51 protein-coding genes, 1 tRNA gene and 1 rRNA gene (1 of these 53 only partly in view) are annotated in these 56,646 nt (G+C 73.3%); 31 read left to right on the top strand and 22 right to left on the bottom strand.

Annotated features, from left to right (window positions below):
* Both ACIP4P_RS19040 and dmpI read left to right on the top strand, forming a co-directional pair.
* Window positions 1-234 carry the final stretch of a LysR family transcriptional regulator gene (locus ACIP4P_RS19040; protein ID WP_400919902.1) on the top strand. Its footprint begins 663 nt before the window's first position, so the window shows 234 of its 897 coding nt (coding positions 664-897); its start codon lies off the left edge, out of view; its stop codon occupies window positions 232-234.
* A 125-nt stretch (window positions 235-359) separates the two neighbouring features.
* Entirely contained in the window at window positions 360-542 is a 183-nt protein-coding gene (gene dmpI / locus ACIP4P_RS19035; RefSeq protein WP_400919900.1) for a 4-oxalocrotonate tautomerase DmpI, read from the top strand.
* A gap of 102 nt (window positions 543-644) precedes the next feature.
* Here dmpI and ACIP4P_RS19030 read toward each other — a convergent pair whose 3' ends face one another.
* Window positions 645-1,340 (bottom strand): DUF4232 domain-containing protein, encoded by a 696-nt coding sequence (locus ACIP4P_RS19030; RefSeq protein WP_400919898.1) that lies wholly within the window; start codon window positions 1,338-1,340, stop codon window positions 645-647.
* A 410-nt stretch (window positions 1,341-1,750) separates the two neighbouring features.
* Between ACIP4P_RS19030 and ACIP4P_RS19025 the strand changes: the two genes are divergently transcribed.
* Together ACIP4P_RS19025 and ACIP4P_RS19020 are read left to right on the top strand one after the other, a co-directional pair.
* Entirely contained in the window at window positions 1,751-2,272 is a 522-nt protein-coding gene (locus ACIP4P_RS19025) for a hypothetical protein (RefSeq protein WP_400919896.1), read from the top strand.
* A gap of 56 nt (window positions 2,273-2,328) precedes the next feature.
* A complete protein-coding gene (locus ACIP4P_RS19020) occupies window positions 2,329-3,906 on the top strand; it encodes an AMP-binding protein (protein ID WP_400919894.1) in 1,578 nt (525 codons plus the stop codon).
* Between the two features lie 251 nt (window positions 3,907-4,157).
* Here ACIP4P_RS19020 and ACIP4P_RS19015 read toward each other — a convergent pair whose 3' ends face one another.
* Window positions 4,158-5,057 (bottom strand): LysR family transcriptional regulator, encoded by a 900-nt coding sequence (locus tag ACIP4P_RS19015; protein WP_400919892.1) that lies wholly within the window; start codon window positions 5,055-5,057, stop codon window positions 4,158-4,160.
* Window positions 5,058-5,164: 107 nt separating this feature from the next.
* On the opposite strand from ACIP4P_RS19015, the gene ACIP4P_RS19010 reads away from it, so the two are divergent.
* On the top strand, window positions 5,165-5,515 hold the full coding sequence (locus ACIP4P_RS19010; RefSeq protein WP_400919890.1) for a DoxX family protein: 351 nt from the start codon (window positions 5,165-5,167) through the stop codon (window positions 5,513-5,515).
* 25 nt (window positions 5,516-5,540) lie between these two features.
* Here the strand turns inward: ACIP4P_RS19010 and ACIP4P_RS19005 are convergent, their stop codons facing one another.
* The 3 genes from ACIP4P_RS19005 to ACIP4P_RS18995 form a co-directional block, all read right to left on the bottom strand.
* Window positions 5,541-6,344, bottom strand: coding sequence for an alpha/beta fold hydrolase (locus ACIP4P_RS19005; protein ID WP_400919888.1), 804 nt, complete (start codon window positions 6,342-6,344; stop codon window positions 5,541-5,543).
* Window positions 6,345-6,474: 130 nt separating this feature from the next.
* Window positions 6,475-6,960 (bottom strand): SRPBCC family protein, encoded by a 486-nt coding sequence (locus ACIP4P_RS19000; protein WP_400919886.1) that lies wholly within the window; start codon window positions 6,958-6,960, stop codon window positions 6,475-6,477.
* A 75-nt stretch (window positions 6,961-7,035) separates the two neighbouring features.
* Complete coding sequence (locus tag ACIP4P_RS18995) at window positions 7,036-7,689, bottom strand: TetR/AcrR family transcriptional regulator (protein ID WP_400919884.1); 654 nt, start codon at window positions 7,687-7,689, stop codon at window positions 7,036-7,038.
* Window positions 7,690-7,749: 60 nt separating this feature from the next.
* Between ACIP4P_RS18995 and ACIP4P_RS18990 the strand changes: the two genes are divergently transcribed.
* Complete coding sequence (locus tag ACIP4P_RS18990; RefSeq protein ID WP_400919882.1) at window positions 7,750-9,237, top strand: aldehyde dehydrogenase family protein; 1,488 nt, start codon at window positions 7,750-7,752, stop codon at window positions 9,235-9,237.
* Window positions 9,238-9,326: 89 nt separating this feature from the next.
* A complete protein-coding gene (locus tag ACIP4P_RS18985) occupies window positions 9,327-9,548 on the top strand; it encodes a hypothetical protein (RefSeq protein ID WP_400919880.1) in 222 nt (73 codons plus the stop codon).
* Here ACIP4P_RS18985 and ACIP4P_RS18980 read toward each other — a convergent pair.
* The 3 genes from ACIP4P_RS18980 to ACIP4P_RS18970 are packed head-to-tail and all read right to left on the bottom strand — an operon-like array spanning window position 9,545 to window position 11,271.
* Window positions 9,545-10,066 carry a hypothetical protein gene (locus ACIP4P_RS18980; protein ID WP_400919878.1) on the bottom strand — a complete coding sequence of 174 codons (522 nt, stop codon included), beginning with the start codon at window positions 10,064-10,066 and terminating at the stop codon, window positions 9,545-9,547. The genes ACIP4P_RS18985 and ACIP4P_RS18980 overlap by 4 nt on opposite strands.
* A 42-nt stretch (window positions 10,067-10,108) precedes the next feature.
* Complete coding sequence (locus tag ACIP4P_RS18975; RefSeq protein WP_400919876.1) at window positions 10,109-10,642, bottom strand: DinB family protein; 534 nt, start codon at window positions 10,640-10,642, stop codon at window positions 10,109-10,111.
* A 53-nt stretch (window positions 10,643-10,695) separates the two neighbouring features.
* Entirely contained in the window at window positions 10,696-11,271 is a 576-nt protein-coding gene (locus tag ACIP4P_RS18970) for a nucleosidase (protein ID WP_350511775.1), read from the bottom strand.
* Window positions 11,272-11,775: 504 nt separating this feature from the next.
* Between ACIP4P_RS18970 and ACIP4P_RS18965 the strand changes: the two genes are divergently transcribed.
* The 10 genes from ACIP4P_RS18965 to ACIP4P_RS18920 all read left to right on the top strand — a co-directional run bounded on the left by ACIP4P_RS18965 (window position 11,776) and on the right by ACIP4P_RS18920 (window position 25,134).
* Entirely contained in the window at window positions 11,776-13,098 is a 1,323-nt protein-coding gene (locus tag ACIP4P_RS18965) for a hypothetical protein (RefSeq protein ID WP_400919874.1), read from the top strand.
* 16 nt (window positions 13,099-13,114) lie between these two features.
* The gene (locus ACIP4P_RS18960; protein WP_400919872.1) at window positions 13,115-14,110 is read left to right on the top strand and encodes a transporter substrate-binding domain-containing protein; all 996 of its coding nucleotides are present in this window, start codon (window positions 13,115-13,117) and stop codon (window positions 14,108-14,110) included.
* Window positions 14,111-14,347: 237 nt separating this feature from the next.
* Window positions 14,348-15,733: a hypothetical protein gene (locus ACIP4P_RS18955; RefSeq protein WP_400919870.1), complete on the top strand. Its 1,386-nt coding sequence runs from the start codon at window positions 14,348-14,350 to the stop codon at window positions 15,731-15,733.
* 5 nt (window positions 15,734-15,738) lie between these two features.
* Window positions 15,739-18,258, top strand: coding sequence for a tetratricopeptide repeat protein (locus ACIP4P_RS18950; RefSeq protein WP_400919868.1), 2,520 nt, complete (start codon window positions 15,739-15,741; stop codon window positions 18,256-18,258).
* Between the two features lie 3 nt (window positions 18,259-18,261).
* Entirely contained in the window at window positions 18,262-19,644 is a 1,383-nt protein-coding gene (locus ACIP4P_RS18945; RefSeq protein ID WP_400919866.1) for a protein phosphatase 2C domain-containing protein, read from the top strand.
* Between the two features lie 108 nt (window positions 19,645-19,752).
* Window positions 19,753-21,108: a VWA domain-containing protein gene (locus tag ACIP4P_RS18940; protein WP_350511781.1), complete on the top strand. Its 1,356-nt coding sequence runs from the start codon at window positions 19,753-19,755 to the stop codon at window positions 21,106-21,108.
* 73 nt (window positions 21,109-21,181) lie between these two features.
* Complete coding sequence (locus ACIP4P_RS18935) at window positions 21,182-22,402, top strand: FHA domain-containing protein (protein ID WP_400919863.1); 1,221 nt, start codon at window positions 21,182-21,184, stop codon at window positions 22,400-22,402.
* A 180-nt stretch (window positions 22,403-22,582) separates the two neighbouring features.
* Window positions 22,583-23,500 carry an ABC transporter ATP-binding protein gene (locus ACIP4P_RS18930; protein WP_400919861.1) on the top strand — a complete coding sequence of 306 codons (918 nt, stop codon included), beginning with the start codon at window positions 22,583-22,585 and terminating at the stop codon, window positions 23,498-23,500.
* Window positions 23,497-24,642 (top strand): ABC transporter permease, encoded by a 1,146-nt coding sequence (locus ACIP4P_RS18925; RefSeq protein ID WP_400919859.1) that lies wholly within the window; start codon window positions 23,497-23,499, stop codon window positions 24,640-24,642. The genes ACIP4P_RS18930 and ACIP4P_RS18925 overlap by 4 nt, the downstream gene beginning before the upstream one ends.
* An 87-nt stretch (window positions 24,643-24,729) precedes the next feature.
* A complete protein-coding gene (locus tag ACIP4P_RS18920; RefSeq protein ID WP_400919857.1) occupies window positions 24,730-25,134 on the top strand; it encodes a globin in 405 nt (134 codons plus the stop codon).
* A 54-nt stretch (window positions 25,135-25,188) separates the two neighbouring features.
* Here ACIP4P_RS18920 and ACIP4P_RS18915 read toward each other — a convergent pair whose 3' ends face one another.
* From ACIP4P_RS18915 to ACIP4P_RS18895, 5 genes are all read right to left on the bottom strand, one after another.
* A complete protein-coding gene (locus ACIP4P_RS18915) occupies window positions 25,189-25,881 on the bottom strand; it encodes a hypothetical protein (RefSeq protein WP_400919855.1) in 693 nt (230 codons plus the stop codon).
* A 125-nt stretch (window positions 25,882-26,006) separates the two neighbouring features.
* Window positions 26,007-26,450, bottom strand: coding sequence for an acyl-CoA thioesterase (locus ACIP4P_RS18910; RefSeq protein WP_400919853.1), 444 nt, complete (start codon window positions 26,448-26,450; stop codon window positions 26,007-26,009).
* A gap of 109 nt (window positions 26,451-26,559) precedes the next feature.
* Window positions 26,560-28,224, bottom strand: a complete 1,665-nt coding sequence (gene ettA, locus ACIP4P_RS18905; protein ID WP_350511788.1) for an energy-dependent translational throttle protein EttA — start codon at window positions 28,222-28,224, stop codon at window positions 26,560-26,562.
* A 276-nt stretch (window positions 28,225-28,500) separates the two neighbouring features.
* A complete protein-coding gene (locus ACIP4P_RS18900) occupies window positions 28,501-29,940 on the bottom strand; it encodes a Cys-Gln thioester bond-forming surface protein (protein WP_400919851.1) in 1,440 nt (479 codons plus the stop codon).
* 354 nt (window positions 29,941-30,294) lie between these two features.
* Window positions 30,295-30,879: a single-stranded DNA-binding protein gene (locus ACIP4P_RS18895; RefSeq protein ID WP_400919849.1), complete on the bottom strand. Its 585-nt coding sequence runs from the start codon at window positions 30,877-30,879 to the stop codon at window positions 30,295-30,297.
* Window positions 30,880-31,524: 645 nt separating this feature from the next.
* Here ACIP4P_RS18895 and ACIP4P_RS18890 point away from each other — a divergent pair.
* A tRNA-Arg gene (locus ACIP4P_RS18890) sits at window positions 31,525-31,600 on the top strand.
* 290 nt (window positions 31,601-31,890) lie between these two features.
* Here ACIP4P_RS18890 and ACIP4P_RS18885 read toward each other — a convergent pair.
* Window positions 31,891-32,574, bottom strand: a complete 684-nt coding sequence (locus ACIP4P_RS18885) for a TetR/AcrR family transcriptional regulator (protein WP_400919847.1) — start codon at window positions 32,572-32,574, stop codon at window positions 31,891-31,893.
* A 76-nt stretch (window positions 32,575-32,650) separates the two neighbouring features.
* Between ACIP4P_RS18885 and ACIP4P_RS18880 the strand changes: the two genes are divergently transcribed.
* From ACIP4P_RS18880 to ACIP4P_RS18870, 3 genes are all read left to right on the top strand, one after another.
* Window positions 32,651-33,202 (top strand): GNAT family N-acetyltransferase, encoded by a 552-nt coding sequence (locus tag ACIP4P_RS18880; protein ID WP_400919845.1) that lies wholly within the window; start codon window positions 32,651-32,653, stop codon window positions 33,200-33,202.
* Between the two features lie 93 nt (window positions 33,203-33,295).
* Entirely contained in the window at window positions 33,296-34,105 is an 810-nt protein-coding gene (locus tag ACIP4P_RS18875; RefSeq protein ID WP_400919843.1) for an enoyl-CoA hydratase/isomerase family protein, read from the top strand.
* Window positions 34,106-34,221: 116 nt separating this feature from the next.
* Window positions 34,222-34,824: a hypothetical protein gene (locus ACIP4P_RS18870; RefSeq protein WP_400919841.1), complete on the top strand. Its 603-nt coding sequence runs from the start codon at window positions 34,222-34,224 to the stop codon at window positions 34,822-34,824.
* Window positions 34,825-34,860: 36 nt separating this feature from the next.
* Here ACIP4P_RS18870 and ACIP4P_RS18865 read toward each other — a convergent pair whose 3' ends face one another.
* Window positions 34,861-36,084, bottom strand: coding sequence for an acyl-CoA dehydrogenase family protein (locus ACIP4P_RS18865; RefSeq protein ID WP_400919839.1), 1,224 nt, complete (start codon window positions 36,082-36,084; stop codon window positions 34,861-34,863).
* Between the two features lie 208 nt (window positions 36,085-36,292).
* Between ACIP4P_RS18865 and ACIP4P_RS18860 the strand changes: the two genes are divergently transcribed.
* A complete protein-coding gene (locus ACIP4P_RS18860) occupies window positions 36,293-36,919 on the top strand; it encodes a TetR family transcriptional regulator (RefSeq protein WP_350511796.1) in 627 nt (208 codons plus the stop codon).
* Window positions 36,920-37,087: 168 nt separating this feature from the next.
* A complete protein-coding gene (locus tag ACIP4P_RS18855; RefSeq protein WP_400919837.1) occupies window positions 37,088-38,539 on the top strand; it encodes a cellulase family glycosylhydrolase in 1,452 nt (483 codons plus the stop codon).
* A gap of 46 nt (window positions 38,540-38,585) precedes the next feature.
* Here the strand turns inward: ACIP4P_RS18855 and ACIP4P_RS18850 are convergent, their stop codons facing one another.
* Entirely contained in the window at window positions 38,586-40,610 is a 2,025-nt protein-coding gene (locus tag ACIP4P_RS18850; RefSeq protein WP_400919835.1) for a M3 family metallopeptidase, read from the bottom strand.
* Between the two features lie 224 nt (window positions 40,611-40,834).
* Here ACIP4P_RS18850 and ACIP4P_RS18845 point away from each other — a divergent pair, with 224 nt between their 5' ends.
* Window positions 40,835-42,562 carry a bifunctional 3'-5' exonuclease/DNA polymerase gene (locus tag ACIP4P_RS18845; protein ID WP_400919833.1) on the top strand — a complete coding sequence of 576 codons (1,728 nt, stop codon included), beginning with the start codon at window positions 40,835-40,837 and terminating at the stop codon, window positions 42,560-42,562.
* Window positions 42,563-42,671: 109 nt separating this feature from the next.
* Here the strand turns inward: ACIP4P_RS18845 and dhaM are convergent, their stop codons facing one another.
* Window positions 42,672-43,067, bottom strand: coding sequence for a dihydroxyacetone kinase phosphoryl donor subunit DhaM (gene dhaM / locus ACIP4P_RS18840; RefSeq protein WP_400919831.1), 396 nt, complete (start codon window positions 43,065-43,067; stop codon window positions 42,672-42,674).
* A gap of 163 nt (window positions 43,068-43,230) precedes the next feature.
* Between dhaM and dhaK the strand changes: the two genes are divergently transcribed.
* Together dhaK and dhaL are read left to right on the top strand one after the other, a co-directional pair.
* On the top strand, window positions 43,231-44,226 hold the full coding sequence (dhaK, locus tag ACIP4P_RS18835; protein WP_400919829.1) for a dihydroxyacetone kinase subunit DhaK: 996 nt from the start codon (window positions 43,231-43,233) through the stop codon (window positions 44,224-44,226).
* Between the two features lie 11 nt (window positions 44,227-44,237).
* Window positions 44,238-44,864 carry a dihydroxyacetone kinase subunit DhaL gene (gene dhaL / locus ACIP4P_RS18830; protein WP_400919828.1) on the top strand — a complete coding sequence of 209 codons (627 nt, stop codon included), beginning with the start codon at window positions 44,238-44,240 and terminating at the stop codon, window positions 44,862-44,864.
* Window positions 44,865-44,941: 77 nt separating this feature from the next.
* On the opposite strand, the gene ACIP4P_RS18825 is transcribed toward dhaL, so the two are convergent.
* Window positions 44,942-46,066 carry a PP2C family protein-serine/threonine phosphatase gene (locus ACIP4P_RS18825; protein ID WP_400920289.1) on the bottom strand — a complete coding sequence of 375 codons (1,125 nt, stop codon included), beginning with the start codon at window positions 46,064-46,066 and terminating at the stop codon, window positions 44,942-44,944.
* An 84-nt stretch (window positions 46,067-46,150) separates the two neighbouring features.
* Between ACIP4P_RS18825 and ACIP4P_RS18820 the strand changes: the two genes are divergently transcribed.
* The 3 genes from ACIP4P_RS18820 (at window position 46,151) to ACIP4P_RS18810 (ending at window position 49,843) form a co-directional block, all read left to right on the top strand.
* Window positions 46,151-47,092 (top strand): PrsW family intramembrane metalloprotease, encoded by a 942-nt coding sequence (locus ACIP4P_RS18820; RefSeq protein WP_400919827.1) that lies wholly within the window; start codon window positions 46,151-46,153, stop codon window positions 47,090-47,092.
* Between the two features lie 136 nt (window positions 47,093-47,228).
* Complete coding sequence (locus tag ACIP4P_RS18815; protein WP_350518914.1) at window positions 47,229-47,447, top strand: cation transporter; 219 nt, start codon at window positions 47,229-47,231, stop codon at window positions 47,445-47,447.
* Window positions 47,448-47,575: 128 nt separating this feature from the next.
* Window positions 47,576-49,843, top strand: coding sequence for a heavy metal translocating P-type ATPase (locus tag ACIP4P_RS18810; RefSeq protein WP_400919826.1), 2,268 nt, complete (start codon window positions 47,576-47,578; stop codon window positions 49,841-49,843).
* Window positions 49,844-49,947: 104 nt separating this feature from the next.
* Here the strand turns inward: ACIP4P_RS18810 and ACIP4P_RS18805 are convergent, their stop codons facing one another.
* From ACIP4P_RS18805 to ACIP4P_RS18795, 3 genes are all read right to left on the bottom strand, one after another.
* The gene (locus tag ACIP4P_RS18805; RefSeq protein ID WP_400919825.1) at window positions 49,948-50,667 is read right to left on the bottom strand and encodes an SDR family NAD(P)-dependent oxidoreductase; all 720 of its coding nucleotides are present in this window, start codon (window positions 50,665-50,667) and stop codon (window positions 49,948-49,950) included.
* Between the two features lie 543 nt (window positions 50,668-51,210).
* Window positions 51,211-52,500, bottom strand: a complete 1,290-nt coding sequence (locus ACIP4P_RS18800; RefSeq protein WP_350518876.1) for a citrate synthase — start codon at window positions 52,498-52,500, stop codon at window positions 51,211-51,213.
* 225 nt (window positions 52,501-52,725) lie between these two features.
* Entirely contained in the window at window positions 52,726-54,969 is a 2,244-nt protein-coding gene (locus ACIP4P_RS18795) for an ATP-dependent RecD-like DNA helicase (protein ID WP_400919823.1), read from the bottom strand.
* Between the two features lie 182 nt (window positions 54,970-55,151).
* Between ACIP4P_RS18795 and ACIP4P_RS18790 the strand changes: the two genes are divergently transcribed.
* Window positions 55,152-55,943 carry a VOC family protein gene (locus ACIP4P_RS18790; protein ID WP_400919821.1) on the top strand — a complete coding sequence of 264 codons (792 nt, stop codon included), beginning with the start codon at window positions 55,152-55,154 and terminating at the stop codon, window positions 55,941-55,943.
* A gap of 109 nt (window positions 55,944-56,052) precedes the next feature.
* Window positions 56,053-56,517 carry a GNAT family N-acetyltransferase gene (locus ACIP4P_RS18785; protein ID WP_400919818.1) on the top strand — a complete coding sequence of 155 codons (465 nt, stop codon included), beginning with the start codon at window positions 56,053-56,055 and terminating at the stop codon, window positions 56,515-56,517.
* 49 nt (window positions 56,518-56,566) lie between these two features.
* Here ACIP4P_RS18785 and rrf read toward each other — a convergent pair.
* Window positions 56,567-56,646 (bottom strand): 5S ribosomal RNA (rrf, locus tag ACIP4P_RS18780); the annotation flags it as partial.

The following is a 56,646-nucleotide window of genomic DNA, read 5'->3' as shown; positions in this document are numbered from 1 at the left end:
CACAGCACGCTGCAGGACTCCCTGGCCTCGATCGGCTCGGGCACCCCGATGTGGACGGTGGTGTACGCCGCCAACGCCCGGCTGGTGAACGTCCACCGGGTCGCCTTCCGCCGCTGCCGCACCCCGCTGGCCCTGCCGACCTCGCTCGCCGTCCGGCGCTCCGCCGCGGTCCCCCGGCTGCTCCTGGAGGCTTGCCGTGCCACGCCTCCGAGCTGGGACGATCAGGATTCGTGATCGCTGCCAGAGCAATTCGGGTCTGGGTGCGGGACGGCCCGATCGGGTGGACTGGTGTCAGCCGGAGAACCCGGCGGGAGAGCCGGGCGGAAGAGCCCGGCACATCACCCGGTCAGGAGCCGAAGATGCCGATCGTCACCATTCAGCAGGGTCCGCGCGAGGTCGCCCAGAAGCGCGAGCTGGTCGAGAAGGTCACCACGGCCTTCGTCGAGGCGCTCGGGGTCCCGGCCGAGAGCGTGTTCGTGTTCGTCAACGAGTACCAGCCGGAGAACTGGGGCTCGGCGGGCCGGCTCACCGCGGACAAGTAGCGGACGAGCAGTGAGCGGGGGGCCGCCGGTGGCGTCGCACCGGCGGCCCCGCCCCCGCCAAGGGCCCGGGGCCCGAGGCCCAAGGCCCAAGGCCGGGGACGGTCAGCCGCCCTGCCCGGCGCTGCCCATCGGGCCGACCTTCACCGGGGTGCCGGAGCCGTCCGTGACGGGCAGCGAGGCGGCGCCCGGCCAGGTCAGGCTGACCGACTTCGTCTCGTCCGGCGGGGTCACCACCAGGCCGGTGATCCGGACGCCGGTGCCGCCCGTCTTGTTCTCCGGGTAGGTGATGCCGAAGTAGGTCGACTTCCCGTTCTTGAGCACGTCCGGGACGACCGGCTCGCCCGAGCGCTGGGCGGACAGCGACCCCGCGTTGGTCTTCAGGTCGACGCCCGCGTACCCGGAGATCGCGCAGTCGTGGCCGCTGTGGTTCTTCAACTCGACCACGACGGTGCGGTTCGGGTCCCCGTCGATGGTGCGGTCGACGGCCGTGATCGTCAGGTCGTCGGTCCGGCACTTGGAGCCGGCCTTGCCGCCGTCGGTGGAGCCGGTCCCGGCCGCCGTGCCCTTCCCGCTCGGGGTCGTCCCGCCGGTGCTCTTCCCGCCGCCCGCGGTGGAGCCGGTGGAACCCGTGGAGCCGGAGGAACCGGAAGAGCCGGTGGACGCACTGGGCACGGTGGAAGCAGTGGACGCGGCCGAGGGCTTGCTCTGGTCCGTGCCGGTGTCGTCGTTCTGGCAGGCGGTGAGCGAGAGACCCGCGGCAACGGCCAGGGCCGCGAAGGTGAGCTTGTGAACGCGCATCGTGACTTCCCTCGATATCGGATGGCTGGGCCGGCTGCTCGGTACGGGTCGGTACGAGCGGGTGTTTCTGGTGAGCAGGACCGCCCCGGCCGGCGAACCGTTCCGCCCAACCCGCCACCACGACAGTGCTGTTACACGAACGGTCACCCATCACGCGGCCCCGCCACCGGGCACACCGGGCCGGAAGCCGCCGCGGACCAGTCGGGACAACGGTTCCGCGCGCCGTTCCCGATGCGTCCGCCTCCCTCCCCTCCCCCGTCGCCCGCTGGGACAGATCCGTGACCCACCGGATCTTGACCGCCGCCGCCGTCAACTGACACACCGACAGGCCGGAAATGCGGGCGACGGCCCGCCCGCCCCTGCGCCACGATGACCCAATGAGCTTCTCCGGCCGGCGAATTGAGGGACCAATGTTCCGGAGCGACCGCCCGCACCACGTCCGCCGCCCCACCCCGCACGAGACCGCCGAGGAGTGGGGCGGGCGGATCGCCGCCGTCCGTGACGCCCCGTCGGACTGGTTCTTCCTCGTCGGCCGACAGTCCACCAACGACTACCTCTGCCACCTCGACCTCAGCTACCACCTGGGCCGCGAGTTCATCGCCATCGTGCAGACCTCGCGCCCGCTCCCGGCCGAGCACCGGATCAGCTCCACCACCACGCCCGAATCCCAACTGGACAACTTCCTGATCAATTCCGACCGCTTCGACTTCGACCCGCGCAACGGTCGGCTTCCGGTCGTCGACGGGACCAGCACCGGTGAGCTCCGACTCGACGGCACGCCCGTCCCGGTCGAGATCCAGCACGGCTCGGGCTGCCGCAGCGCCCTGATCCCCGAACTCCCCGGACAGTCGGGATATGTGATCGTCACTGCGCCCGATGAGCACTGGGAGGCGGTCTCCGACCTGGTCCTCCGTGCACCGACGACATTTTGACCGACCATGGCCAAATCTCACCCATGCCGGTCCGAGGGTGGAGTTAGCCTGGCGACATGGTTGCAAACTACAAGGACGCAGTGGCCATGCCCGACCAGGAGTTCGTCAGCGCCCCCGCCCTGATCCTCCGGTCCCTCACCGCCACCCCCGACCGACGTGCCGTCACCACCCCCGACGGCGTCGAGATCACCGCAGGCGACCTCGCGGCCACCGCCTACCGCCTCGCCCACGAGCTGATCGCCCGCGGCACCGGCCGTGGCGCCACCGTCACCCTGCTCACCGGCAACACCGTCGAAGCCCTCGTCGCCCGCTACGCCGCGGGCCTGGCCGGCGCCCGGGTGGTCAACCTCTACGACGGCATGAGCGCCCCGGTCCTGGCCGAGATCACCGCCAGTGTGGACACCACCCTGCTGCTCGTGGACGCCGAACGGTACGCCGACGCCCCCGCGCTGCTCCCGCTGCTCGACGGACCGGACCGCCCGACCGTCCTCACCCTGGGCCCCGCCCCCGAGGGCATCGGCGAGGACGTGATCGCCGCCTCCGCCCACCGACCCGCCGAGGACCCCGGCGTCCCCGTCGGCCCCGACGACGACCTCGGCATCCGCCACACCGGCGGCACCACCGGCATCCCCAAGGGCATCCTCAGCCTCCACGGCCCCTACCGCTCGATCTTCGACACCCCCCTGGACGACCGTGGGGACGACCAGCCGCCCCGCCTGCTGGCCGCCACCTCGCTCGCCCACCTCTCCGGCATGCTCGCCGATGTGGCGCTCCACCGCGGCGGTTCGGTCGTCCTCCAGCGCTCCTTCGACCCCGGCCAGGTGCTCGCCGCGATCGAACGCGAACGCATCACCGACCTGTGGGTGCTGCCCCCCCTGCTCTACCTGCTGCTCGACCACCCGGCCGTCGCCACCACCGACCTGTCCAGCCTGCAGCGGATCGACTACGGCGGCTGCGCCTCCTCCCCGGCCCGGATCCGCGAGGCGGTCAAGGTGTTCGGGCCCGTCCTGGTCAGCCTCTACGGCATGTCCGAGGCCCTGAAGATCGCCGCCCTCGCCCCGGAGGAGTACCCGCGCTTCGGCGACTCCGGCCCGCTCCCGGTCGGCCGGCCCTTCCCCGAGGTCGAGGTGGCGATCCGCGCCGCCGACGGCACCGAGCTGCCCGTCGGCGAGCAGGGCGAGGTGCACGTGCGCTCGTCCATGATCATGGCCGGGTACTGGAAGCTCCCCGAGCTCACCGCCCAGGTGCTGCACGACGGTTGGCTGGACACCGGCGACGTCGGCTACTTCGACACGGACGGCTACCTCTACCTCGCCGACCGCCTCAAGGACCTGATCATCGTCGTCGGCGGCCACGTCTACCCCACCGAGGTCGAGGAACTGCTCCTCACCCACCCGGACGTCGCCCAGTGCGCCGTCTACGGCGTCCGCGACGAGCAGCAGGCCGAGCACGTCCACGTCGCGGTCGTCCCCGCCCCGGGGCAGCGGCCGCAGTTGGAGGAGATCCGCGCCTTCGTCACCGCCGAGAAGGGGCGGATCTACGCGCCCGAGGCCCTCCACCTGGTGGACGCCATCCCGCTGACCTCGGTCGGCAAGCCCGACAAGAAGCGCCTGCGCGAGGCGCTCCCGCACTGAGCGCCGCCGGGGTGGGCGTCCGGGCGCCCACCGCGGCAGACCCTCCGGACGGGCACTCACCGAAACCGCACCGAACCCCACCCGGATCGCCACCCGCTTTCACCCCAAGGCGGGGTTTGGCTCAATGAACCACCACCCCGGTGCCGAGAAGCCAACGGGGGGTGGCGGCGCTGAGGGCTGCCACCCCTCCCCCGGCAGCCGAGCACCGCCACCCGTCCCCCGGCTTGGGGCAGTTGGGCACCCGCGAGGGCTCACCGCGGCTCCGCGGCGGCGTCCAGACAGCAGCGCACGAAGTCCCGCACCACCGGGTTGCCGTCGTCCGCCGGGGACCACGCCACCCCGAGCCGGCTCGGACTCACCCCGCTCACCGGCCGGTAGGCGATGCCCGGGCGGGCGTAGAAGCGGGCGGTGGACTCGGGCGCGAGCGCGACCCCGTACCCGTTGGCGATGGCGCTCAGCCAGTCGTCGGGGTGCTCCACGGCGGCGCCGTAACGGACCGGGTGCCCCTCGCGCTCGTCGGCCGCGACCCAGTAGTCCCGCCAGCGGCCGGTCTCGGCCGGCGCCGCCACGAAGGGCTCGTCCCACAACTCCCGGAACGGGACCACCTCCAGGGCGGCGAGCGGGTGCGCCGCGGGCAGCGCGACCCAGCGCGGCTCGGCGAACAACTCGGCCACCCGCCACCGCTCCTGACCCGGGAACGGCAGCCGCAGCAGCGCCACGTCGGCCTCCCCGCCGGCCAGGCCCGCGGTCGGGTCCGACCAGGCCGTGTGCCGCATCTCGACCCGCCAGCCCGGACGTCGGGCGGTGAACCCGGCGACGATGCCCGGGGTGGCCTCGTTGGCGGCGCTGGCCAGGAAGCCGACCCGCAGCACCCGCTCCGCCCGGCTCGCCGCGCCCCTGGTCTCCCGCAGCGCCCCCTCCCAGTCCGCCAGCAGCCCCGGCACCCGCCCCGCGAGGCTGCGGCCCGCCACGGTGAGCGCCATCCCGGCCCGGGACCGGACGAACAGCGGCACCCCGAGCAGGGTCTCCAACTGCCGGATCTGCTTGGTCAGCGCGGGCTGGGAGACGTACAGGCGCTCCGCCGCGCGGGTCAGGCTGCCCTCCTCGGCGACCACCGCGAAGGTGCGCAGCAGCCGGGTGTCCACATCCATGCCACCAGGTTATGGAAGCAGGTATTGGACGCAAGGGGAGCCTCCCGAAGAGGCTTGGCAGCGGGGCGGAACCCGCCCCGGCACAGCCCCTCCCCCGAAGGAAGCCCATGTCCGTCGCCCTGGTCATCGTGACCGTCGTCGCCATCGCCGCCAACGCCGGAATCGCCGCCGCCGACTTCGCCAAGGCCCCGTTCGTCCTGGCCAACTCCGCCGAGGTGCGGGTCAAACCGGAGTGGGTGCCGTGGCTGGCCGCGCTCAAGACGGCCGGGGCGGCCGGGCTGCTGATCGGCCTGGTCGGCTACCCGCCGCTGGGCGTCGCGGCGGCGGTCGGCCTGGTGCTCTTCTACCTCGGCGCCGTGGCCACCCACGTCCACACCCGGGTGCTCCACAACCTCCACTTCCCGGCCGGCTACCTCGCCCTGGCCGTCGCCACCCTCGCCCTCACCGTCACCCGCTGAGCGGCGGGGTGAGCGCCGCGCCGCCCTACCGCGCGGCGACGTACCCGTCGAGGAACTCCTTGACGACCGCGGCGAGTTCGTCGGCCGCGGTGATGGGCAGCAGGTGGTCACCGGCCAGCTCGACCGCGACCGTGCCGGGGCGGCGGGTGACGGCCTCGGCGGCCTGCTCGGCCGGGACCACCCCCGCGGTGGCGCGCACCAGCAGGGCGGGGCAGGTGGTGGCCGTCCAGTCGGCCCAGTGATCTCCGTGGACGAGCTCCTCGGAGTCGTACATGTCCTTGGGGTGGAAGGGCAGCCGCCAGCCGCCCTCCGCGGTCTCCCGCAGCCGGTCGGCGAAGTACGGGGCGGCGGGGCCGAGCGCGGCGACCAGCTCGTCCCGGCTCGGGGCGTCGTACTGCAGGCCGAGCAGGAAGGCCAGCGGGTGCGGGCCCTCCAGGCCGAGCACCAGCGGGGCCTCGACGTCGACGATCGCCTCCACCCGCTCGGGGTGACGGGCCGCGAACTGGTAGGCGTTGATGCCCCCGAGGGAGTGGCCGAGCAGCACCGCGGTCTCCAGGCCGAGGTGGTCCAGCAGGGCCTCGATGTCGGCGAGGTAGCCCTCCCGCGAGTAGTCCGCGGCCCGGTCCGACTCGCCCTGGCCGCGCTGGTCGGGCGCGATCACCCGCCACTCGTCCCCGAGCCCGGCCGCCAGCCGGGCCCACACCGCCCCCTCCGACAGGTGGCCGTGCAGCGCGAGCAGCGGGCGGCCGGTCCCGCCGAAGTCCAGGTAGGACAACGTGCGGCCGTCGATGGTCAGTTCGCGGCGGACGGCAGTGGTGACGTCGTTCATGGTTCCCCCTTGTGCAGCGGTTGATGGGATCACCATAGCGAGGATTTGGACGTACGTGCAAGACGTACGTCCAAAACAAATGTCCAATACGTATGTACAAGACGGACGTGCGAGACGATCGTCTGATGCGTCAGGCCGCGCCGAAGTGCCGCTTGGTGTCGGCGATCAGGGTCCGCAGGAAGGCCCCGTTCGGCAGGTCGGTCAGCGCGGCCGGGCGGGCCAGCAGGGGGTGGGGCTCGAAGGCGAAGGTCCAGGTGAAGCGGGTGCCGGTCGGGGTGGGCTCGACCAGGTAGTCCTCGCCGAAGCGCCGGAACAGCGGCAGGCTCGCCTCGGTGACCAGGAACGAGTGGCGCCTCCCCTCCTCCCAGTGCAGGAACTCCTCCCGCAGGCGGAGCAGGCGCGTCGCGGTGACCTCCCGGGTGGTGCCCACGCAGTGCGGCGGCGCCGAGGTGTAGCGGCCACCGGCCAGACCCCGGCACCAGGACAGCGGCGCGTCACCGGCGAGGCCCCGCCACACCGCCTCCGGCGCCACCGGGAGGTCCATGACGTACACATGGCGGTGCGGGGCGGTGTCGAAGAAGGTCGGGTCGAAGCGTTCGAGCGTGAACCAGGGCACCGGGGCTCCTCTTCCGTCCGTTCCGTTGTCGTCTTTCCGTCTTCGGCCCGCCGCCTTCGGCCGGCCGTCGCGGGCTCAGGACTCCTGGGCCCCGACCGTGCCGCCCGCCGCCCGCAGGGCGAACGGCAGCAGCCGGTCGGCGATCCGGCGGGCGGTGGCCTCGTCGACGTCCTCGGGCAGCTGCGGGGTGAGCAGGAAGTGGGTCATCACCGGGCCGGCCACCACCTCGCCGACCAGCTCCGCATCGTCCAGCGGCGGGATCTCACCCCGGTCGACCGCCTGCCGGACGACCTCCGCGACCCTGCCGTACAGGGGCCGGAGGAAGGCCGTCACCAGCGCCTCGGCCAGCGCCGTGTTGTGGGCGGCCTCGCCGATCAGGGCGCGGATCACCCGGCCGGGCTCACCGGTCATCGCGGCGGCCTTGTCCCGCAGCACGATCCGCAGGTCGCCCGCCAGGGTGCCGGTCCCCGGCGGCTCGTACGAGGCCTCCCCGTGCAGCGCCGCGGCGGCGATCACCAGGTCCTCCTTGGAGGACCAGCGGCGGTAGAGGGTCGCCGTGGAGACGCCCGCCCGGGCCGCGACGGCGGCGGTGGTCAGCCCTCCGTAGCCGCTCTCGGCGAGGACGGCCAGCGTGGCATCCAGCAGCGCCCGGTCCCGGGCGGCGTCACGGGGGCGGCCCCGGCGCGGCGCGGGGCCGGCGGGGTGGGACGGGGTGGTGCTGCGGGTCATGCCGAGGAGTCTAGCCAAAACTAGAAACGAAAGCGTTTCGTTTCGTTTATGCTCGGCGGCATGAGCCTCTCCACCGAAGCCATGCCCGGCGCAGCCCTGCCCGACCCGGGAGCGACCACCGGCCCCGCAGCCACCGGCACCACGGCCACCGGCACCGCAGCCACCGACGCCGCGCCCGCCGACGTCGCCGCGACCGTCACCCGCCTGCACGCCGCCTTCGCCGCCGGCCGCAGCAAGCCGCTCGCCTGGCGCAAGGCCCAACTCCGCGCCCTGCGCCGCCTGCTGGTCGACCAGGAGGCCGCCTTCACGGCCGCCCTGCACGCCGACCTCGGCAAGAGCGCCGCCGAGGCGTACACCACCGAGATCGGCTTCACGATCAACGAGATCGACCACACCCTGCGCCACCTCGACCGCTGGCTGCGCCCCCGCCGCATCCCGGTGCCGCTCGCCCTGCAGCCCGCCCGGGCCCGCACCGTGCGCGAACCGCTGGGCACCGTGCTGATCATCAGCCCGTGGAACTACCCGCTGCAGCTCGCCCTGGCCCCGCTGGTCGGTGCGCTCGCCGCGGGCAACTGCGCGGTGGTCAAGCCCAGCGAACTCGCCCCGGCCACCTCCGCCGCCCTGGCCCACTGGCTGCCCCGCACCCTCGACCGGCAGGCCGTCGCCGTCGTCGAGGGCGGCGTACCGGAGACCACCACCCTGCTGGAACAGCGCTTCGACCACGTCTTCTACACCGGCAACGGCACCGTCGCCCGGATCGTCATGGCCGCCGCCGCCCGTCATCTCACGCCCGTCACCCTGGAGTTGGGCGGCAAGAGCCCCGTCGTCGTGGAACCCGGCAGCGACCTCGCCACCGCCGCCCGCCGGATCGCCTGGGGCAAGTTCATGAACGCCGGCCAGACCTGCGTCGCCCCCGACTACGTCCTCGCCATCGGCGATACCGCGCCCACCCTCGAAGCCGAACTCACCGCCGCGATCCGCGAGATGTACGGCACCGACCCGGCGCACAGCCCCGACTACGGCCGGATCGTCAACGAGCGGCACTTCGACCGGCTGACCGCGCTGCTCGCCGACGGCCGCCCGGTCACCGGCGGCGACCACGACCGCGCCGACCGCTACCTCGCCCCGACCGTCCTCGCCGACGTCGACCCCGACGCCCCGGTGATGCGCGAGGAGATCTTCGGCCCCGTCCTCCCGATCATCCGGGTCCCCGACCTGGACGCCGCGATCGCCTTCATCACGGCCCGCGACAAGCCGCTCGCCCTCTACGCCTTCACCGCCTCGGCCGCCACCAAGCGGCGCCTCACCACCGAGACCTCCTCCGGGGCGCTCGCCTTCGGCGTCCCCAACGCCCACATCGCCGTCCCCGGCCTGCCCTTCGGCGGCGTCGGCGAGAGCGGCCTCGGCCAGTACCACGGCCGCCACTCCATCGACACCTTCAGCCACACCAAGTCCGTCCTCGACAAGCCCCTCCTCGCCGACCCGCTCCGCCCTGCCTACCCGCCCTTCACCCCGCTCAAGTCCCGTCTCCTGCGCCGCATCCTCTGATCCGGCCGACTCCCACCACACGGCCCCGCACGGGCCTAGCCTGGGTGGCGAAACGTCGCTTCGACAAAGCCACTTCAGTGGGGGGAACCATGGGCAGGAACGTGATCACCGGCGGGGTCAGCATCGTCGGCCAGGTCATCCAGGCGGACAGCGTGAGCCTCGGCGACGGCGAGGTGCCGCTCTCCCGCACCGAGTACGAAGAGGTGCTCCGGCTGCTCACCCACCTCGCCGCCGCCGGCACCCCGGAGGCCGCGGCCGCCCGGGACCTGGCCGACCGCCTCCACGGCCGGACAGGGCCTAGCCGGCGCTAAGCCCGGAACAGCGGCTCGTACGCGTTGCCCTCCGCCGCGTTGAGCAGCACATAGGACGGCCCGAGGCCGAACACGACCTCCCGCAGCCGTTCCAACGCCTCGGCCACGGTGGGCACTTCGAGTCCGATCGCGGCGGCGGCCGCGTCCCGGTCGGCGAGCAGGTCCGGCTCGTCCGCCAGGTAGTCCTCGGCCGCCGCCGCGCTCTCCTCCTCGGTAAGCCGCCTGCAGTCCCGCCACCACGGCAGCGCCAGCAGCAGCCGGACCGCCTCCTCCAACCCGACCGCCATCAGCGCCGCGCCGCCCTCCGAGTCGGCGTACAGCACGGGTCGTTCGTCGCCGCCCTCGCCGCACAGGAAGAAGGTGCCGCCCGCGCCGCACTTGGCCACCTCCTCCAGGGCCTCGCCGGAGGCGAGCACGACGTCCTCGACGTGCGAGTAGGCGTCGAGGGAGAAGTCCCCCGGCCAGAGCAGGTAGTCGACGGTGGCGGGGGTCGCGCGCAGGCGCTCCAGGAAGGACATGGCCGTCACCCTACGAGGCTGCGACGACACATCCGCCGGCCGTCAGCGCCCGACGGCCCCGTCCAGCTGCTCGCGCAGGATGTCCGCGTGCCCGGCGTGCCGCCCGGTCTCCTCGATCATGTGCACCAGCACCCAGCGCAGCGACGGCCCCTCGGTGACGTCGGGCCGCAGCGAGCGCACGCCCGGCCGGTCCAGGTCCGGGGCGGCCGCGGCCACCGCGTTCGCCCGGGCGACGGCGTCCCGGTAGGCGGCGACCGCCGTGGCCACCGTGCCGTCGCCGGAGGGGAGTTCCTCGCTGTCGAGCGGCTTCTCCCCCGACCCGCCGTAGGCGTACTCGAACCAGTTGAGCTCGACCACGGTCAGGTGCCGGACCAGCCAGAGCAGGCTGGTGCCGGAGGCGACGCCGGGGCGCCCGGCCGCCTCCTCGCCGAGGCCGTCCAGCTTGCCGATCACCGCCTCGCGCAGGTAGTCGAGGAAGGCCAGCAGGGTGGTCCGCTCATCGGTGTTGCCCCACGGCGGGCGGCTGTCGGAGAGCTTGCTCGGCGCGGCGCCCCGGGGCGCGGTGTTCTCGGTCACCGCGCCACCCTAGCCGCCGGAGCCGAGCCGAGCAGAGCAGAGCCGACGAACCGTCACCACCCCTGGGCGTGCACCCAGTCCGCGAGCTTTCGGGCGCAGCCGTCGACCGACTCCCGCCAGGTGCGCGCGGCGCCGTCCCCGGCCTCGTCGCTGACGTACTTGACCAGCCGCACCGGCACCCCGGCCCGGTGGGCGACGGCGGCCACGGCGTAGCCCTCCATGTCGACCAGGTCGGCGTGCTCGGCGAGCCGCTGCTTCGCCTCCGGGGAGTCGACGAAGAGGTCGCCGGTGGCCAGCACCGGGCCGTCGCCCTTGCCGACCACCAGCGGGGCGCCGTAGCTGCGGCCGGTGAGGTCCTGGAGGACCGCGGTGTTCAGGTCGTGCTGGATCACCTGGACGACGTGGTGGATGCCCTCCCAGCCGGGGCGCAGCGCGCCGGCCGTGCCGAGGTTGATCACCTCGGAGGGCCGCTCGTCCCGGGCCAGCACGGTGGCGAGCGCCGCGGTGGCGTTGACCTTCCCTATCCCGGTGAGCAGCACGGGCAGCCGGTCGTCGAGGTGGGCGGCCTCCTCGCGGACCGCGACGACGAGCAGCGGGCGGTCGGGCGAGATCGTTCCAAGGAGTCGCATGGGGCCCATGGTACGGAGCGCGGGGGTGTCGGGCCCGGGATCAGCGCGGCGCGGAACCGTGCGGGGCGCGGTCGGCGTCGCACGGATCGCCGCCTCCCCGTCGGGTCGTCCGGAGCGGTACGGGCGGGTCGCCGGAGCGGTACGGACCGGACGGGAGCGCGCGGGAACCGGGCACGACATGCTCAAGATCAGCGCAACTCGGGTGTGGTCGGCGGAAGTCACGGCCATACTGCTGCCATCGGTCGGGCCCCGGGTGTCGGGTCCGGCCCCCAGGGGAGGATGAGGCGGGTGGCATCACCAGTAGGCAACGGCGCACCGGGCGCCGCGTTCCCGGCACGGCCGGGCGGGCCACCGGCCGTACCGGGGGCGGCTCCGTCCGGTTCCGCGTCCGGCCCTCCGGCGGCACGCCCGGTGTCGGCTCCGCCCGGCTCCGCGGCGCAGCCGCCGAGACCGGGCGCCGTGCCGCCCGCGCGGCGCCCCGGGGGGCGTGCGCCGGAGCGAGGGGTGCGCGGCGTGCGCGCCCGGCTGGCGCAGGCCACCCGTACGCCCCCAGGGCGGCTGCGGCTCGCCGGGGTGGTGCTCGCGGTGCTCACCGTGGCCTTCGGCGGGCTCACCGCCTGGCAGTTGGAGACCAGGGCGCAGGCCGCCGACCGGGTGGTGTCGTACAGCCGGCCGCTGAGCCGGGACGCGGCGGAGATCCACCGCTCGCTGGCCGACGCCGCCACCACCGCGGCCTCCGGCTTCCTGCTGGCCGGTGCCGAGCCCAAGGACGTCCGGGCCCGCTACGAGCAGGACCTCGCCCAGGCCGCCAAGCTGATCTCCCAGGCCGCCGCCCGGACCACCGCGACCTCGCCGGCCCAGGACTCGCTCACCCGGCTGAACCAGCAACTCCCGGTGTACGCCGGTCTGGTGGAGTCCGCGCGGGCCGACAACCGGCAGGGCATCCCGCTCGGCGGCGCCTACCTGCGGTACGCCTCCGAGCAGATGCAGACGGTGCTGCTGCCGGCCGCCGCCGAGCTGAACACCATAGAGACCCACGAGCTGGCGAACGACTACGCCGCGGCCCGGTCGACCCCGTGGGGGGCGTACGTCCTGGTGGTGCTCACCCTGGCCGCGCTGGGCTGGGTGCAGCTGACCCTGTTCCGCCGCACCAATCGGGTGTTCAACATCGGCCTGCTGGGCGCCACCGCCGCCGTGCTGGCCGGCACCGCCTGGCTCGCCGTGGCCGGGCTGACCACCGGTTCGGACCTGGCGAAGAGCGACCACGACGGCGCGACCCCGCTGCGGGCGCTCAACTCGGCCCGGGTGGACGCGCTGACCGCCCGGCTGGCGGAGAACCTGAACCTGGTGGCGCGCGGCTCCACCGCCACCTACGCCGTGCAGTACACGGACCTCACCAAGCGCCTGGCCGGGGACCCGAAGAGCACGATCCCGATGGCCCAGCGCGGCGGCTCGCTGTCCTTGGCGATGGTGCTCGCCCCCAGCGCCGCCGGCGAAGCCCTGAACACCGCCGCGACGGCGTACGACAGCTGGCAGCTGAAGCAGCAGGCCGCCCAGAAGGCCGAGGTGGACAACGCCGACTACCAGGGCGCGCTGGACCTGACCGTGTCGGCCACCGACGGCAGCAGCACCGCCGACGCCGCCTTCAACGCCACCGACCGGGCGCTCGCCCAGGCCGCCGACATCGAACAGGCCCGGTTCGAGGCCGCCGCCGACGGCACCGCGGGGGACCTGCGGCTGGCGGCCGGCGCGGCCGCGGTGCTCGGCGTGCTGGCCGCGGCCGCCGCGCTGCGCGGCCTGGGCCGACGACTCGCCGAGTACCGGTAGAGGGGGAACGGAGACCATGCGCACCAGAACCGTACCGACCAGGAGCGCCGCCGCACTGGCCGTGCTGGCCGCCTGCGCGGCCGTGCTCGGCGGGGGCGGCCCCTCCGGCGCCGCACCGGCCGCCCCGACCGCCCCGGGCGACGCGCCGCGCGCCGCCGCACTGAGCGCGCCGCAGGCCGTCCAGCAGGCCCAGGACCAGTCCGACACCTGCGACGTCTACGCCAGCGTCCCGCCGAGCTCCGCGGACGGCCCGGCCGTGAAGGCCATCAAGGCCAAGCGCAGCCTGGTGATCGGGGTGGACCAGAACAGCTACCGCTGGGGTGCCCGCAACCCGAACACCGGTCAGATCGAGGGCTTCGACATCGACCTGGCCCGGGCGATCGGCACCGCCATCATGGGCGACCCGGAGAAGGTGGTGCTCAAGCCGGTGGCCACCGCCGACCGGGTCGACGCGGTGAAGCTGGGCCGGGTCGACCTGATCGTCCGCACCATGACGATCAGCTGCGACCGGATGAAGGACGTCGCCTTCTCCAAGCCGTACTTCAGCATCACCCAGCGGGTGGTGGTCCCCAGGACCTCCCCGGCGAAGACCCTGGACGAGGCGGTCGACCACAAGAACGTCTGCGTCGCCAAGGGCTCGACGGCCGCCGACGTCTTCGACCCCGCCAAGGAGGGCGCCAAGAAGGACGCCGGGGCGCACCTGACGGTCGTGGAGAACCAGCTGGACTGCCTGGTCCTGATGCAGCTCGGCAAGGTCGACGCCACCATGACCGACGCCGGTCTGGCGGCCGGTCAGGCCGCCCAGGACCAGACCGTGCGGATCGTGGACGGCGACCTCAAGCCGGAGGTGATCGGCGTCGCCATGCTCAAGGGCAGCCCGGACCTCACCGCCCGGGTCAACCAGGTGCTGGCCGACTACCACACCAGCGGCGACTGGGGGCGCAGCTACGACCGCTGGCTGAAGCCGTACATGGTCAACGACGCCGAGCACTTCTGGCCGGTGCAGCACTGAGCCGGACGGCACCGGACGGCACCGGCACCGAACCGGACGGCACCGGTCGGATACGGACCGGGCCCGGCGCGGGGCGTTGACGCCGTCTTGACGCCCCGCGCCCGCACCGCCCGAACGGCCACCGGCTAGGGTTCGGGACGATCACCACGGGGAGACCGGTGGTGGACAACGGGGGGTTGTCGTGGGATCGCACGTCGCACGCGACGGCTTCGCACGCGAGGAAGGAAGGACACCGCGGTGGCGGCATCGGCTGGCCCGGTACTGAGCCGGGAGGAGGTGGACCGCGCGCTCGCGCGCCTCGGCGCGGAGCGGGACGCGGTCGAATCGGCGCTGCTCGCCCTCCAGGACCACCCGGGCCTGCGGCTGCTGGACGGCGCCGAGCTGTCCGGCCGCACCCTGGAGCGCTGGTCCGTCGCCGGCAAGGGCCTGCCGCTGCTCTGGGCGCTGTTCGACCGCTACTCCGAGGCGCTCGCCTCGGCCCGCGCGGTCCGGGCCCGCAAGGCCAAGCCCGGCGGGCCCGAGCTCGCCGAGCTGAGCGAACTGCTCACCGGCGACGCGGTGACCGTCCCGGGCGGCGCGGTGCCGGACGGCCCGCAGCTGCTGGGCGCGCCCGCCAAGCTGGTCGAGCGGGTCAGCCTGGACGCGCTGATGGTCCGGATGAACTCCTGGTACGCCACCGTGCTGGAGGTGGTCAGCGCCGCCGACGCGGTCTGGTCGGCGCTGCCCGCCCGGATCGACCTGCTGCTGGCCGAACTGCAGCGGGTGCGGACGCTGGCGGGCTCGCTCGGGGTGCGCACCGGCAGCCACCCGCTGGGCGACGACCTGGCCGGGCTGGAACGCGACCTCACCGAGCTGCGCACCGAGGTCCGGGAGGACCCGCTGGCGCTGTGGCGCCCGGCCCGGGTGCCCGCCCAGCGCGGCACGGTGCCCGAGGGCGAGGCCTTCGCCTCCCCGTCCGGGGTGGTGGACACCGAGCGCTTCGACCTGGCCGGGCGGGCGCTGGACGGCGTCCGGCTGGAGCTGGAGAACCTGCTGCGGCTGCGCGACGACGCCGAGGAGCGGCTGCAGGGCGTCGGCGACCTGCTCCAGCGGGCCGACGCCACCCTGGCCGAGGCCCGCCGGGCCCGCGGCGAGGTGCTGGCGAAGATAGCCGCCAGCGACGTGCCGGCGGTGCCCGGCCCGGCCTCGGCGCTGCGCGAACGGATCGTCACCGCGCTGGAGCTGCGCCAGGGCGGGCAGTGGGGCCGGCTGGCGCCGCTGCTGGACGCGCTGGAGGACGCCGCCGCCAAGGAGCTGGCCCGGGCCCGGCACTCGCTGACCGAGGTCACCCAGCCGCTGGCCGTGCGGGCCGAGCTGCGCGGCCGGCTGGACGCCTACAAGGCGATGGCGGCCCGGATGCGGGTCGCCGAGGACCCGGAAGTGATCGAACGGTACGAGAAGGCGCGCTGGCTGCTCTGGAGCGCGCCCTGCGACCTGCGGGCGGCGGCCGCCGCGGTGGCCCGCTTCCAGCAGTCACTGCGCCCGGCCCAGAACGAGGCCGCCCGCGACGGGGCGGCCGAGGGCGCACAGGCACACGGGGCGGCCGGCCAGACGCCGGTCGACGGACAGGTACAGGGGGGCTGAGGTTGATGGGCGAGACGTGCGTACGGCCGGACTGCTCCGGCAACGGCAGGATCGACGCCGACGGCTACTGCGACGAGTGCGGGCTGGCGCCCGCGGCGACGTCGACGACGACGGCAGCGGCAGCGGCGGCACCCCCGCCGACCGCCACCGCCACCGGCCCCGGCTCCCCGTGCCCGCGGGACTGCTCGGGCACCATCGACGCGGACAACTACTGCGACGAGTGCGGCCTGACCCCGCCCGGCGCCGACACCGGCGTCACCCACCCCTACGTCCCGTCCGCCCGGGTCACCCCGGACTCCGCCCGCAGCGGCTCGCACCGCTCGATGTCGACCCGCACCGGCAGCAGCCGCTCGATGTCCGGCCGCTCCCGCTCGCACCGCTCGACCCGTACCGGCAGCAGCCGTTCGGTCTCGGTGCGCTCCACCCGCGGCAGCGTCAGCGCGGGCACCCGCAACCGGCTGGGCGCCGGCCTGGTCACCGTGCCGACCGTGGCGACCGCCGACCCGTCGCTGGCGGTGCTGGCCAACCCCGAGGTGCCCGAGCGCAAGCGGTTCTGCTCCAAGTGCGAGGCCCCGGTGGGCCGGGAGAAGAACGGCCAGCCGGGCCGCCCGGACGGCTTCTGCACCAAGTGCGGCACGCCGTACTCCTTCACCCCCAAGCTGCGCCGCGGCGACCTGGTCGGCGGGCAGTACGAGGTGGTCGGCTGCCTGGCGCACGGCGGGCTCGGCTGGATCTACCTGGCGGTGGACCGGCGGGTCAACGACAAGTGGGTGGTGCTCAAGGGCCTGCTGGACACCGGGGACGAGGACGCGCTCGCCGCGGCCGTCGCCGAGCGGCGCTTCCTGGCCGAGGTGGACCACCCGAACATCGTCCGGATCATCAACTTCGCCGAGCACCCGGACCTGCGCACCGGCTCCACCGACGGCTACATCGTGATGGAGTTCGTCGGCGGCAAGTCGCTCAAGGACATCGCCAACGACCGCCGCACCGCGGACGGCCGGCGCGAGCCGCTGCCGGTCGAGCAGGCGATCGCGTACGCGCTGGAGGCGCTGCCGGCGCTGGGCTACCTGCACAGCCGGGGCCTGATCTACTGCGACTTCAAGATCGACAACGTGATCCAGAGCGGCGACACGCTCAAGGTCATCGACATGGGCGCGGTCCGCCGCTTCGACGACGACGGCCCGATCTACGGCACCATCGGCTACCAGGCCCCGGAGATCGCCACCGACGGCCCCTCCCCCGCCTCCGACCTCTACACCGTGGCCCGCACCCTCGCGGTGCTCACCTTCGACTTCCAGGGCTACAGCAGCACCTACCGCGACTCGCTGCCCGGCCCCGAGGACGTCGAGGTCTTCGCCAGGTACGAGTCGTACTACCGCTTCCTGGTCCGCGCCACCGACCCGGACCCGGCCCGCCGCTTCTCCTCCGCCGAGGAGATGGCCGACCAGCTGACCGGCGTGCTGCGGGAGATCCTGGCCCTCCAGGACGACCGGCCCCGGCCCGCACCCTCCACCCTGTTCGGCCCCGAACTGCGCGTCGTGGACACCGAGTTGGTGCTGCCCGCCGACCAGCCCGGACAGCTCCGGGTGACCGCCCTGGACCCGGCCGCCGCCGCCCTCGCGCTGCCCGTCCCCCGGGTCGACCCGGGCGACCCCAACGCCGGCTTCCTGGCCACCCTGCTCGCCACCGACCCCGAGGAGGCACTCGCCGCCCTGGCCGGCGCCCCCGCCGTCTCGGTCGAGAGCCGGCTGCGCGAACTGCGTGCCCTGCTCGAACTCGGCCGCCACGGCACGGCCGTGAACGCCCTCGCCGAACTGGAGCGGGACCACCCGGACGACTGGCGGGTGGTCTGGTACCGCGGCCTGGTCGCCCTGGTCGGCACCACCACGGGTTCCACCGAACCGCAGCTGCGGGCCGCCGCCGAGGCCTTCGACGCGGTCTACGACGCCTTCCCGGGCGAGGCCGCGCCCAAGCTCGCCCTGGCCATCTGCGCCGAACTGCTCGGCGACGGCGGCGACGCCGCCGAGTTCTACCGCCTGGTGTGGACCACCGACCGGTCCTACCTCAGCGCCGCCTTCGGCCTGGCCCGGGTCCGCCTCACCGAGGACGACCGGCCCGCCGCGGTGCGCGTCCTGGAGTCCGTCCCGGCCACCTCCAGCCAGTACACCGCCGCCCGGATCGCCGCCGTCCGCGCCCGGCTGCGCGAGCGGGCCGCCACCGACCCGCTGGCCGTCGACCTCGCGGCCGGCTCCGAGCAGCTGACCGCGCTGCGGCTGGACGACCGCCGCCGCGAGGAGCTCTCGGTGGAGGTGCTCGGCACCGCCCTCGACTGGGTCGGCGCCGGCTCGACCGGGGGCCAGCAGGGCGCCGGCCTGGTGGTACTGGGACGTCCCGCCGTGGAGCGGGAACTGCGCTTCGCCCTGGAACAGTCCTACCGGGTACTAGCCCGGTTGGCCGACCGGGCCGAGACCAGGATCGAGATGGTGGAACGGGCCAACCGGGCCCGCCCCAGGACGTGGGTGTAGCCGATGCCGCAGCAGACCGAGTGCCCGAGCTGTTCCGAGCCGATGGAGCCGGAGGACGCCTACTGCGGGCGCTGCGGGGCCGGCCGGGACGGTCGGGCGGCCCCGGGCGCGATGCCCGTCAGCTGGGCCGCCGCCCGCGGCGGGGCCGTCCCGCCGCAGCGCGGGCCGGTCTGCGTCAACTGCGGGCAGGCGCAGGTCACCGAGGACGGTTACTGCGAGGGCTGCGGCAGCGCCCAGCCGCGCCCGCGCGACCACATGGAGAAGTCCCTCGCCGGCGTCGCCGGGGTCAGCGACCGCGGCATCCGGCACCACCGCAACGAGGACTCCTTCACCGTCGCCGCCACCTCGCGGCCCGGCGGCGAGCCGGTCGTGGTCGCCGTGGTGTGCGACGGCGTCTCCTCCTCCGACCGCCCGGACGAGGCCTCGGAGACCGCCGTCGACGCCGCCTCGGAGTCCCTGCTCAGCTCGCTGGAGGCCGGCCGGGACCCGGCGGAGGCGATGCGCGCGGCGATCGCCGACGCGGCCGAGGCCGTCGCCGCCCTGGCCGCCGCCGGCCCCGGCCCGGCCCGCCCCGACCTCAACGCGCCCGCCTGCACCTACGTCAGCGCGATAGCCGCCAACGGCCGGATCACCATCGGCTGGGTCGGCGACACCCGGGCCTACTGGATCCCGGACGACCGCGCCGCCGCCGAGCCCTTCCGGCTCACCCAGGACGACTCCTGGGCGGCCCGGATGGTCGAGGCCGGGCTGATGGGCGAGGCCGAGGCCTACGCCGACCCGCGCGCCCACGCGATCACCGGCTGGCTCGGCGCGGACGCCGAGGAGGTCGTGCCGCACACCCTCGACTTCACCCCGCACGTCCCCGGCGTGCTGCTGATCTGCACCGACGGGCTGTGGAACTACGCCGAGGCGGCCACCGACCTGGCGTACCGGGTCCGCCCGGACGCCCGCACCGAGCCGCTCGCGGCGGCCCGGTCCCTGGTGAACTTCGCGGTCGCGGCCGGCGGGCACGACAACATCACCGTCGCGGTGCTGCCGATCGAACCCTCCGCCGCCGCGCTGGCGGAGATCGAGGAGACGCCGACTGCGCTGGACCTCAAGGTGATCACCCCGGCGGAGGCCAGGGCCGTCCTCGCGGGCGTCCCGGCCAACTCCCCGGCCAACTCGCAGGCCGGCGCCCCGGCGGGCTACCCCGGGGACGACGAGGACCACGACCCGACCCTGCCGGACCTCCCGGTGATCGGCTCCCCCGCCGCCCCGCTGCCCCCGGCACCGCCCGTCCCGGCCGGCGGACCGTCCCTCCCGCCGGTCCCGCCCGCACCCCCGGCCGCCCCGCCCGTGGCACCGCCCGTCCCGCCCCAGCCGCCGCACCCGCCGACGGCCTGACCGACCCACCGCGCCCGGCCGCACGCACGGCCCGACGGTCCCCCCGTCCGCCGGACCGACCACCGACCCTCTCGCATCCACCCCTCACCCGACGGGAGCCACCGCCCCATGGCAACACTGGCGAAGCCGAACCTGCCCAGGTTCGACGTGGAGATCTTCCAGAACGAGTACCTGGCGGACGGCGCCCGCGAGGTCAACGCCATCGTCACCGTCACCTCCACCGGTGGCGGCACCTCCGGCGGCCGCCCGCTGGGGATCACCGACGCCGGCCCGCAGAGCGGCGAGGCCAACGCGGCCGTGGTGATCCTGGTCGACTGCTCGGGGTCGATGGACTACCCCAAGACCAAGATCAACGGCGCCCGGGAGGCCACCGCCGCCGCCATCGACGCCCTGCGCGACGGCACCGCCTTCGCCGTCGTCGCCGGCACCCACGAGGCCCGCGACATCTACCCCGGCGACGGCACCCTGGCCACCGCCTCGGCGAGCACCCGGCAACAGGCCAAGGAGTCGCTGCGCCGCCTCACCGCGGCCGGCGGCACCGCGATGGGCACCTGGCTGACCAAGGCCGACAAGCTCTTCCTGACCCGCCGCGACATCGCCATCCGGCACGCCATCCTGCTCACCGACGGCAACAACGAGCACGAGTCGGCCGAGGACCTCGCCCGCACCGTCGAGCGGGTCACCGGCCACTTCACCGCCGACTGCCGCGGCGTCGGCACCGACTGGCGGATCGACGAGCTGCGCAAGATCTCCTCCGCGCTGCTCGGCACCACCGACATCGTCGCCGAACCCTCCGGCCTGGCCGAGGACTTCCGCTCGATGATGGCCGGCGCGATGGGCAAGCAGGTCGCCGACGTCGCGCTGCGGATCTGGACCCCGGCCAACGCCACGGTCAAGTTCGTCAAGCAGGTCGCCCCCGCGGTCGAGGACCTCACCGAGCGCCGGGCCGAGGCCGGGCCCCGGGCCGGCGACTACCCCACCGGCTCCTGGGGCGACGAGAGCCGCGACTACCACGTCTGCGTTGAGGTCCCGGCCGCCTCGGTCGGCAACGAGATGCTCGCCGCCCGGATCAGCCTGGTGCTGCCCCCGCAGGTCGGCGGCGGCACCCCCGAGGTGCTCAGCCAGGGCCTGGTGAAGGCCGTCTGGACGGACGACCTGGCCTCCTCCACCCGGATCAGCCCGCAGGTCGCCCACTACACCGGGCAGGCCGAGCTCGCCTCCTCCATCCAGGAGGGCCTGGAGGCCCACCGCGCCGGGGACGTCGACACCGCCACCGCCAAGCTCGGCGCCGCCGTCCGGATCGCCCACGCGACCGGGAACGACGGCACCTTCAAGCTGCTGCAGAAGGTGGTGGACGTGGTCGACCCGAAGGAGGGTACGGTTCGGTTCCGTAAGAACGTGAGCGAGGCCGACTCGATGACCCTTGAGACCCGGTCGACCAAGACGGTACGTGTGAAGAAGTGACCGCTGAAGACGTGATCGGGCCGGCCGCCCGGCGCCACGCCGCACCGCACCGGCCCGAAACGAGGGGGACCTGATGCCGATCTGCCCGAGGGGCCACGAGTCGCAGGCCGAGGACTGGTGCGACTTCTGCGGTTTCCCGATGACCCCGCCGGCCCCGGCGCCCGGAGCCCACGGGGGGTACCCGGGAGCGCCCGGCGCCGGCGCCACGCCCGGTGCACCCGCCGGGCACCCGCAGCACGGCGGTGCCGCCTTCGGGGCGCCGCCGCCCCCGCCGGCACCGCCGGGGGCCGTCCCGCCGCCCCCGCCCGGGGCGTTCCCCCCGCCGGGCGGCTACCCGCCGCCCGGGGCCGTCCCGCCGCCCGGGGCGCCGCAGGGCCTCACCGAGGGCCTGGCCGTCTGCCCGATCTGCCGCAGCCCGCAGACCGGCCGGTTCTGCGAGGAGTGCGGCTACGACTACGACCTGTCCACGCCCTCGCGCCGCCAGCCGCCGATCGCCGGCACCCCCGCGCCCGCGCCCGGCCCCGCGCAGCCCCCGCCGCTGAACATCCCGGCGGCCTACGGCGGCCCCGCCCAGCCGCCGCAGGCCCCGCCGGCGCCGGCGGGGCCCGGGTACCAGCAACCGGAGTACCAACCGGTGGAGTACCCGCAGCAGCCCGGTCACCAGCAGCCGCCGGCCCCGGAGTTCCCGCACACCTACGGCTACCCGCCGCCGGAGGGCGCCTTCCCGGAGCCGCCGGTCCGCGAGGACTCCGGCCCGGTGTACGCCCAGCCGGCCGGCCCCGGCCCGAACACCCGCGGCGGCGACTTCGGCACGTCCTTCCACCTGGCCCCGCCGCAGCCCCAGCCCGGCGCCCAGCCGGAGCCCGTCCCGGCCGAGCCGGTCCGGACCAACTGGATCGCGGTGGTCTCGGCCGACCGCGACTACTTCACCGACATGATGGCCCGCAGCGGCCCCGAGGCGGCCGGCCTGTTCTTCCCGCCGTACTGCCCCGAGCGCCGCATCCCGCTGACCGGCCGCGGCCAGCTGCGGATCGGCCGGCGCAGCCAGCACCGGGGCACCGTGCCGGAGATCGACCTGTCGGTGCCGCCGGAGGACCCGGGCGCCTCGCACCAGCACGCGCTGCTCGCCGAACAGGCGGACGGCAGCTGGGTGCTGGTGGACCAGGACTCGACCAACGGCACCACCGTGAACGGTGGCGCGGAGCCGATCTCCCCGCACACCGCCGTCCCGCTGAACGACGGTGACCGGATCCACATCGGCGCCTGGACGACGATCACCATGCACCGCGCCTGACCCACCCGTTGAGGGTCAGTCAGCGACAACTCCGGCCGGGCCGGGCGGAATTCACCATTTCGCCCGGCCCGGCTTTTCCGGCACTTCTCCGGCGCCCGCCCCGGCGACTTCCTCAGGGAATCCGCAAATTCATGTCCGCGGTGTGCACAGGGCGCCCGGAAACCCCTATTCTCAGGGCTCATGACTGCTGCAATATCCGCTGACGGCATCCGCCAGCGGTACGGGGATGTGCAGGCCGTCGACGGGGTTTCGCTCACCGTCCAGGCCGGCGAGTTCTACGGGATCCTGGGCCCCAACGGCGCCGGGAAGACCACCACCATGGAGATCCTGGAAGGGGTCCGGAAGCCCGACGAGGGCCGGGTCGAGCTCCTCGGGATGGCACCCTGGCCGCGCAATCCGAAACTGCTGCCGCGCATCGGCGTGCAGTTCCAGGCCTCCGCTTTCTTCCGGAAACTGACCGCCCGGGAGACCATCCGCACCTTCGCGTCGTTCTACGGGGTCGGCCCCCGGCGGGCCGACGCGATGCTGGAGCGGGTCGGGCTCTCCGACAAGGCCGGGACGCTCACCGACCAGATGTCCGGCGGCCAGGCCCAGCGCCTGTCGATCGCCTGCGCACTGGCCCACGACCCGGAGCTCGTCTTCCTGGACGAGCCCACCACCGGCCTCGACCCGCAGGCCCGCCGCAACCTCTGGGACCTGCTGCGGGACATCAACGCCGAGGGCCGCACCGTCGTGCTGACCACCCACTACCTGGACGAGGCCGAGGTGCTCTGCGACCGGGTCTCGATCATGGACCACGGCAAGGTCCTGCACACCGGCGCCCCCGCGGCGCTGATCCGGGAGATCGACGACACCGTCCGGATCACCGTCGCCTCCGGCCAGCTGCCGGTCGAGCGGGCCCGCGAACTGCTCACCGCGGCCGGCGCCGACATCGCCAACCTGGAGGACGACACCGTCTCGCTCTCCGTCTCCACCCGCCTTCCGGCCCCGGTCCTCGGCGTCCTCGCCGAGCAGAACGCGCTGCGCGGTCTCGAAGTGCGCGGCGCCACCCTGGAGGACGTCTTCCTCCAGCTCACCGGACGGGAGTTCCGCGCATGACCGCCACGACCTCCACCGAGCCGAGGACGCCCGCCCCGCGCGGCGGTTCGGCCGACGCCGCCGGCGGGCACGAGCGGGTCAGCGCCTTCTGGAGCCTGTCCCGCGCGATGCTGCTCGGGATGAAGCGCGACCGCACGGCGACCTTCTTCATCCTGCTGTTCCCGCTGGTGTTCCTGGTCTTCTTCGGCTCCGTCACCAAGGGCTCCGCCAGCCCGCACGCCAAGGTCGCGCAGGTCGGCGCGGTGAAGCTGTTCGACTCCATGTCGAGCGACGAGCGGGCCGGCCTGGACAAGGTCCTCACCATCACCAGGACCGACGACGAGGCCGGCACCCTGGAGAAGGTCCGCAAGGGCGACTACGACGCGCTGATCACCCAGGGCCCGGACGGCAAGCTGGAGCTCCGCTACACCGCCGCCGACCAGGTCCGGGCCGGCGCGCTCCAGAGCATCGTCAACTCGGTGGTCCAGAGCGCCAACCAGGCGGCCACCCACCAGCCGGCCGCCTACGTGGTGGACGCCCAGCAGGTCGAGGACAAGTCGCTCAAGCCGATCCAGTTCCTCACCCCGGGCCTGCTCGGCTGGGCCGTCGCCACCGGCGCGGTCTTCGGCGCCGCGCTGACCCTGGTCAACTGGCGCCGGTCCAAGGTGCTGCGCCGGCTGCGGCTGGCCCCGATCAGCGCCGGGACGGTGGTCAGCTCCCGGATCCTGGTCTCGCTGCTGACCGCGTTCCTGCAGACCGGCGTCTTCCTGGTGGTCGCCACCAGCTTCTTCGGGCTCAAGCTCACCGGCAACTGGTGGCTGGTCCTCCCGCTGGTGGCCTGCGCGACGCTCGCCTTCATGTCGATCGGCCTGCTCGCCGGTTCGGTCGCCAAGACCGAGGAGGCGGCCAACGGCATCTCGCAGATCATCGTGCTGCCGATGTCCTTCCTGTCCGGCTCGTTCTTCCCGATGGACGGCGCCCCGGGCTGGCTGCAGACCGTCTCCAAGGTCATGCCGCTGCACTACCTGGTCGACACCGCCCAGACCGTGCTGACCCGCGGCGGCGGGATCACCGACGCCCTGCCGACCATGGGCGGCCTGCTGCTGTTCGCGGCCGTGCTGACCGGGATCGCCTGGAAGCTGTTCAAGTGGGAAGACGCCTGATCCGGCGGCTCTGACGCCCTTCCCCCTCGGGGTCGTACGCCTTTGGTCCCGGTGTACGACCCCGTCGGCGTCTGCGACCATGGTCGGGTGACAGAGATCGGGCGAGGCACGTTCAGCGAGGAGACCTTCTTCGAGCAGGTCGGCGGTGAGCCGACCTTCCGGCTGCTGACCCGCCGCTTCTACGAGGGCGTCGCCTCGGACGAGTTGCTGCGGCCGATGTACCCCGAGGAGGACCTCGGGCCGGCCGAGGAGCGGATGGCCCTGTTCCTGATGCAGTACTGGGGCGGCCCGCGCACCTACAGCGACCGGCGCGGCCACCCGCGGCTGCGGATGCGGCACGCGCCGTTCAAGGTCGACAAGGCCGCGCACGACGCCTGGCTGACCCACATGCGGGCCGCCGTGGCCAGCCTGGACCTGTCCGCCGAGCACGAGCGGCAGCTGCTGGACTACCTGACCTACGCCGCCGCCTCGATGATCAACACCCCGGGCTGACCGGCCCGGTACCACCACCGGGCACCGCCACCGGGTAACTGCTACCGGGTACCGCTACCGGAGCGGGCTGAGCCCCAGCCCCGCGCCCGGCGCGGCCGCCGTCCGCACCACCACCGAGCCGGCCGGGGCGCTCAACCGCAGCCAGCCGCCCGCCCGGTGCACCGACAGCGGGGCGCCGGGCTTCAGGAAGCCGATCACGTACGCGGCGTGCACCGCCCGCAACGGCAGCTCCGGCAGCACGCCGACCGGCCGGGACCAGATCTCGTCCGCCAGCCGGTCCAGCACCGCCCGAGTGCGGTGGTGCTCCGGCACGGCCTCGCTGCGCTCGCGGAACTCCCGCACGCCGGCCATCAGTTCGGGGTACACCTCGGCCACCGGCGGGGCCCCCACCGGCCGCCAGCCGACCCGCGGCGGCAGCAGCCCGGCCCAGGCCGGACCGGTCACCGGCGCGGGCAGCGCGAGGGCGCCGGCCTCGGTGTCCACGCCGTCCAGCAGCTGGCCCGCCGAGACGGTCAGGTCGACCGGCTCGTCCAGGCCGCCCAGCCGGGCGGTACGGATCGCCAGCGCGCCCGAGCCACCCAGCGGCAACCGCCCGAAGACCGCCAGCACGCCGTCCTCCCCGACCGGGCCGACCGCCTGCAGCCGCACGGCCGCCGCCTTGTCGAAGCGCAACAGGCGCAGCAGGAAGGCGGCCAGGTCGGCGGCCTCACCGGTGTCGGTCAGGGCGAGGCGGGCGGTGACGGTCAACGCGGCTCAGCTCGAATCGGTCGGTTCGGGGATCCCTCGGGGATCCTTCAGAGGTCCGTCGGGACCCCTTCGGGGGTCCTTGGGAGGTCCTTCGGCGGTCCGGGGACCTTCAGGTCCGGGGACTTTCAGACTGCGGCACCGACCGGGGCCTCGTCCAGGAACCGGGACAGGAACTCCCGCTCCACCGGCGAGATCCGGCGCGGCCGGCCCTCGGCCAGGTCGTAGGGCACGACCACGGTGCGGGCCTGGACGTACACCGTCTCGGAGCCGTCCTCGTGGACGTCCTTGATGTCGTAGGACACGGTCAGCGAGGCGTTGCCGATGTGGGTCACCCGGGTCTCGATGGTGACCGGCTCCGGCCGGTGCACCAGCGGACGCTTGTAGTCGATCTCGTGGCGGGCCACCACCGAACCGCCCGCGAACTCCCCGGCGCCGGCCTCGGCGGCCTGGGTGAACATGAAGTCGATCCGGGCCTCCTCCAGGTAGCGCAGGAAGACCACGTTGTTGACGTGCCCGAAGGCGTCCATGTCGGACCAGCGCAGCGGGCAGGCGTAGATGTGGCGAGCCACGGGTGTTCTCCTCGGTGTCCGGTCGCCCGTCACCGGACCTCGGTGACGGGCCGCGGCCCGGCAGGCCGCCCCGGAGGGCAGTCTGCCGGGCCGTCGTGACAGCTGGGTGTCAGCCTCGGGTCAGCTTCTTGTACGTGGCCCGGTGCGGACGGGCGGCGTCGGCGCCCAGCCGCTCGATCTTGTTCTTCTCGTAGGACTCGAAGTTGCCCTCGAACCAGAACCACTTGCTCTCGCCCTCGTAGGCGAGGATGTGGGTGGCCACCCGGTCCAGGAACCAGCGGTCGTGGGAGATGACCACGGCGCAGCCGGGGAACTCCAGCAGGGCGTTCTCCAGCGAGGAGAGCGTCTCGACGTCGAGGTCGTTGGTGGGCTCGTCGAGGAGCAGCAGGTTGCCGCCCTGCTTGAGGGTGAGCGCCAGGTTCAGGCGGTTGCGCTCACCGCCGGAGAGCACGCCGGCCGGCTTCTGCTGGTCCGGGCCCTTGAAGCCGAACGCCGACACGTAGGCGCGGGACGGCATCTCGACCTGGCCGACGTTGATCCAGTCCAGACCGTCGGAGACGACCTCCCAGAGGGTCTTCTTCGGGTCGATGTTGGCGCGGCTCTGGTCGACGTAGCTGATCTTGACGGTCTCGCCGACCTTGACCTTGCCGCTGTCCGGGGTCTCCATGTCCTGGAGCATCTTGAACAGGGTGGTCTTGCCGGCGCCGTTCGGGCCGATGATGCCGACGATGCCGTTGCGCGGCAGGGTGAAGCTCAGGTCGTCGATGAGGATCTTCTCGCCGAAGGCCTTGGAGAGGTTCTCGACCTCGATGACGATGCTGCCCAGGCGCGGGCCCGGCGGGATCTGGATCTCCTCGAAGTCCAGCTTCCGCATCTTGTCGGCCTCGGCCGCCATCTCCTCGTAACGGGCGAGGCGGGCCTTGGACTTGGCCTGGCGGCCCTTGGCGTTGGAGCGGACCCACTCCAGCTCTTCCTTGAGGCGCTTGGCGCGCTTGGCGTCCTTCTGCCCCTCGACCTTGAGACGGGACTGCTTGGTCTCCAGGTAGGTGGAGTAGTTGCCCTCGTACGGGTAGGCGCGGCCGCGGTCGAGCTCCAGGATCCACTCGGCGACGTGGTCGAGGAAGTACCGGTCGTGGGTGACGGCCACGACGGTGCCCTTGTACTTGGCCAGGTGCTGCTCCAGCCAGTTCACCGACTCGGCGTCCAGGTGGTTGGTGGGCTCGTCGAGCAGCAGCAGGTCGGGGGCCTCCAGCAGCAGCTTGCAGAGCGCCACGCGGCGCTTCTCGCCACCGGAGAGCTTGGTGACCGCCCAGTCGCCGGGCGGGCAGCCCAGGGCGTCCATGGCCTGCTCCAGCTGGGCGTCCAGGTCCCAGGCCTCGGCGTGGTCCAGCTCCTCCTGGAGCTTGCCCATCTCGTCGAGCAGCGCGTCCGAGTAGTCGGTCGCCATCAGCTCGGCGATCTCGTTGAAGCGGTCGAGCTTGCCCTTGATCTCCTTGACGCCGTCCTGGACGTTCTCCAGGACCGTCTTGGTCTCGTCGAGCGGCGGCTCCTGGAGCAGCATGCCGACGGTGAAACCGGGCGAGAGGAAGGCGTCGCCGTTGGAGGGCTGCTCCAGGCCGGCCATCATCTTCAGCACGGTGGACTTACCGGCACCGTTGGGGCCCACGACGCCGATCTTCGCTCCGGGGAGGAAGCTGAGCGTCACGTCGTCAAGGATGACCTTGTCTCCGTGCGCCTTGCGCACCTTGCGCATCGTGTAGATGTATTCCGCCACGTGAGATCGCTCCGGCGTCGTCGGGAGTATTCGTCTTGCAGCGTTCCATTGTGCCGCACCCGGCCGGGAGCCCCGAACCGCCCGGGTGACCCCACCGGGGTATCCGCGACGGCACCCGGTTCCGGCCCGCCCCGGCGGTGCCCCCGGCCTGCCCGGGAACGCGCGACGGCCCGGAACGCGCGCGGCCCGGTTCCCCGCAACGGATGCGGGGAACCGGGCCGGTTCCGCTCTCAGGGCCTCAGGAGGTCGCTGCCTCCCCCGACCCGCTCAGGCGGTTCAGGCGGTGGTGCGACCGTGACGGCCACGGCGGCGCAGGACGAAGACCGCGGCGCCACCGGCCACGACCAGGCCACCGGCGACGGCGGCGAGGATCGGGGTGGAGTCATTGGCGCCGGTCTGGGCCAGGCCACCGGTACCCGGGGCGGCGCTGGTGGTCGACGGGGCCGGGTGGGCGCCACCGGCGCTCGGGGTGCCCGACGGGGTGCCCGACGGGGTGGCGGTGCCGGTGCCGGTGGTGGCCGGGGTCGTCGGCGCGGAGGACGGGTTGCCGGTGCCGGTCTTGCAGTCCAGGACACCCTCGAAGTCGCGGCTGTAGCCGTTCGGGCCGGTCACGGTGATCTTGTAACCGGTCTTCTCGGCGACCGGGACGAGCACGCTCTCGGTCTTGCCCGGCTGGACGGTCAGCTGCTGCTTGCCGACCGTGACGGTACCGGCCTCGTCACCACCGTTGGTGACGGAGACCCGCACGCCGTTGTTGGCGCACTCGACCTTGGCGGTGCTGTCGATCAGCGCGCCCTTGCCCTGCTTCCAGGTCGCCTTGGCGGCGGCGGAGACGCCGACCTTGCTGGAGCCCGCCAGGATCATGGTCTGGCTGTGGTTGTCGGCGGTGTACCCCTTGCTGAGGAACACCCGGCCGCTGGGGACCTCGGTGGAGGCGTCGGCCTTGAGGGCGAGCGAACCGTCCGGGGTGCCGGCCGGGACGTCCAGGAACAGCTGGGTGTCCTTGGCGATCGGCCCGGCGAGGGTCGCGCCGACCGGCTTGCCGTCCTTGTCGACCAGCTTGGCCTTGTCGGCGGCGTCGCCGGTGACGGCGAGCTTGACCTCGTTGGCGCTGGAGTTGAGGACGAACGGGCCCAGCTTGCTGCCGGACTTGCCGGAGACGGAGTCCGGAGTGAGGCTCAGCGAGGCCTTGGGCTCGGCGGCGACGCCCTTGTTGGCGCTGATCAGGTAGTCGCGCAGCTTGGTGGCCCGGTCGCTGTGCGGGGAGGCGTCCTTGCCGTCCGAGAACTTCCAGATCGCGGCCTGGGTACCGGCGGCGGCGTCCTCGGCGGTCAGGCCGGGGATGTTGAGGGAGCTGGCGAGCGAGCTCTCCGACACCTTCGGGTAGGAGTTGTCCAGGATCCAGCGGATCTTGGAGGCGGCCTCCGCGCGCTTGGGAGCGCCGAGGGAGCTCGCCGACCAGTCGGACTCCTGGTACTGGATCTTCTTCCGGATGTCCACCGGGAAGCCGAAGTCGATGCAGTAGGTCTTCAGCTCGCCGTCGGCGGTCTTGAGCGTGAACAGACCCGCGTCGTAGGTGTTGCCGTCGACGTCGACCTTCTCGCCGAAGATCGAGTTCTGCACCACCGCGGACACGCCCGAGGCCGGGGTGTCCGCCGCGGACGCCGCACCGGCCGCGAACAGGCCACCACCCAGCGCGATGCTGGTCGTGAGCATGACAGTGGATATGCGGGACAGACTCCGCCCCTGCCTCTGGAACATCTGGGATCCCTCCGGGCCAGGCCGCTCCGAGTGGGCAGCCCGCCGACTTGCCGTACCGCGCGTGCCCCCTGTGGCACTGCTGCGGGTATGAACCGTACGAATCCTATTGACCCCCAGAGGCCCCGAAACCCCCATGCGAAATCAGGACGATTCCGTATCTCGATCGTTATCAACCCCCTCAGATTCCACACAAGCTGACGCCCCGCCAGAATCGCTCCGCAACTTTTCGTTATCCGGTCGAGATTGCGCGTGCGGGCGCAACGATCTTCTCGATCAACATATTTGTCGACAGGGAGGGTCACTCGACCATCAGCTCTGCACCATCTCCCCTTCACCTCCCCGTTCCCCCTCGGACACCCTCTCCTGGTGCTCCGTCACCGCCGTTCGATCCGGTGGTGACGCGGGCCGGCCGGGCGTCGCGGCCACCGCCGAGACCCGGCGCGACTCCAGTGCGTTGACGATCCATCCGGGCACCGGCTCGCCCGCCGCCCCCGCCCCGGCCGCCGCCACCGACTCCGGCGGCTGCCCGCGCACGCCCGTCGCCCAGCGGAACGCCGAGGTGCCACGGGTGAGGTCGTGCCCGACCGACCGGGCGCTGATCTCGGCCCGACTGCGCTTCACCCCCTCTTCCGTCCACTCCCGCACCCTCAACCGCCCCGTCACCACCACCGGATCACCCTTGGCCAGCGAGCCGATCAGGTTCACCGCGAGCGCCCGCCAGGCCGTCACCCTCAGCCACTGCGTCTCGCCGTCCACCCAGCAGGCCCGCTCCTGGTCGTAGCGCCGCTCGGTGCAGCCCAGTCGGAAGTTCGCCATCGGCACCCCGCTGGCCGTTTCCCCGTAGCTCACCTCCGTCACGACATTGCCGAGCACCGTCACATGCGTCTCGCTCACGACCCACCCTCCGTTCCCACCGATGCACCGCACGGAATCGAGCGGTGCGAGTCGAGAGTGCGCCTCGGAAGAAATCCCGGCCACCGCGTTCCGAAATCCTGTGGACAACTCCTAGGCCGATCGGCAGGGTGAAAATCGGCAGTCACTCACAGGGGTGAATTTCGGCCTTCGTACACCGCCAGGCCGCCCGTTCTTCGCGCTCATGACAACAAACCGGCAGATCGCGACCCCGGCCGGAGCGCGGCGGAAGACCGGACCCGAGCCGTCCGCGCACGTCATCCGACCGGAGCAAGCCGAATACGACCCCCCACCCGCACCGGCGGCGGGACATTCTCCGTGTCGAATCCATAACGGGTGGGGAGGCAGCCCCGTAACGAGTGCACAACGTCCGGCCCGGAACTGTCCCAGACCGCTGCACGCACGGTCTTCACCTGCGATTATCGGACCGCTCCACCGAACCGACACACCAACGACGGTGTCGTCACACCCGGCCGAGGAACTGGACACCCTTATCCTGTCCCCGACAGGGCGAGGGCCCACCAACCCCCACCCCCACCCTCAGGCACGGGGCCGGACCACGCGCGCCCACAGCGCTCGTCGCCCGATCCCGGCCACGGTCACGCCCGCAAGGGCGCCGTCCGTCCCGCCCCCATAGCTCAGCGGATAGAGCACCCGCCTTCTAAGCGGTAGGTCGCAGGTTCGAATCCTGCTGGGGGCACCACCCTGCAATTCCGCAGGCCACCGCGCACGTGAACACTTTCCGTGGCCGTATCGGACCTCCGGGTAATCCCGTACGCACCGCACATAACCCGTGACAATGCGTGTCATGACCGCCGCGAAAGCCCGTTCGCGCGGGAAATCCGGAATTACGGGCGAATCCCCCACCCCTGAACGAAACCGCCCGGCCCGAACGGCCGGAGCGGCCCTAAGTCCGGGAAGGCTCGAACGGCCCGGTCGACCGATCGGTGAATCCGGGGCGAATGCCCGACGACGGCGCCCCGGAGCTCCGCGCTAACCCGCCGAACCGGCCGAACCCGTCCCGTCGGCCGAACCCGTCGCGTCGGCCGAGCCGCCCGAGCCCGCCGAACCCGCCAGGCCCGCCAGATAGGCGTCCAGCAGGGCGGTCTGCCGCTCGGCCGGGAACTCCGCCGGGGCGAACAGCGACTGCACCACCAGTCCGAGCACGAAGGCCTGCGCCGCCGCCGCGAGCCCGGCGGGATCGGCCCCGACGGGGAGCTCGCCGAGCCGCTGGGCGTCCGCCACGTGGCCGGTGAGCGCCACCCGCGAGCGGGCGTAGCGCCCCGCGTGCGCGGCCGCCAGCTCCGGGTCCGCCAGCGCGATGTCCCAGGAGCTGACCCAGATCCGGTTGCCGGACTCGGTCGCCTCGTCCAGCGGCAGCACGTCGAGCAGCGCGGCCCGCAGCCGGGCCAGCCCGGCCGGCGGCGGCGCGGAGCCGTCGGCCGGGGCCATCCGCCGGGGCCGGTCGGCGGAGCGGCGGTCCAGCTCCTCCAGGGCGTGGCTCAGCAGCGCCCGCTTGTTCGGGAAGTAGTGCGTCAGCAGTCCGGTGGAGGCGCCCAGTTCGGCCGCCACCGCGCGCAGGGTGAGCCCCTCGAAGCCCCGGGCGGAGAGCACCCGCCACACCCCCTCGGAGACCTCCGAGCGGCGGGCGTCATGGTCTCCACGGGCTGGCGTCATGGGGGCTATCGTACATACCAAACGTTTGTTATGAATGACGTCGACAGCTCGCCGCACCACTCCGAAAGGCCCGCCCGTGTTTTCCGTCCCGCTCGCCGAGAACGCCGAACTGCGCCCGCTGGAGCCCTGGCAGGCCCCCGAGTTCCTGGCCCACATCGACCGCGCCCGCGCCCACACCGACCCCTGGATCCCGTGGGCCACCCGCACCACCGACCTGGACTCGGCCCGCGCCACCCTGCAGCGCTACGCCGACGGCCAGGCCGCCGACACCAGCCGGATCTACGGCATCTGGCGGGACGGCACGCTGGTCGGCGGCGTGATGTTCGTGCACTTCGACGCCCGCAGCGGCAACTGCGAGATCGGCGCCTGGACCGAGCCGGCCGGCGAGGGCGGCGGGCTGATCACCGCCGCCGTCCGACAGCTCCTCGACTACGCCTTCACCACCCGCGGTCTGCACCGCGCCGAGTGGTGGTGCTCGGCCGCCAACGCCCGCAGCCGGGCCGTGGCCGAGCGGGTCGGGATGCGGCGGGACGGCGTGCTGCGCGAGTGGTTCCTGCACAACGGGGTCCGCCACGACAAGGAGATCTGGGCGGTCCTCGCCCCGGACTGGGCCGCCGACCAGGTCTGAACACCCCGGCGGGTCCCGCGGACCGGGCCTCGGGCCGTACCGCACCGGGCCGACCTGAGAGAGTGGGCGCACCACGACCGACCGGAGGTGCGCATGGACCAGCCGCTGCTCACGCGGGACCGCTCCGCCCTGCCCGCCCAGGCCGAGGGCCTGAACGCCTATGTCGGCGAGGACGGCGTCGCGGTGCTGGAGTTCGCCCGCCCGCACCGCCGCAACGCGGTGACCCTGGCGATCTGGCAGGCGCTGCCCAAGGTGCTGGACCAGCTGGCCGAGCAGCCGGGCGTGCGCGCCCTGCTGCTGACCGGTGCCGGGAACACCTTCAGCGCGGGCGCGGACATCGCCGAACTCGCCGAGGTGTACGGCGATCCGCAGCGCGCGGCCGACTACCACGCGATCAACGTGGCCGCCGAGGAGGCCCTCGCGGCCTTCCCGCACCCGACCCTCGCGGTGGTGCACGGCGCCTGCGTGGGCGGCGGCTGCCAGCTGGCCGTCGCCTGCGACCTGCGCTTCGCCGCCGAGGACGCCCGGTTGGGAATCACCCCGGCCAAGCTCGGCGTGGTCTACCCGGCGGTGCCGACCCTGCGGCTGGCCCGGCTGGTCGGCCCGGCCCGGACCAAGTACCTGTTGTTCTCGGGCGAGTTGGTGCGCGGCCGGGACGCGCTGCCGCTGGGCCTGGTGGAGCGGGTCCTGCCGGACGCCGAACTGGACGCCGCCGCACTGGAGTTCGCCCGGCTGCTGACCAACCGGTCGACCCAGACCATCGGCGCGGTCAAGGCCGCGCTGGCCGTCCCGGCGGACCGGGCGGCCGAGGCGCTGGAGCCCTGGGTGCGGCGCTCGCAGGAGGCCCCGGACGTGCGCGAGGGGCTGAGCGCATTCCTGGAGGGCCGTCCGGCACGGTTCTGACCGGGGCCCGGCCACCCCGGGCCCACGCGAACGGGCGGCACCGACAGCTCACGTACGATCATCCGACCGGCACCGCGCCGCCGACCCGTCCTCCCCCACCCGGAGCCAGCACCCCGATGACCGCCGAGGCCACGACCGCCCCCACCAGCCGGACGACCTGGGCCCGCCGGGTCACCGACGGCGTCGAGCCGAAGAACGTGATCATCGCGGTCTGCCTGCTGATCGGTGCCCTCCGCTACGGCTGGGCCGGCCTCGGCTGGGCCGTCTTCGCCGCACTGTTCGCGGCCGTCATCCCGACCCTGTTCATCCAGCGCGGCATCCGCAAGGGCACCCTGGAGGACCGCCACGTCGGCCACCGGCAGCGCCGGCTGACCGTCATCCCGTTCATCATGGGCTCGGTCGCCGTCAGCTTCGCGGTGATGATCCTGGCCGACGCCCCGCGCGACCTCACCGCGATGGTGGCGGCGATGTTCGCCTCGCTGGTCCCGATCCTGGTGATCACCGTCTGGTGGAAGGTCTCCGTGCACACCGCCGTGGCCGGCGGCGCGGTGGCCTGCCTCGGCATCGCGCTCGGCCCGCTGTGGCTGCTGCTCTACCCGCTGGTCGCGGTGATCGGCTGGTCCCGGGTGGCGCTCCGGGACCACACCACCGCGCAGACGATCGTCGGCGCGGTGGTGGGCGCCCTCACCGCCGGGCTCACCTTCTGGGTCGCCCGATAGGCCGCCCGGTAGGCCGCCCGGCGGGCCCGCCGGGCGTCAGCGGATCGGCACCCCCGAGATCGCCCGGGCGATGACCAGCCGCTGGATCTCGCTGGTCCCCTCGAAGATCGAGTAGATCGCGCTGTCCCGGTGCATCCGCTCCACCGGGTACTCCCGGGTGAAGCCGTTGCCGCCCAGGATCTGCATCGCCTGCGCGGTGACGAACTTGGCCGTCTCGCCCGCGTACAGCTTGGACATCGAGCCCTCGGCCGCGGTGAACGGCTGGTTGTTGACCGCCATCCAGGACGCCCGCCAGACCAGCAGCCGGGCCGCGTCGATCCGGGTCCGCATGTCGGCGAGCTGGAAGGCCACGCCCTGGTTGTCGATGATCGGGCGGCCGAACTGCTCCCGGGTCTTCGCGTAGTCCAGCGCCACCTCGTACGCGGCCCGGGCGATGCCGATCGCCTGCGCGCCGACGGCCGGGCGGGAGGCCTCGAAGGTGGCCATCGCCGCGTTGCCCCCACCGCTCCGCCGCACGCCCTCGCGGGCCCGGGCCAGCCGCTCGTCCAGCTTCTCCTTGCCGCCGAGCAGGCAGCTGCCGGGCACCCGGACGCCGTCGAGCACCACCTCGGCGGTGTGCGAGGCGCGGATGCCGTGCTTCTTGAACTTCTGGCCCTGGCTCAGCCCCGGGGTGCCCGGCGGGACGACGAAGGAGGCGTGTCCGCGGGTGCCCAGCTCCGGGTCGACACAGGCCACCACCAGGTGCACGGCGGCGATCCCGCCGTTGGTGGCCCAGGTCTTGGTGCCGTTCAGCACCCACTCGTCCTTGGCCTCGTCGTAGACCGCCCGGGTGCGCAGCGCGCCCACGTCGGAGCCGGCGTCCGGTTCGGAGGAGCAGAAGGCGGCCACCTTGACGTCCTCCGGGGTGCCGAACATCTGCGGGGTCCAGGTGCCGATCTGCTCGTCGGTGCCGTTGGCGAGCACCGCGACGGCGGCCAGCGTGGTGCCGACGATGGACAGCCCGATGCCCGCGTCGCCCCAGAACAGCTCCTCCATCGCGATCGGGATGCCGACGCCGGAGGGGTCGAAGTACTGCTGGGCGTAGAAGTCCAGCGAGTAGATGCCCAGCTTGGCGGCCTCCTGGATGACCGGCCAGGGGGTCTCCTCGCGCTCGTCCCACTCGGCCGCGGCGGGGCGGATCACGTCGGCGGCGAAGCCGTGCAGCCAGTCGCGTACGGCGAGCTGGTCCGCGCCCGGGTCCAGCGAGAACGTGCTGCTCATGGTGGGGCCTCCGCAGAAGGGCAGAAGGGATACGACGCGGGATGCGGCCGCCGGAACACGGCCACCGGTACGCGGCCCGACGGCCGCCGGGACGCGACCGCAGGATGCGACCCACCGGGGTGTTACCCCCGGTAACATCGTCGGAGTCTGCTACTGATTGGTAACCGATGTCAACGCCCAGGCCACCCCCGGATCCGAGGAGCAGCGCATGTCCCGAGAGCCCCGCCGCGAGCAGCTGCTCAACGCCGCCGACCGGGTCATCCAGCGCGAGGGGCCGAGCGCCAGCATGAACGCCATCGCCGCCGAGGCCGGCATCACCAAGCCGATCCTCTACCGGCACTTCGGCGACCGGACCGGCCTGATCAGAGCCCTGACCGAACGCCACACCGGCGGCCTGCTGGCCGCCGTCCGGCAGGCCCTGGCCGAACCGCTGGAACGCCGCGACCGGGTCGAACACGTCCTGGACACCTACCTCGCCGGGATCGAGGCCCGCCCCCAGGTCTACCGACTGCTCACCCACCCCGAGCCGGGCGACCCGAGCGGCGCCGGCAACGCCCTCGCCCCGGCGCTGCGGCAGATCGCCGAGGAGATCACCCGGGCCGTGCAGAGCCAGGTCGACCTCGGCGCCGACCGCGACCTGCTCGCCGAGGCCTGGGGCCGCGGCATCACCGGCATGGTGCTGGCCGCCGGGGACTGGTGGCTGGAGACCAGGCCCTGCACCCGCACCCGCATGGTGCAGGCGCTGGCCGACCTGCTCTGGGGACGCCTGGCGGCCGCCGCCGACCTGCCGACCGCCGTCCTGCCGACCGCCCCCGCCGAACCGAACGGCGACTGACCGCCCCCGCTCCGCACCCGCTACCGGCCGAACTCCCCCTCCTCACAGGACCCTTGGGCACAAGTGACGCGACCCGTCCGGGCGCGACCACTGTGCGCACGACCCTTGTGCGACACCCGGCGGCACCGGCATCATCGGGCCCCCACCCCCCGCCGTGCGAGGTCCCCGATGCGCCTGCGCCGCACCGCCGTCGCCCTGCTGCTCACCGCCACCGCCGCCCTGACCGCCACCCCGGCGACGGCGACGGCCCCGGCCCACGCCTGGCACCCCGCGCCCTTCCCCACCGGCACGGCCACCGCCCCGGACGGCCGCACCGCGCTCACCGACGCCCAGGGCCGGCACCTCCAGCTGCGCGGCTTCAACCTCGACAAGTACGCCGAGGCCACCCCGGCCGACCTCGACGCCGTCGCCGCCCAGGGCTTCACCCTGGTCCGACTGCCGGTCTCCTGGACCAGGCTGGAACCCGAGCGCGGCCGACTCGACCCCGCCGAACTGCACCGGCTCGGACGGCTCCTGGACCGCGCCGACCGGCTGGGCCTGCTCGTCCTGGTCGACTTCCACCAGGACGTCTACGGGCCGGAGTTCGTCGGCGGCGACAACGGCATCCCGACCTGGGCCACCCGCGACGACGGACTGCCGTTCACCCCGGACCCGAAGGACTGGTTCGCCGGCTACTTCCAGCCCGCCGTCCAGGCCGCCTTCCGCCACCTCTACGACGACCCCGACCTGCGCGACTGGCAGGCCGACTTCTACACCCGGCTCGCCCGCGAACTGCGCGGCCACCGCTCCCTGTTGGGCTACGACCTGTTCAACGAGCCGTTCGGCCCGGTGGCCGGCGACCCGAGCGACCCGGCCGCACTCGCCGCCGCCTCCGCCGACCTGGAGCGGGGCCGGCTCGCCGACATGTACCGCCGGCTGATCACCGCCGTGCGCCGGGTGGACTCCCGCTCCTGGCTGTTCGTCGAACCGACCGTGCTGGTCGGCCAGGGCGTGCCCACCGCCCTGCCCGGCCTCACCGACCCCCGCCCCGGCGCGCCCCGGCTCGGCTACGCCCCGCACTTCTACGACACCGCGGTGGAGAACGGCGCCGACTGGAACCCCGCCGACGGCTTCATCGAGCAGTACACCGCCGCGATCACCGGCTACCCGGCCGCCCACCACCTGCCCGTCCTGGTCGGCGAGTGGGGCCCGCCGGACTCCCGCACCCCGGGCAACACCGAACTGGTGCGCCGCCAGGTCGCCGCGATGGACGGCTTCGCCGAGGGCTGGACCATGTGGTACTGGTGCCGCGGCACCGGCGGCTACTGCGCGCTCGACCCGGCCGGCCGGCCCGCCCCCGGCGACGGGCCCGCCTTCGGCCCGTACCCGGCCGCCGTGGCCGGGTCGGACGTCCGCGCCGCCGACGGCGTGGTCCGCTGGACGGCCGACGGCACCGGGCACCCCAGCGAACTGGTCCTGCCGCCCGCCGCGTTCCCGCGCGGCGCCCGGGTCGCCGTCTCCCCCGCCGGCGCCCGGGTCGAGGTCGAGCAGCCCGCGGACGGCCGCGCGGGCACCGTCCGGATCCGGCTCCCGCACACCCGCCCGGGCACCCCGGTGACCGTGCGCGTCACCGCCCGGTGACACCGCGCCCGGCCCTGTCCGGCCGATCCCGCCGGGCGGACCCGCCCTAGCCCAGCCCCCGGCGGGCCAGCAGCGGCGCGGTCTCCGGCGCCCGGCCGACCACCGCGCGGAAGGACTCCAGCGGGTCCCGGCTGAACCCGCGCGCCAACAGCTCGCGCCGGAACAGCTCGCCGCTCTCCCGCACCGGGCGCCCGTTGGTCTCGAACCACCGCACGGTGTCCGCGTCCAGCACCTCCGACCAGATGTACGCGTAGTACCCGGCGCTGTAGCCGCTGGAGAAGATGTGCTGGAAGTACGGCGTGCGGTAGCGCGGCGGGATCGCCGGGAAGTCGATCCCGGCCGCCGCCAGCGCCCGCGCCTCGAACTCCTCGGCGTCCTCGACCGGTTGGCCCTCCGGCAGGGTGTGCCAGGCCCAGTCCAGCAGGGTCGCCGCCAGGTACTCGACGGTCCGGAAGCCCTCCCCGAAGCCCTCCGCCGCGGTCATCCGCTCGACCAGCTCGGTCGGCAGCGGCTCCCCGGTCGCGTGGTGGCGGGCGTAGTTGGCCAGCACCTCGGGCCGGACCATCCACATCTCGTTGACCTGCGAGGGGAACTCCACGAAGTCCCGCGGCACCGCCGTGCCTGCGAACAGCGGGTACTCGACGTCCGAGAACAGCCCGTGCAGCGCGTGCCCGAACTCGTGGAACAGGGTGCGCACCTCGTCCCAGCTGAGCAGCGCCGGCTCACCGGGCGCCGGGCGCGGGACGTTGAGGTTGTTGAGCACCACCGGCCGCCGCCCGGTCAGCCGGGACTGGCCGACCAGCTCGTCCATCCAGGCGCCGCCGCGCTTGGAGGCCCGGGCGTGGAAGTCGCCGATGAACAGGCCCAACGAGCCGCCGTCCTGCTCGAACACCTCGAAGACCCGGGCGTCCGGGTGGTGCGCCGTCAGGTCCGGCCGCTCGGTGAAGGTCAGCCCGTAGGCGAGCTCCGCGGCGAAGAACACGCCGTCCCGCAGCACCCGCTCCAGCTCGAAGTACGGGCGCAGCGCCGCCGCGTCCACCTGGTAGGAGGCCTGTCGGACCTTCTCCGAGTAGTACGCCCAGTCGTGCGCGGCGATCTCCCCGACCCCGTCCGCGGCCGCCACCTCGGCCAGCTCGGCGGCCTCCCGGCGGGCGTTCGCCAGCGCGGGCTCCACCAGCCGGGCGAGCAGGCCGGACACCGCCTCGACGGTACCGGCCGTCTCGTCCACCACCACGTACGCGGCGTGGCTCGGGTGGCCCAGCAGCGCGGCCCGCTCGGCGCGCAGCGCGGCCAGCCGGATCGCCAGCGGACCGTTCTCCTCGACGCCCCGGCCCAGCGAGGCCGCCAGCAGCCGCTCGCGCACCGAACGGTCGGCGAGCTGGGCCAGTTCGGGCTGGTTGGAGGGGCTCTTCAGGCTCAGCACGTACTTGCCCTCGTGGCCCAGCACCCGGGCGTTCTCCGCCGCACCGGCGATCGCGCCCTCGGAGAGTCCGACCAGCTCCTCGGCGGAGTCCACCACCAGCGCGGCGGCGCGGGTCGCCGCGTTCACGTTCTGCTGGAAGGTGGTGCCCAGCGCGGCGAGTTCGGCGTTCAGCCCGCGCAGCCGGACCTGCTCGGCCGCGCCCAGCCGGGCGCCGGAGCGGACGAACGCGGTGTACCAGCGCTCCAGCAGCCGCAGCGACTCCGGGTCCAGCCCCAGCGCGGCCCGGTCCCCGTGCAGCGCCTCGATCCGGGCGAACAGCTCCTGGTCCAGGTGGATCGCGTCGTGGTGGGCGGCGAGCAGCGGGCTGACCTTCGCCTCCACCTCGTCCAGCAGCTCGGTGGTGTCGGAGGAGGACTGGTTCCGGAACACCGCGTCCACCCGGCGCAGCAGCGCGCCGGAGCGCTCCAGGGCCACCAGGGTGTTCTCGAAGGTCGGCCCGCCGGGGGTGCCGGTGATCGCCGCGATCTCGGCCAGCTGCTCGGCCATGCCACGCTCGTAGGCGGGCAGGTAGTGCTCCTCCCGGATCTCGGCGTAGGGAGGCAGTTCATAGACCAGTGGGCTGGCCGCGAAGAACGGGTTCTCGGTCATTCGCCGACCCTACGCGGTGTCGTGGCGCGTGCCCATAGACCCCCGGTCGTCGTTGTCAGACCCACCCGTTAACGTCGACGGCGCAGACCCGCGGGCCGCACACCCGCACCCCGACCGCACACCCGCCCGCCCCCGACCGACCGGGACCGACCCCGGTCGGACGCACCGGACCCGCCCGGACCCCATCGGACTCACCCGGACCCATCGGAGAGGAGACGCCCGCCGTGGCCCCCAGAACCGCCCTCGTGCCCGACCCGCACGGCCCCGGCGGCCGCCTCCAGCCGCTGGACGACGCCGGCCGCCCGCTCGGCCCACCGGAGGCCGTCCGCGACCTCGCCGCGGCCGTCGCCGCCCGGGAGGCCGCCGGCCGTGCCGGTGCACCGGCGCCGCGCTGGGTCTGGGCCTCCGCCGACTCCGGGTACGCCCCGCTGCTGCCCCGGCTGCCCGACCGGCTCGCCCGCTGCCACGACCTCCGGCTGGTCGAGGCCCTGCTGGTGGGCCACGAGGGCCGCTTCGGCGCGCCGCGCTCGCTCGGCGCCGCCTGGGCCCGGCTGCGCGGCCTGCCCGTCCCGGACGACCTGCCCGAACCGGGGCTCGCCGACGCGGACGACGGGCAGGACACCCTGTTCGCCCCCGACCGGCTGCAACTCCCGCCCGGCGCCGACCCCTTGGACGCGGTGGTCGCCGTGCACGCCGATCAGCAGCAGCGGATCGCCGCCATCACCGACCCGGCCGCCCGGCAGCGCTTCCGGCTGCTGGTCGCCGCCGAGTCGGCGGGCGCCCTGGTCGCCGCCGAGATCGCGCACGACGGCCTGCCCTGGCGCTCCGACGTCCACGACCGGCTGCTCACCGACCTGCTCGGCCCCCGCCCCGCCGTCCCCGGCACCCAGCCCAGGGTGCTGGCCGACCTCGCCGTCGAACTCCAGCAGTCCCTCGGCGCCAAGCCGTTCAACCCCGACTCGCACACCCAGGTGCTGCGCGCCTTCGCCGAGGCCGGCATCCAGCTCGGCTCCACCCGCTCCTGGGAGCTCAAGGGGATCGACCACCCGGCCGCCCAGCTGCTGGTCCGCTACAAGGAGCTGGCCCGGATCCACGTCGCCCACGGCTGGGCCTGGCAGGACGCCTGGGCCCGCGGCGGGCGCTTCCGGCCCGAGTACGTGGTCGGCGGCGTGGTGTCCGGCCGCTGGGCCAGCCGCGGCGGCGGCGCCCTGCAGATCCCGCGCATCCTGCGCCGGGCCGTGGTCGCCGACCCGGGCTGGGTGCTGGTGGTCGCCGACGCCGCCCAGTTGGAGCCCCGGGTGCTCGCCGCGCTCTCCCAGGACGCCGGGCTGGCCCGCACCGCCGCCGGCGGCGACCTGTACGAGGCACTCGCCGCCAACGCCTTCCAGGGCGACCGCGACAAGGCCAAGCTCGGCCTGCTCGGTGCCATGTACGGGCAGACCAGCGGCGACATCGGCCCACTGCTGAACACCCTGCGCCGCCGCTACCCGGCCGCGATGGGCTACGTCGAGGCCGCCGCCCGCACCGGCGAGGACGGCGGCGTGGTCACCTCCCGGCTCGGCCGGGTCTGCCCGCCCGCCTCCGCCGCCTTCCTCGACCTCACCGAGGCCGACACGGCCGGCGAGACCGGCGGCCGCACCGCCCGCGCCCGCGGCCGGTTCACCCGCAACTTCGTCATCCAGGCCAGCGCCGCCGACTGGGCGCTCGCCCTGCTGGCGGCGCTGCGCCGCCGACTGAACGACCTGCCGACGGCCGTCCCGGCGGACCGCCCGCACCTGGTGTTCTTCCAGCACGACGAGGTGATCGTGCACACCCCGGCGAACCTGGCCGAGGCGGTGGTCGAGGCCGTCACCGAGGCCGCCGACGAGGCCCGGCGGCTGGTCTTCGGCGACACCCCGGTGCGCTTCCCGCTCAGCACCGCGGTGGTGGACTGCTACGCGGACGCGAAGTAGCCGCGCGAAGTAGCCGCGCGAAGTAGCCGCGCGAAGTAGCCGCGCGAAGTAGCCGCGCGAAGTAGCCGCGCGAAGTAGCCGCGCGAGGTAGCCGGCGGACGCCGGGCGGCTACCGGAGCTTGCGGAACGACCGCGCCTCCTCGGCGGCCGCGACCACCTCGGCCAGTCCCGCCCCGGCCGAGGCGGTGACGGCGGCGGCCACCGCGCCCTCCACGAACGGCGCGTCCACCAGCCGTACGTCCGGCCGCGGTTCGTCCTCCAGCACGGTCGCGGCGGTGAGCACCGAACTGCCGAGGTCCGGCAGCACCACCACGCCCGCACCGCCGTCCGCCGCCACGACCGCCCCGGCGATCAGCTCGTAACTGGTGCCCAGCCCGCCGTCCTCCGTCCCGGCCGCGACCACCACCAGCACGCCGTCCGAGGTGAGTTCGCCGAGCAACTCGCGCAGCCCCTCCGCGAGTCGAGCGCTGTGCGAAACCAGAACAATGCCCACGTGTCCGCTCATGCGGCCGACCCTACGGCGCCGCCGCACTACTCCGGGAGAGTGACCTGAATCGCGCGTGTCGCACCCCGTGCCCGCACCCCCCGTCCGGCGTAGCGTCGGGTCCGGCAGCGTCCGCAGCCGTGTCGCCCGTCTCCGTCGAGGTCACCCAAGGGAGCGAAGAGCGTTGAAGAAGCTGATCAACACCCCGGAGAGCGTCCTGGAGGACGCCCTGGCCGGAGTCGCCGCCGCCCACCCCGAGCTGACGGTGGACATCCCCAACCGGGTGATCACCCGGGCCGTCCGCCCGGCCGGTCCCAAGGTCGCGCTGATCTCCGGCGGCGGTTCCGGCCACGAGCCGTTGCACGGCGGCTTCGTCGGCCCCGGCATGCTCGACGCCGCCTGCCCCGGCGAGGTGTTCACCTCCCCCGTCCCGGACCAGATGCTGGCCGCCGCCAAGGCGGTGGAGAGCGGCGCCGGGGTGGTCTTCGTGGTGAAGAACTACACCGGCGACGTGATGAACTTCGAGCTCGCCGCCGAACTGGCCGCCGAGGAGGGACTGGAGGTCCGCACCGTCCTGGTCAACGACGACGTCGCGGTCGAGGACTCCACCTGGACCGCCGGCCGCCGGGGCACCGGCGCGACCGTCCTGGTCGAGAAGACGGCCGGCGCGCTGGCCGAACGCGGCGCCGGACTGGACGAGGTGGCCGCCCTCGGCGAGCGGGTCAACGCCGCCTCCCGGTCGTTCGCGATCGCCCTCACCGCGGCCACCGTCCCGGCCGCCGGCAAGCCCGGCTTCGACCTGCCCGAGGACGAGATCGAGGTCGGCGTCGGCATCCACGGCGAGCCCGGCCGCCGCCGGGAGAAGCTCCGCCCGGCCCGCGAACTGGCCGCCGAGGTGGTCGAGACCATCCTCACCGACCACCACCTGACCCCCGGTGACGAGGTGATCGCCCTGCTCAACGGTCTGGGCGCGACCCCGCTGCTGGAGCTGTACGTGGTCTACGGCGAGGTCGCCGCCCGGCTCGCCGAGCGCGGCATCACGGTGGCCCGCAGCCTGGTCGGCAACTACGTCACCAGCCTCGACATGGCGGGCTTCTCGCTCACCCTCACCAAGGCCGACACCGAGCTGCTGGAGCTCTGGGACGCCCCGGTCGACACCCCCGCGCTCAAGCGGGCCTGAAGGGAGACGGCATGGACTTCGACACCACCCTCGCCGAGGCCTGGATCCGCGCGATCGCCGCGGCCGTCGAGAAGGAGCAGGCCCGGCTCACCGAGCTGGACTCGGCGATCGGCGACGGCGACCACGGCAGCAACCTCCGACGCGGCTTCGCCGCCGTCCTCACCGCCCTGGACGGCCCCCGGCCGGTCGGCCCCGGCGCGGTGCTGACCAAGACCGGCACCACCTTGATCTCCAAGGTCGGCGGCGCCTCCGGCCCGCTGTACGGCAAGGCCTTCCGCGCCGTCGGCGCCGCCCTGCCCGAGCCCGCCGGCCCGGCTGCCGTCGCCGAGGCCCTGGCGGCCGGCCTGGACGCGGTCCGCGCCCTCGGCAAGGCCGAACCGGGCGACAAGACCATCGTGGACGCCTGGACCCCGGCCGTCGCCGCCTTCCGCAGCGCGGCCGCCGCCGGCGCCTCCCTCCCGGAGGCCGCCGAGGCCGCGGCCGAAGCCGCCGAACGGGGCGCCCGGGACACCGTCCCCCTCCAGGCCCGCAAGGGCCGCGCCTCCTACCTCGGCGAACGCAGCATCGGCCACCAGGACCCCGGCGCCACCTCCACCGCGCTCATCTTCCGCACCCTCGCCGACACCACCGCCGCCTGACCCCTTCGGGCGCGCGGCCCCGCCCGCGCGCCCGCAGCCACCCTCCGCCCCTCGATCCGTCCCCGATCCATCCGTCCTCAATCCGTCCGCGTGATCAACAGCAACAGCGCGTCGTCCCGCAACTCCCCACCCGTGTGCGCCAACAGGTCCGCGTAGACCCGCTCCACCGCCGCCTCCAGCTCCCCCGCCGAGCGCGCGGCCCCCTGCACCAGCGGCCCGACCCGCTCCGCCAGCGGGTAGAACTCCCCGCTCCTGCGGTGCCGGGCCTCGATCACCCCGTCCGTGCACAGCACCAGCACGTCCTCGGCCCCGAACGGCTGCCCCCAGGTGGTCGGTTCCCCCGTCGCCAGCCGCCCGAGCCCCAGCGGCACCCAGGGGTCGGGAGCGTCCAGCACGTGCACCCGCCCCTCCCGGTCGACCCGGATCGGCGCCACGTGCCCGTACTGCAGCAGCTCCATCCGCCCGGGCGCACGGAACTCCGCGAACAGCGCGGTGGTGAACTCCCCGTCCGGCACGTGCCGTTCGACGCTGGCCTCGATCCGTGCCGCGACCCCCCGCAGTCCCGCCTCGTCGTACGCGGCCTCCCGGAAGGCCCCGAGTACCACGGCCGCGGTCTGCACCGCGGCGAGCCCCTTGCCCCGGACGTCCCCGACCGCGACCCGGGTGCCGTGCGGCGTCTCCAGCACCGAGTAGAGGTCCCCGCCGATCCGCGAGGCGTCCGCGGCGGACACGTACCGCACCGCGAGCCGCAGCGGCCCGACGGCCGGTCCGGGCAGCCGCAGCAGGGCCCGCTGGGCGGCCTCGGCGACCGAGCTGACCGCCGCGAAGGCGGCCGCCCGCCGCATCCGGACCCGCGCCACCCAGGCCGAGAAGAGCGTCAACACCAGATAGCTGACCATCGCACCGTAAAGGAAGCGGGCGTCGTTGATGTTGTCGACCTGGTCGTAGTGGCTGAGCCCGAAGACCGCGATCAGCCCGACCGCGCAGACGGCGAGCAGCTCGCCGGGCTTGAGGGTGAGCGCGGCGACCGCCGGGACCACGGTCATCAGCGGTGCGAGGTACCGGTCCTTGCCGGAGAGGAGGTCCGCGAGCGCGACCAGCAGGACGGCGAGCAGCGCCGGTGCGGCCCGCCGCCAGAACGGCAGGTTCTGGAGGTCGATGGCCTGCAGGGCCGGCGTGGTGGGCGACTGGGCGCGGTGCATCCGGAACACATACCGAACATTACCTAAATGCCTGATTTGTCATAAAGTTCGACCAAAGCGGTCACTCAGAGGAGGCCCTGTCCGGTGTCCGGATACCGACCCACTCCGCGCATCACCTCACCCCCCGTCCGGGCGACCGCCCGGCCCCACCACTGGGTCAAGTTCTTCCTGACCGGCCTGCTGCTCTGGGTCTGCACCGTCCTGGTGACCTTCTTCACCGACAACAGCAACCTGGTCCCCACGATCGTGCTGCTCGGCAGCTTCCTCGTCCCGGCGACGGTGGTGATCTGGGCCTACGAGCGCTACGCGGCCGACCTCGGCCCGGGCCTGATCCTCGCCTGCTTCGGCATCGGCGGGGTGATCGGCGTCCTGGGCGCCTCCGTGCTGGAGTCCTACCTGCTCGCCCCCTCGGTCTGGATGTACGTCGGCGTCGGCCTGATCGAGGAGGCGGTCAAGCTGGCCGCACTGGTCCTGCTCTGCCGGCGGCTGCGGGTCGGCGGCCTGCGGTACGGACTGGTGCTGGGCGCCACGGTCGGCGCTGGCTTCGCGGCGTTCGAGAGCGCTGGATACGCGTTCAACGCCGTGCTGAGCATCCAAGGACTCTCGCTCGACGACCTGGTGGAGACCGAGATCCTGCGCGGGGTGCTGGCGCCGGTCGGCCACATCCTGTGGACGGCGATCATCGGCGGGGTGCTGTTCCGCGAGCGGCGCGGCGGCCGGTTCCGCCTCACCGCCCCGCTGCTCCTCACCTACCTGGGCGTATCGCTGCTGCACGCGCTCTGGGACAGCACGAGCGGCATCGCGGTCTGGCTGGTCGCCCGGACCACCACCAGCGACTTCCAGCGCGCCCTGTTCGACCTGGGCTACATGCCGAACCCTTCCAGCGAGCAGGTCCACCTGTACACCGTCTACGACACCGCCGGCCTGCTCGTGGTCTCCTTGGGCGGGCTGCTCTGGCTACGGCTGCTGGTCCGGAGCGAGCCCACGGCGCCGATCCCGGCGCAGTACTCCTCCTCCCCGGCCTGACGGTCGCCGTCGCCTACGATGCGATCCTCCTCACCCACCCCCTCCGGGAAATACCCCTTAGGGGTATGGTGTTGACGAACAAGGTTGACGAACAAGAGAGCGGCAACCAGTACCCCGCACCGACCGGAGGCCCCCGATGTCCACCACCATCACCTACACCGTGTCCGGCATGAGCTGCGGCCACTGCGAGAAGGCGATCAGCGAGGAGCTCTCCGCCCTGGCCGGTGTCACCGAGGTCGCCGCCGACGCCCAGGCCGGCACCGTCACGGTCTCCTCCGCCGCCCCGCTGGTCGAGGACGAGATCCGCGCCGCGATCGACGAGGCCGGCTACGAACTGGTCGGCCGCACCGCCTGAGCCGCCCCGGACCGGTCCGGCGGGGGCCCGGCAGCACGGCCCCCCGCCGCACCGACCCATCGCACCGGCCCACCAAACGGACCCCGCCGTACCGACCCGCCGCACGGACCCATCGAGGAGCCCACCGCATGACCACCTCCGCCCCCGGCGTCGAGGCACGGGACCGGGTCGAGCTGTCGATCGGCGGGATGACCTGCGCCTCCTGCGCCGCCCGGATCGAGAAGAAACTCAACCGGATGGACGGTGTCGAGGCCGCCGTCAACTTCGCCACCGAGAAGGCCCGGGTCGACTACAGCCCCGGCGTCACGGTCGCCGACCTGATCGCCACCGTCGAGCGGACCGGCTACACCGCCGAACTCCCGCCGCCCCCCACCCCCGTCGCCACCGAGCAACCCGCCGCGGCCCCCGAGGAACCCGAGGAACCCGACCCGCTGCGCGAGCGCCTGCAGATCAGCGCCCTGCTCAGCCTCCCGGTGGTACTGCTCTCGATGGTCCCGGCCCTGCAGTTCACCAACTGGCAGTGGCTGGCCTTCGCCCTCACCGGCCCGGTCGTCGTCCACGGCGGCCTGCCCTTCCACCGCGCCGCCTGGACCAACCTCAAGCACGGCGCCGCGACCATGGACACCCTGGTCTCGCTCGGCACCCTGGCCGCCTTCGGCTGGTCCTGCTGGGCCCTGTTCTGGGGCCACGCCGGAATGCCCGGGATGCGCCACGACTTCTCGCTCGCGATCGGCGCCACCGACCCCGCGGCCACCCTCTACCTGGAGACCGCCGCCGCCGTCACCGTGCTGATCCTGTTCGGCCGCCACCTGGAGGCCCGCTCCAAGCGCCGGGCCGGCGCCGCCCTGCGCGCCCTGCTCGACCTGGGCGCCAAGGACGTCGCCGTCCTCCAGGAGGGCCGCGAGGTCCGGCTGCCGGTGGATCGGCTGACCGTCGGCACGCGCTTCGTGGTGCGCCCCGGCGAGAAGGTCGCCACCGACGGCGTCGTGGTCGAGGGCAGCTCCGCGGTGGACGCCTCGATGCTCACCGGCGAGTCCGTCCCGGTCGAGGTCGCCGTCGGGGACAGCGTCACCGGGGCGACCGTCAACGCGGGCGGCCGGCTGGTCGTCGAGGCGACCCGGGTCGGCGCGGACACCCAGCTGGCCCGGATGGCCAGGCTGGTCGAGGACGCCCAGAACGGCAAGGCAGCCGCCCAGCGGCTGGCCGACCGGATCTCCGCGGTCTTCGTCCCGGTGGTCATCCTGATCGCCCTGGCCACCCTGGTCGGCTGGCTGCTGGCGACCGACAGCCCCACCGAGGCGTTCACCGCCGCCGTGGCCGTGCTGATCATCGCCTGCCCGTGCGCCCTCGGCCTGGCCACCCCGACCGCACTGCTGGTCGGCACCGGCCGCGGCGCCCAGCTGGGCATCCTGATCAAGGGCCCCGAGGTGCTGGAGACCACCCGCAAGGTCGACACCGTCGTGCTGGACAAGACCGGCACCGTCACCACCGGCCGGATGACCCTGCTCGCCGTGCACACCACCGAGGGCGTCACCGAGGCCGAGGCACTGCGGCTGGCCGGGGCCGTGGAACACGCCTCCGAGCACCCGATCGCCCGGGCGATCGCCACCGCCGCCGAGGAGCGGACCGGCCCGCTGCCACCGGTCCGGGACTTCCGCAGCCTCCCCGGCCGGGGCGTGCAGGGCGTCGTGGACGGTCGCACGGTCACGGCCGGGCGCGAGGCCCCGGCGGCCGACCGCACACCGCAGCTGCCGTCCGCTCTGGCCCGCGCCAAGGCCACCGCAGAAGCGGCGGGGCGCACCGCGATCGCGGTCGGTTGGGACGGCGCGGCCCGGGCCGTGCTGGAGGTCGCCGACGCGGTCAAGCCGACCAGCGCCGAGGCCATCGCCGACCTGCGCGCCCTGGGGCTCACCCCGGTGCTGCTGACCGGCGACAACCGGGCGGTGGCCGCGGCGGTCGCGGCCGAGGTCGGCATCGCACCGGAGCACGTGATCGCCGAGGTCATGCCGCAGGACAAGGTCGACGCCGTCAAGCGGCTGCAGGCCGAGGGCAAGGTCGTCGCGATGGTCGGCGACGGCGTCAACGACGCGGCCGCCCTCGCCCGGGCCGACCTCGGCCTGGCCATGGGCACCGGCACCGACGCCGCGATCGAGGCCGCCGACCTCACCCTGGTCCGCGGCGACCTGCGCGCCGCCGCCGACGCCATCCGACTCTCCCGCAGGACCCTCGGCACCATCAAGAGCAACCTCTTCTGGGCCTTCGGCTACAACGTCGCCGCCCTGCCGCTGGCCGCCGCCGGACTGCTCAACCCGATGATCGCCGGAGCGGCCATGGCCTTCTCCTCGGTCCTCGTGGTCGGCAACAGCCTCCGGCTGCGCCGCTTCCAACCCGCCTGAGCCGGACCCGAGCACACCCCGAGTCCGGCCCGGACAGCCGCGAGGGGCCCGAACCACCGCTGGAAACCACCAACGGTCCGGGCCCCTCGGCACACCTCAACGCCTCAACGCCCCAGCAGTTCCCCGCCGTTGCAGTGCAGGATCTCGCCGGTGACGAACCCGGCCTCGGGCGAGGCGAGGAAGTGCACCGCCGCCGCGACCTCCCCGGTCTCGCCGATCCGGCCGAGCAGGGTGCGCGCCGCCCGGCGGGCCACCTCGGCCTCGTCCAGCCGCGGCCCGAAGAACTCGGTGCCGGCCACCGTGCCCGGCGCGACGATGTTGGCGGTGATCCCCGAGGTGCCCAACTGGGCGGCCAGGAAGTGGTTCCAGGCGTGCAGCGAGGCCTTCGCCGCGCCGTAGGAGCCGGCCCCGCGCAGGGCGGCGATGGAGCTGATGGTGACGACCCGGCCGGAGCCCGGGGTGAGCCGGTCCCGGATCGACTCGGTGAGCAGCACCACGGTCAGCACGTTGCGCTCGAAGTCGCCGCGCCAGCGGGCCAACAGGGCGTGCGGCCCACCGCCGACCACGGTCTCCCGGCTGCCGGCGTTGTTCACCAACACGTCGATCCGCTCGGGCAGTTCGGCCAGCGCGGCCTCCACCGCGTCCGGGTCGGCGAGGTCGCACACCAGCGGGGTGACGTTCGGCCCGAGGTCGGCCGCGGCCTTCTCCAGGACCTCACGACGGCGACCCACGATCACCACGTGCTCACCCGCCTCGGCGAACCGCCGCGCGACTTCGTACCCGATTCCCGTGCCACCGCCGGTGACGACGACGTTCCTGGCCATCTGCGCACTCCCTCCCCAGTTCCGCCGTCGCGCGACGAGGGGGCGCGACGGTCCGTACCGGAATGCCACGATTCCTATCACGCTCGGTTGCCGTGACTGCGGGGAGGGTGACGTCGTGCGCGAGGGAAGGTGTGATATGGGCGCGGTACGAAGCGCCTACGGAGCGTGGCGAGAGGCAGCTCACACCCCCCGGGCGTAACTTCTCGCACCCTGATACGTCTTAGGTTGGTAGTGCGGCAGTTTTTCCGCTGGGCGGGGCGCGACTAACGGCAACGCGTCCCGCGCTTCCAGCGGCTGCCGCCGACGGGGCTCCGGCGGGCCCCGGGAACGGTCGTCGAAACTCTCGACGGCCTTCGCGCACGGCGCCGGGGTGTGGCGGGCCAGGGACGCTTTGAGCGGCCGTCCCCGGTCGCAGTCGGGCCCCGGAGTCGTGCGCCGTACGGTTCCGTCCCCGCGCTCCGGACCCTTCCGGGTCGGGGAACGGGGACGCGAAGGGGCCCGGCCGCTCAGCAGCGGCCGGGCCCCTTTCGGTGCGGTGCTACGTCAGCGCTGCTCGAGCTCGACGTAGTCGCGGATCGCGACGCCGGTGTAGATCTGGCGCGGGCGGCCGATCCGGCTGGTCGGGTCGTTGATCATCTCGTGCCAGTGGGCGATCCAGCCGGGCAGCCGGCCGAGGGCGAACAGCACGGTGAACATGCTGGTCGGGAAGCCCATGGCGCGGTAGATCAGGCCGGTGTAGAAGTCCACGTTCGGGTACAGCTTGCGCGAGATGAAGAAGTCGTCCTTGAGGGCGTGCTCCTCCAGCTTGAGCGCGATCTCCAGCAGCTCGTCGCTCTTGCCGAGCTGGCCGAGGACCTCGTGCGCCAGCAGCTTGACCTGCGCGGCGCGCGGGTCGAAGGCCTTGTAGACGCGGTGGCCGAAGCCCATCAGCTTGACGCCGGCTTCCTTGTTCTTCACCTTGGTGATGAACGCGTCGACGTCGCCGCCGTCCTTCTGGATGCTCTCCAGCATCTCCAGCACGGCCTGGTTGGCGCCGCCGTGCAGCGGGCCCCACAGCGCCGAGATGCCGGCCGAGATGGAGGCGAACAGGTTGGCGTGGCTGGAGCCGACCAGGCGCACGGTGGAGGTCGAGCAGTTCTGCTCGTGGTCCGCGTGCAGGATCAGCAGCTTGTCCAGCGCGTTGACGACGACCGGGTTGAGCTCGTAGTCCTCGGCCGGGACCGCGAAGGTCATCCGGAGGAGGTTCTCCACGTAGCTGAGGTCGTTGCGCGGGTAGACGAAGGGCTGGCCCATCGCCTTCTTGTACGCGTAGGCGGCGATCGTCGGCAGCTTGGCGAGCAGGCGGACGGTCGACAGGTGGCGCTGGTCGGCGTCGAACGGGTTGTGGCTCTCCGGGTAGAACGTGGAGAGCGCACCGACCACCGAGGACAGCATGGCCATCGGGTGGGCGTCCCGCGGGAAGCCCTGGAAGAAGCGCTTGACGTCCTCGTGCAGCAGCGTGTGCTGGGTGATCTCGCGGTTGAACTCCGCCAGCTGGTCCGCGTTGGGCAGCTCGCCGTTGATCAGGAGGTACGCGGTCTCGATGAAGCCGCCCTGTGCTGCGAGCTGCTCGATCGGGTAGCCGCGGTACCGCAGGATGCCGTTGTCGCCGTCCACGAAGGTGATCGCGGACTTGTACGCGGCGGTGTTACCGAAGCCGTTGTCCAGGGTGACCAGGCCGGTCTGCGGGAGCAGCTTCGAGATGTCGAAGCCGGCGTTGCCCGCAGTGCTCTCGACGACGGGGTACTCGTACTCGCCGTCCTGGTACCGCAGTACTACCGAGTTGTCGCTCACGTCTTCCTCACCGACGAAATGAATCCTCTTCCAAGGTGCCCTGACTGTCTCCACGATCCCCCATCCGGAGGACAGTCGCGCACCCGGGGTGGCCCGGAAGGGCCCGCCCCTACAAAACCTGCCGCCGCAGCCGGTACGAACCGGACAAGATCGGCACCACCCTAGGCTCTGCCGTAAATCTCTTCACGTCAAGAGAACATTAGAGGCAACCATCCTGCTGGATAATCATCCAGTTGCAAGTCGATGATCGAGCGCGGCATGCCGCCGACCTGCGCTGACGGCCCGCACGGCCTGGGCGATCGCCTTCCGTGACCCAACCAGCACCACGAGTTTCCTCGCCCTGGTCACGGCGGTGTAGAGCAGATTTCGCTGGAGCATCGTCCAAGCGGACATGGTGACCGGAATCACCACCACCGGGTACTCACTGCCCTGCGAGCGGTGGATCGTCACCGCGTACGCGTGGACCAGCTCGTCCAGCTCGTCGAAGTCGTACGACACCTCCTCGTCCTCGTCGGTGAGCACCGTCAGCCGCTGGTCGTCCACGCTGAGGGCGGTCACCACTCCCACTGTGCCGTTGAAGACGCCGTTCCGCCCCTTGTCGTAGTTGTTGCGGATCTGGGTGACCTTGTCCCCCACCCGGAACGTCCGCCCACCGAACCGCCGCTCCGCCAACCCCTCCCGGGCCGGCGTCACGGCCGCCTGCAACAGGGTGTTCAGGTTCCCCGCCCCGGCCGGTCCCCGGTGCATCGGCGCCAGCACCTGCACGTCCCGGCGCGGGTCGAAGCCGAACTTCTGCGGGATCCGACGCGCCACCACGTCCACCGTCAGACCGGCCGCCCGCTCGGTGTCGTCCTCCACGAACAGGAAGAAGTCCGTCAGACCCTCCGTCAGCGGCGGCTTCCCCTCGTTGATCCGGTGCGCGTTGGTGACCACGCCCGACTGCTGCGCCTGCCGGAAGATCCTGGTCAGCCGCACCGACGGGATCGGCCCGTCCTGCGCCAGCAGGTCCCGCAGCACCTCGCCGGCCCCCACCGAGGGCAGCTGGTCCACGTCCCCCACGAACAGCAGGTGCGCCCCCGGCGGCACCGCCTTGACCAGCTTGTTCGCCAGGATCAGGTCCAGCATCGAGGCCTCGTCCACCACCACCAGGTCCGCGTCCAACGGCCGGTCCCGGTCGTACGCGGCGTCGCCGCCCGGCTTCAGCTCCAGCAGCCGGTGCACCGTCGAGGCCTCCGCCCCGGTCAGCTCCGCCAGCCGCTTCGCCGCCCGCCCGGTCGGCGCCGCCAGCACCACCTTCGCCCGCTTGGCCAGCGCCATCGTCACGATGGACTTCACCGTGAACGACTTGCCGCAGCCCGGACCACCCGTCAGCACCGCGACCTTCTCGGTCAGCGCCAGCCGCACCGACTGCTCCTGCTCCGGCGCCAGCTCCGCGCCGGTCCGCCGGGCCAGCCACTCCAGCGCCGCCGGCCAGTCCACCTCCGCCGACCACGGCAACCGGTCGGAGTCCGAACGCAGCAGCCGCAGCAGCTGGTTGGCGAGCGAGATCTCCGCCCGGTGGAACGGCACCAGGTACACCGCGGTGATCGGCTCGCCCGCCTCCCCCGGCACCGTCTCGCGCACCACCCCCTCGGCCGCGACCAGCTCCGCCAGGCAGTCGATCACCAGCCCGACGTCCACCTGCAACAGCTTCACGCCGTCCGCGATCAGCCGCTCCTCCGGCAGGTAGCAGTGGCCCTGGTCGCTGCTCTGCGACAGCGCGTACTGCAGCCCGGCCTTCACCCGCTCCGGACTGTCGTGCGGGATGCCCACTGCCTGGGCGATCCGGTCCGCCGTCAGGAAACCGATGCCCCAGACGTCTGCGGCCAGCTTGTACGGCTCGTTCTTCACCACCCCGATCGAGGCGTCGCCGTACTGCTTGTAGATCCGCACCGCCAGCGAGGTCGACACCCCGACCCCCTGGAGGAAGACCATCACCTCCTTGATCGCCTTCTGCTCCTCCCAGGCCTCGGCGATCTTCCTGGTGCGCTTCGGCCCCAGCCCCGGCACCTCGATCAGCCGGCCCGGTTCGTTCTCGATCACCTCCAGGGTGTCCACCCCGAAGCGCTCCACGATCCGCTCGGCGAACCGCGGACCGATCCCCTTGATCAGCCCCGAGCCCAGGTACCGCTGGATGCCCTGGATCGTCGCGGGCAGCACCGTCGTGTAGTTCTCCACCGTGAACTGCCGCCCGTACTGCGGGTGCGAACCCCACCGCCCGTGCAGCCGCAGCGACTCCCCGACCTGCGCGCCCAACAGCGCGCCCACCACCGTCAGCAGGTCGTTGGCGCCCCGGCCGGTGTCCACCCGGGCCACTGTGTAACCGGTCTCCTCGTTGGCGTAGGTGATCCGCTCCAGCACGCCCTCGACCTGCGCGAGCTGGCGCGCGGCCTGCTGCTCCTGCTGCCCCGCCTGCGCCTGCTTGCCCACCGGAGCCCCCTTCGACCGGTACGGGTGGACGATTCCGTTACGCACCGTACCGCCCGGCGCGGACAAGCCCCGCCGCCCCTTGACTCCTGCCGTGCACCGCCCCCGACCAGATGCCAGGCTGGAAGGTCCAAGGGGGTCGACCACCGCGCCCGTACGGGACCCGTCCGAGGAGCAGTGCCGCCATGCTCAACACCGACTTCCGCCCCGGTTCCCCGGACTGGCTCGACCTGAGCAGCCCCGACACCCGGGCCTCCGTCGACTTCTACACCGCCCTGTTCGGCTGGACCTTCGACTCGGCCGGCCCGGAGGCCGGCGGCTACGGCTTCTTCCAGCTCGACGGCCGCACCGCCGCCGCGCTCGGCCCGCTCACCGAGGACGGCGCGCTGCCCGGCTGGACGCTGTACTTCGCCACGGACGACGCCGACCGCACCACCGACCTGGTGGAACAGGCGGGCGGCCGGGTGCGGTACGCCCCCTTCGACGTCTTCACCGCGGGCCGGATGGCCGGCTACACCGACCCGACCGGCGCCGACTTCGCGGTCTGGCAACCGCACGACACCCGCGGCCTGGACGTCGTCAACGACCAGGTCAGCCTCTGCTGGGCGGAGTGCTACAGCGTCGACGCCGAACGGGCCAAGGCCTTCTACCGCACGGTCTTCGGCTGGCAGGAACAGGACGTCCCGCTCGGCGAGGTGCTCTACACCGTGCTCACCCCGGCCGGCGGCGGCACCGACGACGCCCACGGCGGCATCCTCCAGCTCGGCCCCGAGCACACCGCCCGCGGCACCGGCTCGCACTGGCTCCCCTACTTCGAGGTGCCCAACGTGGACGCCTCCCTCGCCATCGCCGACCGGCTCGGCGCGAAGGTCCGGATCCCCGCCACCGACGTGCACGGCGTCGGCCGCCTCGCCCAACTGCTCGACCCGCACGGAGCCGTCTTCGCCGTCATCACCAGTTCCACGCCCGCGGAGTGAGCGGCGGGGGGCCAGGAGGGTCCGCCGGAGGCGCCGTAGCGGGGCGCTACGGGCGTAGACAGGGCCTTTGGGCCCGAGTCGGGTCCCGGAGGCTCCCTATCCTCTGATCATGACTGAAACAGCTGTTCTGACGATCCGACGGGCCACCGAGGCCGACCTGCCGGCGATCGTCGCCATGCTCGCCGACGACCCCCTGGGCGCGACCCGCGAGACCCCCGACGACCTGACCCCCTACCGCACCGCCTTCGCCCGCATCGACGGCGACCCGCACCAGCACCTGGTCGTCGCCGAACGCGCCGGCCGCACCATCGGCACCCTGCAACTCACCCTCGTCCCGGGCCTCTCCCGGACCGGCGCCACCCGCGCGATCATCGAGGCCGTCCGGGTCCACGCCGACGAACGCGGCAGCGGGCTCGGCACCGAACTGATCCGGTGGGCCGTCGAGCGCTCCCGCGAACTCGGCGCCGTCCTGGTCCAACTCACCTCGGACGCCACGCGCACCGACGCGCACCGCTTCTACGAGCGGCTCGGCTTCACCGCGTCGCACCTCGGGTTCAAGCTCGATCTCCGGTGAACGCGAAAAGGCCCGCCCGGTAACCCGGGCGGGCCTTTTCTGAAGAATTGTTCGGCGGCGTCCTACTCTCCCACAGGGTCCCCCCTGCAGTACCATCGGCGCTGTGAGGCTTAGCTTCCGGGTTCGGAA

The sequence above is a fragment of the Kitasatospora sp. NPDC089509 genome (assembly GCF_044749365.1).
In the GTDB taxonomy this organism is placed as follows: Bacteria; Actinomycetota; Actinomycetes; order Streptomycetales; family Streptomycetaceae; genus Kitasatospora.
The sequence above is the reverse complement of the archived record's forward strand: the minus strand, read 5'-3'. Positions and strand labels throughout refer to the sequence as shown.

Coding starts and splice junctions, on each gene's coding strand:
- dmpI (WP_400919900.1), top strand. CDS start 360: ATGCCGATCGTCACCATTCAGCAGGGTCCGCGCGAGGTCGCCCAGAAG.
- ACIP4P_RS19030 (WP_400919898.1), bottom strand. CDS start 1,340: ATGCGCGTTCACAAGCTCACCTTCGCGGCCCTGGCCGTTGCCGCGGGT.
- ACIP4P_RS19025 (WP_400919896.1), top strand. CDS start 1,751: ATGTTCCGGAGCGACCGCCCGCACCACGTCCGCCGCCCCACCCCGCAC.
- ACIP4P_RS19020 (WP_400919894.1), top strand. CDS start 2,329: ATGGTTGCAAACTACAAGGACGCAGTGGCCATGCCCGACCAGGAGTTC.
- ACIP4P_RS19015 (WP_400919892.1), bottom strand. CDS start 5,057: ATGGATGTGGACACCCGGCTGCTGCGCACCTTCGCGGTGGTCGCCGAG.
- ACIP4P_RS19010 (WP_400919890.1), top strand. CDS start 5,165: ATGTCCGTCGCCCTGGTCATCGTGACCGTCGTCGCCATCGCCGCCAAC.
- ACIP4P_RS19005 (WP_400919888.1), bottom strand. CDS start 6,344: ATGAACGACGTCACCACTGCCGTCCGCCGCGAACTGACCATCGACGGC.
- ACIP4P_RS18995 (WP_400919884.1), bottom strand. CDS start 7,689: ATGACCCGCAGCACCACCCCGTCCCACCCCGCCGGCCCCGCGCCGCGC.
- ACIP4P_RS18990 (WP_400919882.1), top strand. CDS start 7,750: ATGAGCCTCTCCACCGAAGCCATGCCCGGCGCAGCCCTGCCCGACCCG.
- ACIP4P_RS18985 (WP_400919880.1), top strand. CDS start 9,327: ATGGGCAGGAACGTGATCACCGGCGGGGTCAGCATCGTCGGCCAGGTC.
- ACIP4P_RS18980 (WP_400919878.1), bottom strand. CDS start 10,066: ATGTCCTTCCTGGAGCGCCTGCGCGCGACCCCCGCCACCGTCGACTAC.
- ACIP4P_RS18970 (WP_350511775.1), bottom strand. CDS start 11,271: ATGCGACTCCTTGGAACGATCTCGCCCGACCGCCCGCTGCTCGTCGTC.
- ACIP4P_RS18960 (WP_400919872.1), top strand. CDS start 13,115: ATGCGCACCAGAACCGTACCGACCAGGAGCGCCGCCGCACTGGCCGTG.
- ACIP4P_RS18950 (WP_400919868.1), top strand. CDS start 15,739: ATGGGCGAGACGTGCGTACGGCCGGACTGCTCCGGCAACGGCAGGATC.
- ACIP4P_RS18945 (WP_400919866.1), top strand. CDS start 18,262: ATGCCGCAGCAGACCGAGTGCCCGAGCTGTTCCGAGCCGATGGAGCCG.
- ACIP4P_RS18940 (WP_350511781.1), top strand. CDS start 19,753: ATGGCAACACTGGCGAAGCCGAACCTGCCCAGGTTCGACGTGGAGATC.
- ACIP4P_RS18935 (WP_400919863.1), top strand. CDS start 21,182: ATGCCGATCTGCCCGAGGGGCCACGAGTCGCAGGCCGAGGACTGGTGC.
- ACIP4P_RS18930 (WP_400919861.1), top strand. CDS start 22,583: ATGACTGCTGCAATATCCGCTGACGGCATCCGCCAGCGGTACGGGGAT.
- ACIP4P_RS18925 (WP_400919859.1), top strand. CDS start 23,497: ATGACCGCCACGACCTCCACCGAGCCGAGGACGCCCGCCCCGCGCGGC.
- ACIP4P_RS18900 (WP_400919851.1), bottom strand. CDS start 29,940: ATGCTCACGACCAGCATCGCGCTGGGTGGTGGCCTGTTCGCGGCCGGT.
- ACIP4P_RS18885 (WP_400919847.1), bottom strand. CDS start 32,574: ATGACGCCAGCCCGTGGAGACCATGACGCCCGCCGCTCGGAGGTCTCC.
- ACIP4P_RS18875 (WP_400919843.1), top strand. CDS start 33,296: ATGGACCAGCCGCTGCTCACGCGGGACCGCTCCGCCCTGCCCGCCCAG.
- ACIP4P_RS18870 (WP_400919841.1), top strand. CDS start 34,222: ATGACCGCCGAGGCCACGACCGCCCCCACCAGCCGGACGACCTGGGCC.
- ACIP4P_RS18865 (WP_400919839.1), bottom strand. CDS start 36,084: ATGAGCAGCACGTTCTCGCTGGACCCGGGCGCGGACCAGCTCGCCGTA.
- ACIP4P_RS18860 (WP_350511796.1), top strand. CDS start 36,293: ATGTCCCGAGAGCCCCGCCGCGAGCAGCTGCTCAACGCCGCCGACCGG.
- ACIP4P_RS18855 (WP_400919837.1), top strand. CDS start 37,088: ATGCGCCTGCGCCGCACCGCCGTCGCCCTGCTGCTCACCGCCACCGCC.
- ACIP4P_RS18850 (WP_400919835.1), bottom strand. CDS start 40,610: ATGACCGAGAACCCGTTCTTCGCGGCCAGCCCACTGGTCTATGAACTG.
- dhaM (WP_400919831.1), bottom strand. CDS start 43,067: ATGAGCGGACACGTGGGCATTGTTCTGGTTTCGCACAGCGCTCGACTC.
- dhaL (WP_400919828.1), top strand. CDS start 44,238: ATGGACTTCGACACCACCCTCGCCGAGGCCTGGATCCGCGCGATCGCC.
- ACIP4P_RS18825 (WP_400920289.1), bottom strand. CDS start 46,066: ATGCACCGCGCCCAGTCGCCCACCACGCCGGCCCTGCAGGCCATCGAC.
- ACIP4P_RS18815 (WP_350518914.1), top strand. CDS start 47,229: ATGTCCACCACCATCACCTACACCGTGTCCGGCATGAGCTGCGGCCAC.
- ACIP4P_RS18810 (WP_400919826.1), top strand. CDS start 47,576: ATGACCACCTCCGCCCCCGGCGTCGAGGCACGGGACCGGGTCGAGCTG.
- ACIP4P_RS18805 (WP_400919825.1), bottom strand. CDS start 50,667: ATGGCCAGGAACGTCGTCGTCACCGGCGGTGGCACGGGAATCGGGTAC.
- ACIP4P_RS18790 (WP_400919821.1), top strand. CDS start 55,152: ATGCTCAACACCGACTTCCGCCCCGGTTCCCCGGACTGGCTCGACCTG.
- ACIP4P_RS18785 (WP_400919818.1), top strand. CDS start 56,053: ATGACTGAAACAGCTGTTCTGACGATCCGACGGGCCACCGAGGCCGAC.